The sequence below is a fragment of the Rhodococcus sp. NPDC060176 genome (genome assembly GCF_042728675.1).
In the GTDB taxonomy this organism is placed as follows: Bacteria; Actinomycetota; Actinomycetes; order Mycobacteriales; family Mycobacteriaceae; genus Rhodococcus_F.
This window is the reverse complement of the sequence record NZ_JBHWYS010000002.1, coordinates 1,143,883-1,200,393: the sequence shown is the minus strand read 5'-3', so window position 1 is coordinate 1,200,393 and position 56,511 is coordinate 1,143,883. Positions and strand designations below refer to the sequence as shown.

Below are 56,511 nucleotides of genomic sequence, written 5' to 3'. Positions count from 1 at the left end.
TGTTCTCGCGTTCGTAGAAGCCGAGTTTTCCCAGGCCTCCGAAGAATTCGTCCCAGTTGACGTCTCCGTCACCGATCTTGAGATGTTGATGCACTCGAACGGCGTTGCCTGGCGGGTTGGTGATGTAGCGCAGTCCGTGGGAACGGTGATGGTCCATGGTGTCCGCCACATGAACGAGACGGACCATGTCGCCGGCGGCCTCCATGATGGCGGGAAGGTTCCCACCCATATGGAATTGGTGGCATGCCACGATCACCATGCCGAGGTTCTTGGAGTTCACGCCGCGGATCGTGCGGATCGCGGCAAGTCCGTCTTCGACAAAATCGTCCGGGTGTGGATCGATCAGGACGTCGATTCCCTCGCGCTCGATGATCGGAATCAGTTCCTCCATCGAACGATAGAACGCCCGCTCGGACTCTTCGGCTTTTTCGGGGCGGCCGGAGAATTCGGTGTTCATGACGTTGACGCCGAGGTCGACGGTGATCTGGATGGCCCGTTTCCAGTACCGCACTGCTGCTTCGCGGGTGTCCTCGTCCGGGCCGGACCAGCGAAGGACCGGGAGCACCGAAGCGATGCCGACTCCCGCACTCGCGCAGGCCTTCCGGAATTTGGCGACGAGTGCGTCGTCAGCTTTCGGGTGATTGAAGAACGGGATCATGTCGACGTGCGGTGTGAGTTGCAGGTACTCGTACCCGAGATCGGCAACAACCTGAGGAAGCTCGAGCAGTGAGTAATCGTGGTGGAACGGTGTGGGATCGAGTGCGACCTTCATCGTTTACGCTCCGGCTACCGAGGTTCGCGGAACCATGTCGACAACTACGCGCTGACTAGACTCGAGGGACTTCACACCGGCGGCGCAGACCGCGGCCGCGGCGTAGCCGTCCCAGGCGCCGGGGCCGTCGATGTAGTGACCGGTGTCGGCGCCGGTCTTGGCGGCCTTGATCCAGCGGGCAAACTCGGTGTCGTACGCCTGCCCGAAGCGTTCGCGGAATCCTGGGGTGATCTGCCCACCCCAGTTGCCGGGCTTGCTCTTTCGGATCAGCCCCACGTCGAGTCCGATCATCGCGCTGCCGAGTTCGCCGACAACCTCGGTGCGCACCTCGTAGGCGACGCCGGTGGTGACAAAAACCTCGGCGTCGACGTGCCTACCGGATTCGGTCTCGAAGATCGCGATCTGCGGGTCCTGAATACCCGCGGGAGCCAGCGAATTCGCGGCCGGTCGGATGATCTGGACGGAGGTGATTTCTTCGTCGAGCAGAAAACGTGTCACGTCGACCTCGTGGACGAGTGAGTCCTTGACGATCATCGCGCTGTCGAAACCCTTCGGAACCGCAGGATTACGATGCGCACAGTGCACCACGAGCGGGCGACCGAGATCGCCGCTGTCGATCAAATCCTTGAGTTGGGTGTATTCGTGGTCGAACCGCCGCATGAAGCCGACCTGGATCAGCTTCTTGCCTAGCGCTGCTTCGGCTTTCACGATCGCGAGCGAACTGTCCACGTCGGTGGTCAGCGGCTTTTCGCAGAGAACAGGCTTGCCCGCTTCGAGGCAGGCAAGAACCTGCTTCTCATGGGTCGGGCCCGGGGTTGCGAGAACAACGGCGTCGACGTCTTCGGCTGCGATGGCATCGAACGGGTCGACGACGACGCGCGCCCCTGGCGTCAGTGCTGCGATTTCCTCGGCGCGGGCCAGCGAGTAGTCGTTGACGACGGTGACGCGGGCACCGCCGATCTTGTTGGTGATGCGGTCGACGTGATCGGCCCCCATGATGCCGACGCCGAGCACTGCGATCCGGAGATCCTGGTTGTCAGACATGCGGTGGTACTCCTCGATTGTGTTGCTCAGCTGAAACGGACGGCGGGGACGCCACAGGTGGACAGGTACTTCTGGGTGCGCGCTGCGATGGGCAGCGGTGTGTCGGGATGGCAGGGATACATGTCCTGCTCGACGATCGCGAACACGTCGATGCCGAGCTTCTCGATGGCCTCCAGAAGCGGTGGCATGTCGGGGATTCCGCGCGGCGGTTCGATCATGGCACCGAGTTTGACGGCCTCACCGAACGGCAGGTCCTCCGCCTCAACCTTGGCGACGATCGCCGGATCCACCTGCTTGAGGTGTAGGTACCCGATGCGCTCCGGATGTTTGTCGATAATTGCGAGATTGTCGCCGCCGCAGTAGCTGATGTGGCCGGTGTCGAGACACAGATTCACGAAACGCTCGTCGGTCCCTTCGAGGAACTTGTAGACGTTGTCCTCGATGTCGACGTGACTGTCGGCATGAGGGTGGTATTGCGCCATGACGCCGTACTCCTCGAGCATTGCCTTCCCGAGAGCGTTCATGCCGTCGGTTTTCTTACGCCACTGCTCGGGCGTCAGATTGCGGTCTTCGAGTACCGCTCCGGTGGAAGGGTCGCGCCACATCTCAGGGATGACCACCACGTGCTTGCCGCCGACGGCTGCGGTCAACTTGGCGACGTCCTTGATCTGATTCCAGACGGCATCCCAGGAATCGTCCTGGTGCAGATGTTCGAAAACGGTACCGGCCGAAAGCTTCAGGCCGCGGGCACCGAGTTCGTCCGTCAACTTGGCTGGATCGGTCGGAAGGTATCCGAACGGGCCGAGTTCGATCCATTCGTATCCCGACGCGGATACCTCGTCGAGGAATCGTGTGTAAGGGGTCTGCTGTGGATCGTCCGGAAACCACACGCCCCAGGAGTCGGGGGCTGATCCGACGCGAATCGCGCTCATGTCTAGATTCCTTTCGCGGGCAAGCTTGATGGGGTGTGGTTGTGCGGAATTTTCATTCGGATGGACGAAGATACGGTCGCTGGATCTTCTTCCAGGACTCGTACGTTGTCCGTGCTTTCTTGGTGGACTCCAGTTCGGAGGTGGCCGATACCGGTACATCCCACCAGGATTCGCTGTCCGGGGCGCCGATCAGCGGATCGGTTTCGACGTGGATGACGGTGCTGGTATCGCTTGCTTTGGCAACTTTGATCGCGTCGGCGAACTCGGCAGCGGTGTTGGCGCGGATGACGTCGACACCGAGGCTGGCAGCGTTCGCGGCCAGATCGACCGGGAGAACCCCTCCGTCGAGACGTCCGTCATTCGAGCGGTAGCGGTACTGCGTGCCGAAGCGCTGGGAACCGAGCGACTCGGACAGCGAACCGATGGAGGCAAATCCGTGATTTTGCACCAAAATGACGATGACCTTGAGGCGTTCCTGCACGGCGGTGACCAATTCGGTGGCCATCATCAGATAGGAACCGTCGCCGACCATGACGAACACGTCGCGATCGGGACAAGCCATCCGGACGCCCAGACCTCCCGCAACTTCGTATCCCATGCAGGAGTATCCGTATTCGACGTGATAGCCCTTCGAATCGCGAGTACGCCACAGCTTGTGGAGGTCACCCGGCATGGACCCGGCAGCGCACACCACGACGTCACGTGGATCGGACAGAGTGTTGACCAGACCGATCACCTGATTCTGATTCAGCGACCCGTCGGCTGCAGGTTCGGCCGGGTTGTAGACGGATTCGACGACAGCATCCCAATCGCGAGCGAGTTCACCGATCCTGGACGCGTACTCGTCGTCCACCCGGTAGTCGCTCAGTGCGAGCGCCAGGGCGTCGAGAGCCTCACGCGCATCGGCCACCACACTGACACCGCCCTGCTTCACGGAATCCAGTGAAGCGACATTGATGTTGACGAAGCGAACGTCTGGATTGGTGAAGGCGGTGCGGGATGCGCTCGTGAAATCGCTGTACCGCGTACCGATTCCGATGACGACGTCCGCATCGGTGGCCAGAGCGTTTGCAGCGGTGGTGCCAGTGGACCCCACTGCTCCGACGGATTGTGGATGGTCGTATTCCAAGGAACCCTTGCCGGCCTGGCTCTGCCCCACGGGGATTCCGGTCTGCGCGCAGAACGCTGCCAGAGAGTCCGTGGCCTGGCTGTAGATGACGCCGCCGCCCGCGACGATCAGCGGCTTGCGAGCCGAACGGATGATCGCGGCGGCGCGTTCGATCACCGATCTCTCGGGGAGCGGACGGGCCACGTGCCAGACTCGTTCGGCGAAGAACGACTCGGGCCAGTCGAAAGCCTCGGCCTGTACGTCCTGCGGGATGGCGATGGTGACTGCGCCGGTCTCGACGGGGTCGGTGAGAACTCGCATGCCGGCCAGCAGAGCACTCGGCAACTGTTCCGGGCGCCATACCCGATCGAAGTATCGCGAGACCGGTTTGAAAGCGTCGTTGACTGTGACGTCACCGCTCGACGGGAGTTCGAGTTCCTGCAGGACCGGGGCACTGGCTCGGGTCGCGAAAGTGTCTGCGGGCAGAAGTAATACAGGTAGACGGTTGATGGTGGCCAGTGCCGCGCCGGTGATCATGTTGGTGGCGCCCGGGCCGACGCTGGACGAGACCGCCCACGTCTGCAGGCGGTCCTTCATGCGGGCGTGGGCGACTGCCGAGTGCACCATCGCCTGCTCGTTGCGTCCGAGCACGTAGGGGAGCGTCGGCTCACGGCCGGCGTCGAGATCCTGGATCTCGGCCTGCAAGAGTGCCTGCCCCAGTCCGGCGACGTTGCCGTGCCCGAAGATTCCGAAGCAGCCGGCAAACAGCTTGGTGCGCTGGCCGTCGCGTTCGGTGTACTGGTTGGCGAGGAAGCGGACGACAGCTTGAGAAACGGTGAGGTGAACGGTCGGCTCGTCGCGAGGTAGACGATTGCCGGTTGCGTTGTTGGTGGGTGCCACAGCTTTCACTTCCGTCAGTTGTGGGACTGCAACGGCAGTCGAGGGTCGATGTCCTGGTGATCCCAGCTTCCGCGCAGCCAGGTGTGTTGCGGATCGTCACAGATGTTCCACGCCCGGATCTCGCCCGAACCTGCCATGACGTTGAGGTAGTACATGTGGTGCCCCGGCGCTGCGATGGACGGGCCGTGATAGCCGTGCGGTACGAGGACGACGTCGCCTGAGCGGACTTCCTCGAGCACCTCGATAGGTCTCTCGGCAGTTCCGTACACGCGGTGGTAGCCGAATCCTTCGGTGCCGGTCGGACTTCGGTCGATCTCGAAGTAATAGATCTCTTCGAGGGCCGATTCGACGTCGCTGTTCTCGTCGTGTTTGTGGCTGGGATACGACGACCAGTTCCCGCCGGGGGTGATGACCTCACACGCGATGATGGAGTCGGCCTCGAAGGTGTCTGCAGTGGCGAAGTTGTGAACCTGTCGGCTGCAGTTCCCGGCACCGCGGAGCTCGACCGCAACTCCTGAAGCCGGGCCGTAGCGATGGGGGAGCTTGGCGCCGGCGCGTGCTCCGCACAGAGCGAAGCGGCCCCCGTCAGCGCTGCTGACCGAGTAGTCGGCGTCGCGTCCTACGTACGCGAAATCGCTCGGACCGTCGAAAACCGATGCGCGGCCAGTCAGGGGAATCTCCGTCCCCTCGGCAACAACCAGGGCCGAACCCGCCAGTGGAACGACGATGATCTCGTTCTCGCCGGACTGCAGGTGGACGTTCGCACCCGGGGCGAGTTGGAGTGTCCACAAGCTGGATTCGGTCCACCCGGCGGACTCCGGCGTGACCACTGTCGTGAAATCACCGTCGGCGGACGATCCGGCGGGGACGTAGTACTTGCTGAACATCTTGCTCCTGCCAGGTCGGTTCTAGTGGACGAGTTTGACGGCGGTGTCGACGGCCGCGGTCACGTCACCGTCGGGTGGGTAGAGCAGCGCGCGCCCGACTATCAATCCGCGCACGGACGGCAACTGAAGGGCAGCGTCCCACTTTGCGTACGTTTCTTCCGGCGCGATCTGCGGGTCGCCGCCCAACAGGAGCGTCGGGAGAGTCGTCGCATCCATGACCCGTTCCATCTCGTCGACGACTGGCAACTTCATCCACGTATACGCCGAGGTGGAGCCGAGGCCCTGGGAGATATGGATGGACTTGATGACGGCGTCGGGGCTGAGATCGTTGACCACCTTGCCGTTTACGCGACTGGAGAGGAACGGCTCGAGCATCGCGATCAGTCCGGCCGCGGCCAGTTCGTCCACTGCTTCCGCACATGCCGTCATGGTGGGCAGAGTGCCCGCGTCGTCGAGTGCGATGCGCAGCAGCATCTTTCCGCCGTTCATGCCGAACTTTGCGGTGCCGGCCGCGGTGTATCCCGTCATGCGGTCGTCGAGTTCGAAGCTGGCGCCTGCCAGGCCGCCGCGGTTCATCGACGAGAAGACGACCTTGTCGTCGAGGGCGCCGAGGAGGAGCAGATCGTCGAGAATGTCCGCAGTACCGAGAACGCCGTCGACTCCAGGATTGTCGAGAGCAGTGCGCAACCGGTCCAGCAGATCGGTACGACTGTTCATCGCTGTCGGCTTGCCGCCGACAGACAGCGCCCCACGCGCCGGATGATCGGCGGCGACGATCATGAGCCGGCCGTTGCCTCGAACAGTGGCGCGAGGAGTTCGTGCAGCCCAGGCCTTTTCGATGATCTGCGGATCGCTCGCACGCAGTTCCGTCACTTCGGCGTAGGTGGTGGCGAGGGGGCGGGCGGCGAGCTTGTCAGACATTGACTGCCTCCGTGGCTGTGGCTTCGGCGAGATCGTGGACTTCTTCGGCGGTCGGCATCGCGGTGGAGCATTCGAGCCGAGATGCGACTATCGCGCCGGCCGCGTTGGCGTAGCGCAGTACCTTCTCCAGCGGCCATCCGGCCAACAGTCCGTGGCACAGTGATCCGCCGAAGCTGTCGCCTGCTCCCAGCCCGTTGACCACGTCGACGGTGTTGGGCGGCACGGTGATCGACTGCTTTCGCGTTTTGCCGAGTACACCCTTCGGGCCCTGCTTCACGATGGCCAGTTCGACTCCGAGGTCGAGAAGCGCGTCCGCAGCCTTGTTCGGGTTGGTCTCACCGACAGCGATTTCGCACTCTTCACGGTTCCCCACGGCTACTGTCACGTGTGCGAGGGCGCGCTGTACCTGCGTGGTCGCGTCCTGCGGCGTCGACCAGAACATCGGGCGGTAGTCCAGGTCCAGAACGGTGAGCGGGCGCCGTTCGCGGGCTTCCCAAGCGGCGAAGTGTGCGCTGCGGCTCGGTTCTTCGGACAGCCCCGTCACAGTCGACCAGTACAGCGAGGCTGTTCGAACGGCGTCGAGGTCGATGTCTTGCGGGGTGATCCGAAGATCAGGTGCATGCGGCTTGCGATAGAAGTACAGAGGAAAGTCGTCCGGGGGGAAGATCTCGCAGAACGTCACCGGTGTCGGATACTCCGAATTGGTGACGACAAACCTGTTGTCGACACCGAGACGTGCCAATTCGCGTGTGACGAACTTCCCGAAGGGGTCGTTGCCGACGCCGGAGATCAATGCTGCTCGCCGACCGAGGCGCGCGGCCGCCACCGAGACATTGGCTGCGCTGCCGCCGAGGAACTTGCCGAACGTCTCGACGTCCTCGAGTCCGACACCGGTCTGAAGTGGGTAGATGTCCACACCCGATCGGCCGATGGCAAGCACGTCGAAGGGTGCGTCAGGGATGTGCGACCCGCTCTGGTGAGTGTTGATGCTTGTCAAAACTGACTCCCGAGAGTTCGTGGTGGGTTGCCCACGCAGGGCACCGATGTATGACTGAAACTGTGCGCCGCGACACAGCGATTGTCAATAGTTTGTCTGGACATTATGACTTGCGGTCAAGTGAATGTTAGTGTTCGCATACACTGCCGAGAGAAGTAGCGTCGATACGGCGCCTTCCCAAGTCAGAGATCGGAGTTGACCGTGGTCGCAGCACTCGCCGTCGAGTTGGACCGCTCGAGCCCGGTGCCGCTGTATTTTCAGCTGGCCCAGGCAATCGAGGGCGCTATTCTCGGTGGCGACCTTGCCCCAGGCGATCGCTTCGAGAACGAACTTGCGTTGGCCAAACGGCTCAATCTCTCGCGTCCGACCACACGGCGCGCGATCCAGGAATTGGTGGACAAGGGCTTACTTGTTCGCAAGCGGGGTGTCGGAACTCAGGTGGTGCAGAGTCCGGTGCACCGCCCTGTCGAGCTCACCAGCCTGTTCGACGACTTGGCGAGGGCAGGCCAGGCTCCGACGACCAAGCTCCTCGAGTTCACGGTGGGAGTTCCCGGCGAGGACGTTGCCGCGGAGCTCAACCTCGAACCTGACGCCGAAGTGGCCACCATCAGGCGTCTGCGGAGCACCAACGGCGAACCACTGGCAGTGATGACCAATTACATTCCGGTGGACATCGCACCCGATCCCGAGGAGTTGGAGACGCAAGGGCTGTACCAAACCTTGCGAACTCGCGGCGTTCACATCCGTGTGGCGCGGCAGCGAATCGGCGCTCGGGCGGCGACTCGCGAAGAAGCAGGATTGCTCGACGAGAAAGTGGGTGCTGCCCTCTTGACCATGAGCCGCACTGCATTTGACGATTCAGGTAGTGCCGTCGAGTTTGGCAGCCACTGCTACCGAGCGTCGCGTTACTACTTCGACACCACTGTGGTCGACCGCTAGATCTCGATCCCGGTGACACGAGTACCCGCCTGACTGAGTCAGTGGGGGTGATTCGTGAACCCAGAATTTCTGCGATCCTTCGATCATTTGACCCGAATGGAGCCTCATGACAGGCATTTCTGTAGCAGTTGCCGGATTCGGATGGATGGGCCGCGTACACACGCAGGCGTATCTGCGTTTGCGGCAGCACTATCCCCAGCTTCCCGTGATCCGCCTCGCTGCCGTCGCCGACGAAGTGCCGGGCCGAGGGGAGGAAGCAGCGGACCAATTCGGTTTCGACGCTTTCACCCAGGACTGGCGCGATATCGCAGCCGATCCGGCGATCGACGCGGTGAGCATCACGGCCCCGAACTTCTTGCACCGTGAAATCGGCGTCGCAATGGCAGAGGCCGGCAAACACATCTGGATCGAGAAGCCCGTCGGGTTGTCCACGGAAGACGCGAAAGCTGTTGCAGCAGCTGTCTCGAAGGCCGGTGTGCAGTCGAGCGTCGGCTTCAATTATCGAAATGCGCCGGCCGTGGCCCTGGCAAAAAGCCTGATCGAGTCGGGGGAGCTGGGCACGATCACCCATTCGCGTTTTCGCTTCCTCAGCGACTACGCGGCGCACCCCGAAGGCGCTTTGAGTTGGCGGTACGAGCGTGAGCGCGGCGGCGCCGGCGTCCTGGGTGACTTGGCTTCGCACGGTATCGATCTCATCCGTCATCTCCTCGGCGACGTCGACGCCCTCGTTGCGGATACTGCCATCTTCATCCCGGAGCGGGCGCGACCGTCCGCAGCAACCAGTGGACATGCCCGCGCCAGCGGCGGAGAGATGGGGGCTGTCGAGAACGAAGACTTCGTCAGTGCACTGCTGCGCCTCGGTTCGGGTGGCCGCTGCACCCTCGAAGCGTGCCGAGTCGCCGTGGGAGAGCAGAACAACTACGGATTCGAGATTCACGGCACGAAGGGCGCCGTGTTCTGGGACTACCGCCGGATGGGTGAACTGGGCACCAGCCTCGGCTCGAAGTACCAGGACCAATCCGTCACGACGGTGTTGGTCGGCCCCGAGTCGGGTGAGTTCGGCCGCTTCCAGCCCGGCGCGGCCAACGCGATGGGCTACGACGACCTGAAAGTGATCGAGGCTCGCAATTTCATCTCCTCGATCGTGGGTGGAGCGCAGCAGGGCGCGACCATCGCTGATGCAGTCGCGTCGGCGCAGGCTCTGGACGCGATGGTTGCCTCGGTGTCCTCCGGCGGTTGGATCACTCTCGGCTGATCGACAGCGTCTCCGAAAGGCTCTGGTGCAGTGACATTTCCCCGCGGGCCGGCGCTGCTGGTGGCAGCAGCGCTGTTCATGGAGATGCTCGACGCGACGATTCTCACAACGGCGCTGCCGTCGATCGCCGAATCATTCGGAGTCGCTGCCGTCGACGTCAATGTCGCCGTTTCTTCGTATCTCTTGGTGTTGGCAGTCTTGATTCCGGCGAGCGGATGGATGGCCGACAGATTCGGAACGCGGCGTGTCTTCATCTTCGCCATAGCTGTTTTCACGGTGGCATCGGTGGGATGTGCACTCAGTACGTCGCTCCCGATGCTGGTGGGAATGCGCGCATTACAAGGGGTAGGCGGCGCCATGATGGTGCCGGTGGGGAGGCTCGCAGTATTGCGGGTGACGTCGAAGGCGGAACTGGTACGGGCTATCGCCTACCTGACGTGGCCGGCGCTCACAGCGCCGGTTCTCGCGCCCGCTCTGGGTGGAGCCATCGTGTCGATCGCGTCGTGGCGCTGGATATTCCTGATCAACGTCCCGATCGGGATCGTCGGGTTTCTCCTTGCATTGCGCATGGTGCCTGAAATTCGGGCAGCGCAGAAACGAAGCCTCGACTGGCTGGGCCTGGTGGCGATCGGAGCGGGCGTCGCCGTGCTCGTTGTGGCACTCGACAGCGTGCACAGTTCCGGGACCGATTGGATTCGAGTGGGACTCGGGATCGTTGTGTCTCTGATCTTGTTGACCTTGGCCGTCATTCACCTCCTCCGGTCGGATCACCCGCTCATTGCGCTCGGGGTCCTGCGGCTCCGATCCTTTCGGATTGTCGCGTCGAGCGGCTCGCTGTACCGGCTCGTGATCATGGGTGTGCCGTTTGTGCTGCCGCTGTTGTTCCAAGTGGGATTCGGAATGCCGGCGTTCAAGGCTGGTCTGCTGGTGATGGCTCTGTTTGTGGGCAACATCGCGATCAAACCGCTCACCACGCCGCTCATGCGCAGGTTCGGGATCAGACGAGTTCTGGTGGGGAACGGCGTTCTGTCGGTGGTGTGCTTCGGTGCGCTTGCACTGATTTCGTCGTCGACACCGGACGGAGTTGTCGCCGTGGCGCTGTTCGTCAGTGGCGCGCTGCGATCAATCGGGTTCACCGCGTACAACAGCTTGGCATTCGCCGAGGTCGACTCGGGGGAGCTGACCGATGCCAACACCTTGCATGCAACCCTGCAGGAGCTGGCGTCCGGTCTGGGTATTGCGCTGTCCGCGTTGGTGATCACGCTTTGTACGCCGCTGGCGGAGTCCGGCGATCTTGGCGGAGGAGCGCCGTTTTCGCTGACACTGGGTGTTCTCGGGCTCATGCTCGTGCCGACGGTGATCGAGAGTTGGCGGCTCCCGCACGGTACAGGCGCTGCGGTGTTGGCGCGCCGATGAAGAGGGGCCTCCCGCCACTTTCATCATAACGCGGGACCGGGGGCTTGCGGCAAGGCCCGGGTGATGGTGCAGACTCGGCTGCTGCGAGCAAGCAAATGCCTTGCCCGGAGGAGGGGTTTGCATGAGTGACGTCATCATCGTCGGTGCCGGACCAACCGGATTGATGCTGGCAGGCGAGCTCCGGCTACATGGCGTCGACGTCGTTGTCATTGACAAGGACGAGGAGCCGACCCGGTTCGTCCGTGCCCTCGGCATTCACGTCCGCAGCATCGAAATCATGGAACAGCGCGGGTTGCTGGACAAGTTCCTCGCGCACGGACGCAAGTACCCGCTCGGCGGATTCTTCGCGGGGATCAGCAAGCCGGCACCCGCTCACCTCGACACTGCGCACGGATACGTACTGGGCATACCTCAGCCCGAGATCGACAGGATTCTTGCCGAACACGCCACCGATGTCGGCGCGGACATTCAGCGAGGGAAGCGCGTCGTCGCAATCCGTCAAGACAGTGACAACGTCACAGCGGAATTGTCGGACGGCACAACACTTCACGCGCGGTACCTCGTAGGCTGCGACGGTGGGCGTAGCACCGTTCGGAAGCTGATCGACGTCGGGTTTCCCGGCGAGCCGTCGAGCGCCGACACGCTGATCGGCGAAATGGACGTGACAATGCCGGCTGATGAACTGGCCGCCGTTGTCGCCGAAATCCGGGAAACGCACAAACGATTCGGAGTCGGTCCCGCCGGCAATGGTGCTTTTCGCGTCGTGGTACCAGCGGCCGAAGTTGCCGACGGTCGCGCGGTTCCGACCACCCTCGACGACATCAAGCAGCAGCTACTGGCCATTGCCGGCACCGACTTCGGTGTGCACTCGCCGCGGTGGCTCTCGCGCTTCGGCGACGCCACCCGTCTGGCGGAGCACTACCGCCGTGACCGGGTTTTCCTCGCCGGCGATGCCGCTCACATCCACCCACCGATGGGCGGGCAAGGCCTCAATCTCGGTGTCCAAGACGCCTTCAACCTGGGCTGGAAGCTCGCCGCAGAGATCAACGGCTGGGCACCGGAGAGCCTGCTCGACACTTACGAATCGGAACGGCGTCCGGTGGCTGCCGACGTTCTCGATAACACGCGCGCGCAGGCGGAGCTGATCTCCACCGCGGCCGGTCCACAAGCCGTGCGACGCTTGATCTCCGAGCTGATGGACTTCGAAGACGTCAAGCGTTATCTGACCGAGAAGATCACTGCGATCTCGATTCGCTACGACTTCGGCGAAGGCGACGACCTACTCGGTCGGCGGCTGCGGAACATCGCGTTGACGCGCGGCAACCTCTATGACCTGATGCGATCCGGCCGCGGACTTCTTCTCGACCAGGGTAGCCAACTGGCGGTAGATGGTTGGAGCGATCGAGTCGACCACGTGGTCGATACCAGCACCGAATTGGACGCACCGGCTGTCCTCCTTCGGCCGGACGGTCACGTGGCATGGGTCGGGGATACTCAGGCGGAGTTGGATACTCAGCTGTCCAAGTGGTTCGGCCGGCCAACGGCGTAGGGCTATCTGGTTCCACCTCTAAGCCGACTGGTCGCTTAACACGCCGGCCAATGGGCTGTGTATTGATCCGATACTTCGTCGTGGTCGCGATAGAGCTGTTTGCGTTTGCGCGTTGGAAGTCGGTCGCCGAAGACAATGCCGTTGATGTGGTCAGTTTCGTGTTGGAAGCAGCGCCCGAGGGTGCCACCTGCAGTGATTTCGATCGGGTTGCCGTATTGATCGTTTCCGCGACAGGTGGAGAAGTCGGGTCGTGCGAGGTCTGTGTAGGCACCGGGTAGGGACAGACAGCCTTCGCAGTAGTCGACCAGCTGCCGGTCGACTCCTTCAGGAAGGTCAACGACCGGGTTGCAGACGACGCCGGTGCGTTGCGTCCCTACCTCTTCAGTGCAGTCGTAGATGAACACCGCGAGGTCGACGCCGATCTGTTGAGCTGCGAGTCCTGCGCCGTGTGCGGCGGTGTTGGTAGCGAACATGTCTGCCAGCAGATCTTGGAGATCGCTGCCGAATTCAGTCACTGGCCGAGCTGGCGCATGAAGGACAGGGGTGCCCCAGCGAATGATCGGTTGCGCGGTACCTAGGCGGAGAAGTTCGGAGACAGGCATGAGGTTCATGTTCCGCTCTGCTCCTGCCCAACGCAACGAGAGTGTTCGCGTTCGGCCGCTATGCACCTCACTGCCGTGCAGCGCCGGTTTACTCTCCCGCGTCGCGCGGACCGCTGTCTGAACATTGGATCTGGTGTAACTTTCAGTCAGCGTGCTTGGCTGTCCCTTCGCCTCCGCGCTGTCGAGCCCTACCGGGATTGATGTGGAGCCGAACACCCTCGTAGGCGACTGTGTACGGCACATCGTCGTCGTTGTCCGGGTCGCCGGAGTCCGCAGGATCCGGAAGTTCCGCGATCTGTTCGATGACAGTCTGTGCTCGCGCCGCACCGGGATCGAACATCTCCTGAAACGGCCCGACGAACGACCCCCCAAGCCCGCGGCGCCTTGCCCGAACAGCCGCCCACCCGAACACCGCCAACGGGCCGATCATGGCGAACAGCACTAACAAGTCCCACCCCATGCCACGAGCGTACCGACCGATCGGCATTAAGCGGCCTAAGTCTTTTCAGCGCTGCCGTCCCTCAGCTCATTCGCCTCTCGGACTGTGCCTTCAGCAACTCGTCCAGATGGTCAGGCGAGATCCGCTCGCGAACCGCCTCCATCACTAGTTCGGCCTGCGTCTGAGGCGCGAGGCCGTCGATCGGTTGGTCTCGGTCCAGATTGGTCGGGAAGGCGTAGCCCTCAGCGGAAGCGGCGACGGCACAGCGAACGGACTCGTCGGAACCTGCTTCGCTGAGGGCGAGCAGTGCCGGATAGATCGCGTTGACGAGCGCCTCCCGGTCAATGGTTCCGAGGGCGCGACCGAAGGCTGACGACACCTGAAGAAGATTTGCCATGCGCAGGACGTTGGCGGATTTGTTGTGGCCGGCGGCGTGGAACAGTGCAGGGTTGAAGAAGACGGCATCTCCCTTCTCCAAAGGTAATTGGACGTAATTGGCCTCGAAGAACTCCTTGAACTCGGGACGCTCGAACGCGAGGTATCCGGATTCGAATTGTTGGGAGTACGGCAGATATTTTGTCGGGCCCGTCTCGACCGGCATGTCCACATGGGCGACTGCACCTTGCAAGGTGAGGGCGGGGGTCAAGCGATGAACGTGCGCCCGGAACTTCGCAGCGACGTCGCTCGACATGAAACCGAGGTGGTAGTCGCGATGTGGATTCTGTTCGGCGCCACCGGGATTGACGACGTTGACGTCCGACGTCACCTGATACATGGGGCCGAGCCAGGCTTCCGAAGCTAAAGCGACAATGCTGTTTGCGTAGTAGTCGACGTAAGCCTTGGGATCTTCGAGCGCCAACTTCAGTTGTGCTCCCCAGATCCGGTCATTTGCTCCGGGTTTGGCGAAGTGATCCCCGGAGGTCGCGCCGGATTCGTGTTGGCGCGCAATGAGTTCACGAAAGACTGCACTGGCGCGATCCAATACCTCCGCGTCGAATGCGCCTTGGAAGACCGTGATGCCGGGCCCGGTGAGTAACGCACGGGCGATCTCGTCCTGAATCTCCGCGCGGATTTCAGGATTCGACGATTGCTCGACCAATGTCTTCGAGTCGTACAAGAGAACCCCGTCGGCCACAGAATCGGCGTACGGGTAATCGGCGAGGTCTGTCTCGTGTGCGACCAAAGCGGCGAAGTCTTCGATGTTGCAGTTTTGCCGGTGCAACCTACCCGCGGACGGCACGGTGTGGTCGGTCAGTGCTGGAGTCATTCGGGGACCTTTCCTGCAGTGTTCAAGATGCGCTGTGACTCAAACACTGCCAAGGAAAAGCCATCGAAACTACCCCTGAAATCCATCAAAAAGACCTCGAGAAACGTCCCCTATGGATTCGACCGAGACAGTTTCTCCTTCGGAGTGCATCGACTTGATCACTGCCGCAGCCACGAGGTTTGCCTGCAGTCCGTCGGCTGCTGTGGCCAACGTCGACGGTCTACCGGTGCTCAACGCGTCGATCCACTCGTGAAGTTGGCGCCGATACGACTCGGCAAAACGCGGAATCCAATCCGCCGCATAGCCGTACGAGTGTGAGCGGTCCGTGTCGGTGTGAATGACCACGGGTTCGGCGAGGCGAGCCGCGCCGATTTCGCCGACGACCTCGCACCGAGTGTCATAGCCGTACCGCGCGTTCAGAAAGATCTCGACCGTGGTGAGAACGCCGTCGGCGGTGCGAAGCATGATCACTTGCGGATCCTGGCGATCGGTCACGAGTGAGCTGGAGCGCCCGCAGTGCCAACTGGCCGCAACGACGGGGGAGTTCAGGATCCACGGCACGATGTCGAGTTCGTGAATCGCGGAGTTGGTCACCGTGGATTCCGAACGGCCGCCTGGGTAGGTGCTGACTGTTCGACTCGAGCAGTGCACGATCAGTGGGTCTCCGATACGGCCGGAATGTGTTTCGGCCTTCAGCGCTACGTATCCCGGATCGAACCGACGCATGAAGCCGACGCTCACCAGAGGGCTTTCGGGGTTCTCGGCTGCAACAACGCGTCGGCAATCCTGCGCTGTCACTGCAAGAGGCTTCTCGCACAGAACCGGTTTTCCGCCTTCGATCGCAGCAAGGGAGAGGTCGGCATGCGTCGAATCGTGGGAAGCGATGACTACGGCATCCACGTCGGCGTCGTTGATCAGTTCCAAGGGATCGGTCACCCACCGTGCTCCGACTGCCGACGCGACCGACACTGCCCGGTCCTGATCGAGGTCTGCGACCACTGAGACCGTTGCCCCGGAGACCGTGAAATGCAGATTGTGGACGTGGTCGGCGCCCATGACGCCGGTTCCGATCACACCGACACGAATCGACATGAGGTTCCTACTTCCAGAGAGTTTAATTGGACAACATAATGTCCTTACATATTTCGCGATTCGACTCTACAGTTCGAGGCATGACTTCTTCCACAGTTCTGGAACTTCCTCGGACCAGGGTTGCCGATCCGATCGATGCCCCGACTTTGCGCTGGGGGATTCTCGGTCCCGGCTGGATTGCACAACGCTTCGTGGAATCCCTGCAGGCCAATACAGCTCAGGAGGTGACGGCAGTTGCTTCGCGCGGACTGGCCCGAGCGCAGGCCTTCGCGGACCAGTGGGGGATCCGACGCACTCACGGCAGTTACGAAGCTTTGCTTGCCTCCGAGGAGGTGGACGTCGTCTATGTCGCAACCCCGCACACTGCTCATTTCGATTGCGCGATGGCGGCATTGGATCACGGAAAGCATGTTGTGATCGAGAAACCACTTGCCTTGAACGGCGGACAGGGACGTGCCATTCAAGAGAGGGGAGCAGCGCTCGGATTGTTCTGCATGGAGGCGATGTGGACGTCCTTCCTGCCCAAGTTCGATGTGATCGACCAGATCATCGAGGCTGGACTTCTGGGAACCATACGTACGGTTCTGGCAGATCACGGTGAACGGTTCGAGACCGATCACCGTATTTACGATCCGGCGCTCGCGGGCGGGCCGCTTCTCGACCTCGGGACCTACCCGGTCAGTCTTGCGCATCGCGTACTAGGTGTTCCGAGTTCGGTTTTCGCTCTCGGCCAACCGGCCAACCACCAAGTGAACGGCCAGATTTCCGCGGTGCTCTCGTGGTCCGGTGTAGCTCAGGCCAGTCTGAGCACCACCATCCTCGCTGACACACCCAACACCGCGTCGATCTGCGGTGACAAGGGGATGATCGTTCTGGACTCGACGTTCTACCGCCCCGGGTCCTTTACGGTCCGGCTCGGAGACGGAAGATCTGCGCGCTACGACGACCCGGTCGACGGATACGTCGGAGGTCTCGCGTTCGAGGCGGCCGAGGCGGCGCGTCGGATCACCGCCGGGGATATCGAGTCGCCGGTCCATCCGCTCGACGCGGCCATTGCGACGCTCGACATCCTCGACGAGATCCGCCGTCAGGTAGGGATCACGTTCCCGGGGGAGGCCTAGAGCGTGAAGGCTTTCCGGAAGGCAGCGAGCGCGACGTCACTGTCTCCCGACGCCCAACCCTCCAAACCGATTGTGCCGGTGTATCCCTGGTCAGCGAGCACGCGTGCGATGGCGGGGTAGTTGATCTCGCCGGTTCCGGGCTCGCATCGACCGGGTACGTCGGCCACCTGAATCTCGCCGATGTTGTCACCACAACGCCGCACGAGTTCGATGAGGTTTCCTTCGCCGATCTGTGCGTGGTAGAGATCGAGCATCATCTTGAGGTTCGGGTGTGAGACGGATTCCACCAGTGCCAGAGTGTCTTTGGCTCGGGCCATCGGAACTCCGGGGTGATCGACAATCGTATTGAGATTCTCGAGGCAGAAGACAACTCCGGCGTCTTCGCCGAGGCGCGCGATCTTCTCGAGTGCGCGGCCGGCGGTCAGCCACATCGCCCCGGTAGTTCGATACTGCGGGCGAGCAGCCTGCCCGTCGATCAGCTCACCGGTGTGGAAGTTCAGCCGGGGAACGCCGAGTTTCGCTGCCGGAGCGAGGCACAGCTGCGCCGTGCGTACCAGTTCGGCGCTGCCCGCCTCGTCGAACAAATCGCCGTGCAGGTAGCCGGTCATCGAGGAGAACCGAGCTCCGGTGGCGACAAGAGCGTCGAGGTCCTTGTCCTGCCAACTCCAGATCTCTGCAGCAAATCCCGCATCCGAGATCCGCCGAACACGCTCGACGAAGGGGAGTTCGGTGAACGTCATTTCGGCGGAGACCGCCAAGTCGAACGGGCTCATCGCGGCACCGACAGTAGCGACACCGGCAGCCCGGTTTCCACGGATTCTTTTGCAGCCAAGGCAATTTCCAGCGCGTTGCGGGCATCGAGACCGTCAACTGACGGCGCAGTACCGGAGCGGACGCAATCGGCGAAGTGTGCCAGCTGAGCGACATATGCGTCATGGAAGAGTTCGATGTTCACCCGGGGTGTGTCGGCCAGAACACCCGGCGAGCTGTAATGACGCATCGCGGTCCGAGTGACCTCTCCTGCACTCACCATTCCTCCGGAACCGAAGACTTCACCGCGCACGTCATAGCCGTAGGTGGCCTGGAAGTTGGCCTCGGCCGACGCGAGGGCGCCGTTGTCGAAGCGCAACTGAACCATCGACGTATCGAGGTACCCCTGCTCCTTGTACTGCGGATGGATGAGAGCATCGGCCTGCGCGAACACCTCGACGACGCGTGCCCCCGGGTTGAGCCAGAGCAGAGCGTCGAAGTCGTGAATCAGCGTCTCGTTGAAGATGGTCCACGGCTTGACCCGAGCAGCGACGTCGGCGGTGATGCCCGGATCGCGGGTCAGGGAACGCAGTAGCTGTGGGGTCCCGATCCCGCCGGTGGTGATCACGTCGTGGGCTGCCGCGAAATCAGCGGCGAAGCGCCGATTGAAACCGACCTGCAGCGCAACGTTGTTCGCAGCGCCCGCGCCGATTGCGCGATCGGCGTCTTCGAGCGTCAAGGCCATCGGCTTTTCACAGAAGACATGTTTGCCGGCCTCCGCTGCTGCCACCACGAGATCGGTGTGAGTTGATGCGGGCGTACTGATGAGCACCGCTTCGACGTTCGGATCGGCGATCAGTTCGAGTGCATCGGTATACGGGCGAGCGTCGGGACTGACACGCTCGATCAATGACGCCGCAGCGCCGGGCGCGGGGTCGGCGACGGCGACCAGACGGGTGCCGGGGATGCGCAGCGCGACGGACTCGCCGTGGAAACGGCCGATCCATCCGGCGCCGATGAGACCGACTGCAACAGAGGCAGACATGGGGGGCTCCGTTCGGAGTGAGAATGAGGAACTAGATCGTTCTAGTGGTGCCAGTAAAGCGCCGGTTGCGGCGCGCGTCAATGTTTGCGTGCGTATTTGCTGGAACGATCTAGTCTGTTGAGGTGAACAGTCGACGCCCCACCTTGCAGGATGTTGCCGATCTAGCCGGAGTGTCACGCGCACTGGTGTCCATCGTCATTCGTGATGTCCCGGGTGCCAGCGATGCGACGCGTGTACGAGTCAAGGCGGCCGCGGACCAACTCGGCTATCGACCCGACAACGCTGCGCGACTGCTGCGTCAACATCGCAGCCGCTTGATCGGTGTCAGTTACGTTGCGGCGCAAACATTTCACGCGGAACTGCTCGATGAGATCTACGACGCAGCGGAAAGGTTGCGCTACGACGTCGTCCTCAGTGCCGTCTCGGATCGCAGGCCTGGCTCGCGCGCTGTGCGTACCCTTCTCGATGACCGATGCGAGGCGATCTTGCTGTTGGGTTCGCAGGCGCCGGAATCGGAGATCGTCGACCTGGCGGCCAAGGTTCCCGTCGTCGTGCTCGCGCGGAAGATGCCCTCAGTGCATGTGGACGTTGTCCGCACGGACGACGAGGCGGGCGCCGTGATGGCCGTGAATCATCTCGTCGAACTCGGGCACCGCTCGATCGTCCACGTCGACGGCGGACGCGGTCCGGGTGCCCAGGAGAGGCGTCAGGGCTACCGGAAGGCCATGCGGGCGACCGGTCTGGAATCGCGGATCCTTCCCGGCGGTCTCACGGAGGCGTTCGGGGCAGGCGCCGCGCGGTCGATGGTCGAAGAAGGGCTTCCCAGTGCGGTCTTCGCTTTCAATGATCGTTGCGCGCTCGGAGTCCTGGACGTCTTCTTGCGTTCCGGAGTCTCGGTGCCCGGTGACGTCTCCGTGATCGGATTCGACAACAGTGCATTGGCAGGTTTGACGCACATCGATCTGACCAGTGTCGGGCAGGACACGGCGTTTCTGGGCGGCGCCGCGGTGGAGCGGATCTCCGAACGCCTCGACGGCGGAAGTGGACTCTTGGGCAAGGACATAGTCGCGCAGCCACAACTAGTAGTTCGAGGTTCAACTGGACCTGCAGTGCGTTGACCTGGCGTTTCCACGGGATCCGGTTTGTCCCGTCTTTGATAAGCAGTCCTAATGTCAGAACAAACTATTGACATTCGACTGTGACGGGTATTACATCTTTCACATACAACCGAGCACCATCCGTTCGCGGGCCGTTGGTTGATGTCGAGAGGGAGTTCACATGTCGTTTCTCACGGGGCGCAAGAGCGTTGCCGTACTGGCCGGAGCCTCAGTCGTGGTCTTGGGTCTGGCCGCCTGTTCAAGCACCGGCGGTAAGCCGGATTCTTCCGGATCCGGAATGGGCGCGGGTACAGCGGACACGCCCCGCGCCACCATTGCGATGATCACCCACGAAGTTCCCGGTGACACGTTCTGGGATCTGGTGCGCAAGGGCGCCGAAACCGCAGCGGCGAAGGACAACATCGAACTTCGGTACTCCGCCGATCCCGAGGCACCGAATCAGGCCAACCTGGTTCAGAGCGCGATCGACAGCAAGGTCGACGGGATTGCAGTCACCCTCGCGAAGCCTGACGCCGTGGTTGCCGCGGTCCAAAGTGCCACCGCCGCGGGCATTCCGGTGGTCGCCCTCAACTCGGGCCTCGAAACCTGGAAGGACATGGGCGTCAAGGAGTACTTCGGTCAGGACGAGTCGATTGCCGGTGAAGCTGCGGGCGAGCGACTCAACACCGAAGGAGCGACCAAGGTGTTGTGCGTCATTCAGGAGCAGGGCAACGTGAGCCTCGAATCACGTTGTGCCGGTGTGAAGAAGTCGTTCAAGGGAGCGACGGAGATTCTCAACGTCAACGGCAAGGACATGCCGTCGGTGGAGTCGACCATCACCGCGAAGCTTCAGCAGGACCCGGCCATCGATCGAGTCCTCGCTCTCGGTGCGCCGTTTGCATTGACGTCCGTGACGTCGGTCGGCAACGCAGGCAGCAAGGCGAAGGTGGTCACCTTCGACACCAACGCGGCTCTCGTCGACGCCATCAAATCCGGTGACGTGCAGTGGGCAGTGGACCAGCAACCCTTCCTGCAGGGCTACCTCGCCATCGATTCGCTGTGGCTCTACCTCAACAACGGCAACGTGATCGGCGGCGGCCTGCCGACGCTGACCGGACCCGCGTTCATCGACAACACCAACATCGACTCGGTCGCCGAGTACGCCAAGAACGGAACTCGCTGATCCGGGCGCACGGAGGGCTGAGAATCCGCCCGCCGTGCGCCTGTCCAGCACGGAAGGGAAATCATGTCCACTCAGGCAGATCTCGACCTTGCCGCCCACAAAGTCGTGACCGATGAACGGGTGAAGGAGCAGAAGCGCATTCAGCGTCTGCTGCTCCGCCCCGAGATGGGTTCACTTGTCGGCGCCATCGCTATTTTCATCTTCTTCTGTATCGTCGCGGCGCCGTTCCGTACGCCGGAAGCGCTTGCGACAGTGCTCTACTCCAGCTCCACGATCGGTATCATGGCTTGCGCGGTCGCCCTGCTCATGATCGGCGGCGAGTTCGACCTCTCCGCCGGCGTCGCGGTCACCACGTCCTCGCTGGCAGCGTCCATGATCGCCTACAACCTGCACCTCAATCTGTGGGTGGGCGCAATTATGGCGCTGGTGGTTTCACTCGCGGTCGGATTCTTCAACGGTTACCTCGTCATGAAGACGAAGATCCCCAGCTTCCTCATCACCTTGAGTTCGTTCCTGATGTTGACCGGCATCAACCTGGCCGTCACCAAGCTCGTGAGTGGTCAAGTGGCCACACCCAGCGTCTCCGACATGGCCGGATTCGATTCCGCCAAAAAGGTATTCGCGTCGTCCTTCTCGGTATTCGGCGTGTCCGTCAAGATCACCGTCGTGTGGTGGCTGCTGTTCACCGCGATTGCCACGTTCATCTTGTTCAAGACCAAGATCGGCAACTGGATCTTCGCGGTCGGTGGTAATCAGGACAGCGCACGCGCGATCGGTGTGCCGGTGACGGCAGTCAAGATCGGTCTGTTCATGACCGTCGGCTTTGCGGCCTGGTTCGTGGGCATGCATCTGCTGTTCTCGTTCAACACCGTTCAGTCCGGTCAGGGAGTCGGTAACGAGTTCCTGTACATCATCGCCGCAGTCATCGGTGGTTGCTTGCTCACCGGTGGTTACGGAACCGCGATCGGCGCTGCGATCGGCGCATTCATCTTCGGTATGACCAACCAGGGCATCGTCTACGCAGGCTGGAACCCGGACTGGTTCAAGTTCTTCCTCGGCGCCATGCTGCTCTTCGCGGTCATCGCCAACAACGCATTCCGCAACTACGCTGCGAAAAGGTGACACATGAGTACCACAGCTGAAGTTCCCGCTCTCTCGAACTCGGGCGGCAACGTGCCACTGATCGAGCTCAAGGACGTCGGTAAGCAATACGGAAACATCATCGCGCTCAAGGGAATCAACCTCCGCGTCGGCGCGGGTGAGGTGACCGGCGTGCTCGGTGACAACGGCGCAGGCAAGTCCACACTGATCAAGATCATCGCCGGCCTGCACCAGCAGAGCGAAGGTGAACTGCTCGTCGACGGCGAACCGACGACGTTCCATTCTCCGAAAGAAGCGCTTGGCAAAGGCATCGCGACGGTCTACCAGGACCTCGCCGTTGTTGCGCTGATGCCGGTGTGGCGCAACTTCTTCCTCGGGCAGGAACTGCGCAAGGGCGGACTCATCAAGTCGCTCGACGCCAACGCCATGCGTGCGACGACGCTCTCGGAACTGTCGAAGATGGGCATCGAACTGCCCGACGTCGACGCACCGATCGGCAGCCTTTCCGGCGGTCAGCGTCAGTGTGTTGCCATCGCACGCGCCATCTTCTTCGGCGCGCGCGTGCTGATTCTCGACGAGCCGACAGCAGCGCTCGGCGTCAAGCAATCGGGAATGGTGTTGCGCTACATCACCGCTGCCAAGGAGCAGGGTTTCGGCGTCATCTTCATCACGCACAACCCGCACCACGCGTACATGGTCGGCGATCACTTCGTGCTCCTCAACCGAGGACGTCAGAAGCTCGACGCCAAGTACGACGACATCTCGCTCGAAGAACTGACCAAGGAGATGGCAGGCGGTGACGAGCTCGAGACACTGACCCACGAGCTTCGCCGCTAGATCAGAACGTCACGACTACTGCCTCGGTTCGAATCGAACCGAGGCAGTAGTCGTTTCGTCAGAGGGTGGTAGTCGGCCGAACCCCGAGGCCGGAATGCATGTACGCCTCGTCGATCATCGTCATGTTGGCGAGCGCGTCGGCCGGGCCGATGGGAAGTGTCGAGTCCCCGGCCAGATGATCGGCCAGGGCCTCGAGTTGGTAGGTGTACGACGACGTGGTGCCCAGAGGCTCGACGATCGTGTGCCCACCGGCCGTGACGGAGACGCGGTCGTCGACGTCCGGCTGCAGGAAGTTGTGCACCAGGACGTCACCTTCCGTGCCGAAGACTCGGAAGGTGAAGTGATAACGCTCGTCCAACATCGTGGTCACCACGGATGCCGTGGCGCCGCTGGGATATTCGAGTTCGATGTCGAACCACGAATCAACGCCCGGAACGTATTCCTCGTGACGGGTCGCGGTCACTACCGGCGCCCCACCGCACACGTCACTCAGCATCCGGGAAGCGTGTAATCCGTAGCAGCCCAGGTCCATCAGAGACCCTCCCGCCAACGCGAGTTCCCACCGCGGATCGTTCTCGGCGGGGGTCGGCATCCGCAGTACCGTTTCCACTCGAGTTAGTTCGCCGACGGCGCCATTCCGAACCAGATCCAGCAGGCGCCGGTTCACCGGATGAAAGAGGTAGTGGAAACCCTCGAGCAGCGTCACTCCGCTCACGCGTGCTGCCTCGACTACCGCCTGTGCTTCCGCCGCGTTGCTCGAAAACGGTTTCTCCGTCAGCACGTGCTTGCCCGCCTGAATGGCGGCGAGATTCCACGGGCCGTGCAGGCTGTTGGGCAGCGCGTTGTAGACGACGTCCACCTCCGGATCCGAAATCAGCTCCGCGTACGAACCGACCACCCGTTCGATCCCATGCTGGGCCGCATAGGCTCTGGCACGCTCGGGGTTGCGTGCGGCAACGGCCACCAGGCGGTGCCCGGTGGCCGTTGCGGGTTTGATCATCGCGTTCTCGGCGATTCGTGAGGCTCCCAGAATGCCTATTCGCAGCGGGGTAGGTGTCACAGAACCGACCGCAGGTACTCGACGCTGGCTCGCACGTCGCGTACCGGTCCCTCGTCCGACGGCGCCTCGGTCAAGATGGTGTCCTGCTCGAGCACGTACCACCCGTCGAAACCGTGTCGCTGCAAGATGGCCGTGACACCGGCGATGTCGACGTCGCCGCCACCGAGCGGACGGTACATTCCCGCCTTGACGCCGTCGGTGTAGGTGAGCTCGCCGCTGCGAACGCGTGATGCGAGGGCATCGTCGACGTCCTTGAGATGTACGTGGGTAATGCGCTCGGGAGCTTGACGCGCCAGGTCGACCGGATCGGTGCCGCCGATCAACAGGTGGCCGGTGTCGAGACACAGTGGGATGGCCGAGCCGTCGAGCACGCGCAGGACCTCGTCGCGCTGCTCGATCATCGTTCCGACGTGAGGGTGGACGACTGCTCGAATGCCGCGCTCGGCCGCGGCGTCGGTGAGCCGATCGAGATTGTGCAGCAGGGTTTTCCAACTCTGCTCGTCCAATTCCGGACGTGAATCGTAGCCGTCGGAACCCGTCGCGGCAGCGAGAACCAAAACCTCGGCACCCGAGGCGACAAAACCGTCGAGGATGGGGGAGATGCCTGGCACCGGATCATGATCGTGATCGTGCAGTAGTACCGGTGCGAACCCGCCGACTGCGCTCAGGTCGTGATCCGCGAGCACCTTGGCCATCTCGGCGGGTGCTGTCGGCAGAAAGCCCTCCGGTCCGATTTCCGTTGCCGCGAGGCCGACTTCGCGCATTTCGCGGAGAACCTGCGCGGGGTCGAGTTGGTAGCCCCAACCCGGGACTTCACACACACCCCAGGAGATCGGTGCGCCGGCGATGCGGGGAGTGCTCATGTGTGTGCCTCATTCTTGTTGTGAAGGAACAGATCTTTGACTTCGGTGATCGCCACGGGCCTACCCTGGTGCAGCGAGTACGTTGCAGCTTCGGAGATCCAGGCCGACTCGACTGCATCCGCGGGAGTACAGGGTGATTCCCGACGCCCGGCGACAACGCCGAGGAATGCTTCGAGTTCGGCACGGTAGGCGGAAGTGAAACGGTCCATGAAAAACGTGTGCGGCTCCTTCGAGGGAAACGAGATTCCGGGGTCGAGCGAGCGGAGTGGCAAACGGTCGTCGAGTCCCGCAGCGACGGAGTCTCTCGAGCCGAGGACTTCGAGCCGGCAGTCGTGGCCACGGCCGTTGTAGCGAGTATTCGACACGACCGCGATGGTCCCGCCTTCGAACGTGAGAACCGTTGCAGCGGTGTCGACGTCACCGGCATCGGCGATCGCGCGATCACCCTGATTCGAGCCGGTGGCAAAGACCGTGGTGACTTCGCGGCCGCTGACCCACCTGACGATGTCGAAATCGTGGATCGAGCAGTCGCGGAAGATGCCGCCGGAGTGTTCGATGTACGAGATCGGTGGGGGAGCAGGATCGAGGGTGGTCGATCGGAGAGTGTGGATCCAACCGAGCTGTCCGGATCGAACGGCGTCGTATGCCGCCACAAATGACGGATCGAAGCGGCGCTGAAATCCGATCTGGACCGGTACCGAAGTCTGCTCGACAGCCTGGAGTACACGAACGGAAGATTCGATGGAGTCGGCGACCGGCTTTTCGCAGAACGTCGGGATACCCCGGCGGACAGCGGCTTCGATCAAGTCGGCGTGCGAACTCGACGACGCGGCGATCAGAACGCCGTCGACTCCCGAGGCGAGAAGAGACTCTGGGTCGGCGGCGGACTCCACGTCGAGTTCGGTTGCCACGTCGGAGGTGCGAGGTGCGTCGGCATCGGTGACCACCAGCGAGTCGACGCCGTCCATCGTGAGCAGGTTTCGGGCGTGGTAGCTGCCGATTCTTCCGAGCCCGATGACTCCGATGCGAGCGCCCATCAGTCCAGCCCTCCGAAGACGTTCTGGTCCCAGTCGATGATCGAACCCGTCACGACTCCGCTGCGATCGGAGAGCAGGAAGACGACGAAGTCGGCGATTTCGTCGACCTGTCCGAGCTTGCCCATGGGGAGGGTGCTGCCTGCACGTTCCTGCCAATCGTCACCGGCGTCGTGAAAAGCTCTCTGCGTGAGGTCTTCTCCCTCGGTCTGTGTCCACCCGATGTCGAGACCGTTGATCCGGATACGATCCCAGCGATGCGCATGGGCGGCGTTGCGGGTCAGACCCGCCAGCCCGGCCTTCGCTGCCACGTACGGCGCGAGATATGGCTGGCCGCCGAGTTCGGACGTGGAGATGATGTTGACGATGGACCCGGGGACCGCACGCTCGCGCATGTCTTTGACTGCTGCCTGCATCGTGAAGAACGGACCGCGAAGGTTCACCGCGATGTGCTGGTCGAAGAGTTCTTCGGTGGTGTCGAGCAGCGTGCCGCGCGAGGTGAGCCCGGCAGAATTGACGAGGGCATCCACGCGGCCGAAATGCGAGATCGTCTCGGCCACGCTGGCGAGTGCGGAATCCGTCTGTGCCACATCGGCTTCGATGAAATGGGTTCCCGGAAGTTCTGCCTCGAGAGTCTTTCCGACGTCAGGGCGTCGGCCGGTGAAAGCCACCTGAGCGCCCTCACGGACAGCGGCGCGTACGACGCCGGCGCCGACGCCTTGCGAGCCGCCACTGACCAGTACGACAGTGTCGGCTAGGAGTGCAGGCCTGATTACGCCCGGCGGAGAAGTCATGGGTTTAGTCTGGCTGTGACGAAGACCTCGAGCAACAGCGAAAAACCATCAAATATCCATCATTGTGAGGTAGTTGTGGCGCATCGATTCAAAGTGCGGGAGATCGCCCAGCAGTCGGGCCTGAGTGAGGCCACCGTCGACCGGGTGCTCAACGACCGTCCCGGAGTTCGCGACGGCACACGATCGGAGGTTCGCCAGGCGATCACGGACCTGGAACGTCAACGCTCGCAACTGAAACTGGTCGGTCGAACATTCATCGTCGACGTCGTGTTGCAAACTCCCGCACGGTTTTCCGACGCCGTCCGCGACGCGCTCGAGGCCGAACTGCCGACCCTTGCGCCCGCTGTGGTGCGGTCCCGGTTTCACTTTCGTGAGACCGGTTCGGTAGAAGCGATGACATCGACGCTCGACAAGATTCGCCGACGCGGGTCCCACGGTGTCATCGTCAAGGCTCCCGATACTGCGGAAGTCGTGGCGGCGATCGATCGGCTCGTGGCGGCAAAGATTCCGGTCGTCACGTTGGTGACCGACGTTGCCGGCAGCAGGCGAGCCGCTTACATCGGCATCGACAACCGCGCCGCCGGAGCCACCGCCGCGTATTTGATCGATCAGTGGCTGGGGGATCGGGACGGCAACGTGCTGGTCAGCATGAGCAGCGGATTCTTTCGCGGAGAGGAAGAACGGGAGATGGGATTTCGCTCCGCCATGCGCGTTTCGGCTCCGCATCGACGTTTGATCGACATTCCGAACAGTGACGGTTTGGACCAGACGAGTAGGAAACTGGTGCGGGCAGCGCTCGAATCCGATCCGCAGATCCGTGCTGTGTATTCGATCGGTGGCGGCAACCTGGCCACGGTCGACGCGTTCGAAGAACTGAATCGAGAGTGCTCCGTCTTCGTCGCCCACGATCTCGACGGAGACAATCGAAAGTTGCTGGGGGAGAGGCGAATATCGGCGGTGCTACACCACGATCTGCGGGCGGATCTTCGCACTGCCGCTCAGGTGGTCATGAAAGAGCACGGCGCCATGGGCGCCCACTTCGGTTTTACGACGTCACCGGTTCAGGTCGTGACTCCGCTCAACATGCCCCCGACATAGCTGTGCGCGGTCAAGGAGTCCGGAGACTCCCTAACCGCGCACAGGGCCGAAGGCCTGACTATCGAGCGAAGAGCAGCGCTCGCTTGACTTCCTGAATAGCCTTTGTCACCTGGATGCCGCGGGGGCACGCGTCGGTGCAGTTGAACGTGGTGCGGCAACGCCACACGCCGTCCTTGTCGTTCAGGATGTCGAGACGCTCGGAAGCGGCCTCGTCACGGCTGTCGAAGATGAACCGGTGTGCGTTCACGATGGCAGCGGGACCGAAGTAGCTGCCGTCGCTCCAGTACACGGGGCACGACGTGGTGCAGCATGCGCAGAGGATGCACTTGGTGGTGTCGTCGAAACGAGCACGGTCGTGCTGGCTCTGGATGCGCTCACGAGTGGGCTCGTTGCCACTGGTGATGAGGAACGGCTTCACGGCGCGGAATGCGTCGAAGAAGGGCTCCATGTCGACAACCAGGTCCTTCTCGACGGGCAGGCCCTTGATGGGCTCGACCGTGATGGTGACCGGCTTGCCGTCCTTGGGCAGCATGTCCTTCATCAGCAGCTTGCAGGCCAGACGGTTCACACCGTTGATCCGCATGGCGTCCGATCCACAGACACCGTGTGCGCAGCTGCGACGGAACGTGAGGGTGCCGTCGAGGTAGCCCTTCACGTACAGCAGCAGGTTGAGCAGACGGTCGGTGGGCAGTGCCGGAACCTGGAAACTGTCCCAGTGCTGGCCCTCGCCCGATTCGGGGTTCATCCGCGCGATCTTGAGGGTGACCATGACGGCGCCCTCGGGAACAGCGGGGAGTTTTGGTGCATCTACAGCAGGCGCAGACATCAGTACTTACGCTCCATCGGCTCGTAGCGGGTCTGGATCACCGGCTTGTAGTCCAGACGGATGTCGGAGAGCAGGCCGTCACCCTCCTTGTACGCCATCGTGTGCTTCATGTACTCGGCGTCGTTGCGATCCGGGAAGTCCTCGCGAGCGTGGCCGCCGCGCGATTCCTTGCGGTTGAGGGCACCGACGACGGTGACCTCTGCCATTTCGAGGAGGAAGCCCAGCTCGATGGCCTCGAGCAGGTCGCTGTTGTAGCGCTTGCCCTTGTCCTGGACCGTGATGTGGTTGTAGCGCTCCTTGAGCGCACGCACATCCTTGAGTGCCTGGGTGAGGCGCTCTTCGGTGCGGAAGACGGAGGCGTTGTTGTCCATCGACTGCTGCAGCTCGGTGCGGATGTCCGCAACGCGCTCGTGGCCGTGATCGGACAGGATGACGCCGACCCAGTCTTCGACCATCGCGGCCGGGGTTTCCGGCAGGTCGACGAACTCGGTGGAGTTCGCGTACTCGGCGGCAGCGATGCCGGCGCGGCGGCCGAACACGTTGATGTCGAGGAGCGAGTTGGTGCCGAGGCGGTTTGCGCCGTGCACGGAGACGCAGGCACATTCGCCGGCGGCGTACAGGCCCTTGACGACCTCGTCGTTGTTGCGCAGAACCTCACCGTTGATCTTGGTGGGGATACCGCCCATGACGTAGTGGCACGTCGGGTAGACGGGCACGGGCTCCTTGACGGGGTCCACGCCGAGGTAGGTGCGCGAGAACTCCATGATGTCCGGGAGCTTCTCGTCGAGAACTTCCTCGGGGATGTGCGTCACGTCGATGTAGACGTAGTCCTTGTTCGGGCCGGCGCCGCGGCCTTCGAGGACTTCGAGGACCATCGAACGAGCCACGATGTCACGCGGAGCGAGGTCCTTGATGGTGGGGGCGTAGCGCTCCATGAAGCGCTCACCGTCGGCATTTCGGAGAATGCCACCTTCACCACGGACGGCTTCCGAGATCAGGATGCCGAGGCCCGCGAGTCCTGTCGGGTGGAACTGGTGGAACTCCATGTCCTCGAGGGGCAGGCCCTTGCGGAAGATGATGCCCATGCCGTCACCGGTGAGGGTGTGCGCGTTGGACGTCGTCTTGTACATGCGTCCCGAGCCGCCGGTCGCGAAGATGATCGACTTGGCGTGGAAGATGTGCAGCTCGCCGGTCGAGAGCTCGTAGCAGATGACACCGGTGGCAACCGGGCCGTCCTCGGTCTCGGTGATGGCGATGTCGAGCGCGTAGAACTCGTTGAAGAACTCGACGTCGTGCTTGACGCAGTTCTGGTAGAGCGTCTGCAGGATCATGTGACCGGTGCGGTCGGCTGCGTAACACGCACGGCGGACGGGTGCCTTGCCGTGGTCACGGGTGTGTCCACCGAATCGACGCTGGTCGATCTTGCCTTCGGGCGTGCGGTTGAACGGCAGGCCCATCTTCTCGAGGTCGAGCACCGCGTCGATGGCCTCTTTGGCCATGATCTCGACGGCGTCCTGGTCGGCGAGGTAGTCGCCGCCCTTGACGGTGTCGAAGGTGTGCCACTCCCAGTTGTCTTCCTCCACGTTCGCCAGTGCGGCACACATGCCGCCCTGGGCCGCACCGGTGTGGCTGCGGGTGGGGTAGAGCTTGGTCAGTACGGCCGTGCGGGCACGGGGGCCAGCTTCGATTGCCGCACGCATGCCTGCGCCGCCGGCGCCGACGATGACCACGTCATAACGATGTTCCTGCATGAAGTCTGTGCTCCCCTAGCTCGCCGAGATATTGGGGTCGAAGGTGAAGATGACGTACGTGCCCAGGCCCATGATCAGGATCATCGAGAGAACGAGGATCGTGGTCAGCCAGAAGCGCGTCGAGTCCTTGCGGGAGTAGTCCGCGATGACCGTGCGCAGGCCGTTGCCGCCGTGCAGCTGTGCCAGCCACAGCATCGTCAGGTCCCAGAACTGCCAGAACGGGCTGGACCAGCGACCTGCGACGAATGCGAAGTTCAGACGGTGAACGCCACCGTCGAGCATCAGCATGATGAACATGTGGCCCAGGACCAGAACGATCAGGGCGACGCCGGAGAAGCGCATGAACAGCCATGCGTACAACTCGAAGTTGTTCCGAGCCTTCGCACGCGGGGACCGCGGGTTGTCCAGGCTTGCGGGACGGTCGTATGAGGTGCCCAGGCTCTTGGCTTCGGGTCCGTGAGTAGTCGCCATGTCAGTGCTCCGCAAACATGTTGATGAGGATGCGTCCGGCGCCTGGGATCATCACCAGGAACCAGATCGTCAGAATGGTCCAGAGCATGACGCGCTGGTACTTCGGGCCCTTCGACCAGAAGTCCACCAACATCACGCGCACGCCGTTGAGGGCGTGGTAGAGGACTACGCCGACGAGGCCGATCTCCATGAGGCCGACGAGGGGGTTCTTGTACGTGTCGATGACGGCGTCGTACGTATCGGGATTGACCCGAACGAGTGCCGTATCGAGAACGTGTACGAATAGGAAGAAGAAAGTAGCGACGCCTGTGATCCGGTGTAGAACCCAGGACCACATTCCGGGGTCGCCCCGGTAAAGCGACCTCGTGCGCTCCTTCTGAGGAGCGGCTTCAGTCGTAGTACTCATCGAGTGCTGTGCCTCCAACGTCATTGGTGGACGCGTCGAGCCTGCAGAGAGCTTCGATGTACCTCAGCCCGGGCTCGACGGGATCCTGAACCGACTTGACTCAGACTCTAAACCTATGTGAAACCGGGAACTAATCAGATGCGGGATTCGTACGCGTACCAAACTCTTTGTAAGGTTTGCCTTTCCAATCTCCGTGAGACGGTTACGGCGTGGTTTCTGCATCCATTCAGTCAGCGTGATTGGATAACGAACCATGGGTGACATCGACTGGAAGTTGTTGCGGCACAACGCGCAAGTGGTCATGCGGCAGGCCTATGCGCCGTACTCGGGTTATGCGGTGGGTGCAGCGGCCCTGGTAGACGATGGTCGAATCGTCTCAGGATGCAATGTGGAAAATGTCTCATACGGTTTGAGCCTGTGTGCCGAATGTGGACTCGTCGGTAACTTGGCCGCCACCGGGGGTGGGCGGCTGGTGGCCTTCACATGCTGCGACGCGAAGGGGTCGATTCTGATGCCCTGCGGCAGGTGTAGACAGCTTCTTCTCGAGCATGGCGGGGGTGAGATGCTTGTCGACACCAGCAGCGGCTTCAGGCCGCTGAGCGAGCTGTTGCCCGATGCTTTCGGGCCGGAACAAGCAGAGGGGCTCCGCCATGTTTGACGCAGTTTCCATCATCGGCGCCAAGCGTGACGGCCGCGAATTGTCGGGGACCGAGATCGACTGGATAGTTCAGGCGTTCACGCAGGGGGTCGTCGGCGACGAACAGATGTCGGCGCTCGCGATGGCGATCTATTTCCGCGGAATGTCGCGGGCGGAGACCGGTCGATGGACCGAGGCGATGATCGAATCCGGCGGGAGGATGGACTTTTCGGACTTGCCGCTGCCCACCGTCGACAAACATTCGACAGGTGGAGTGGGGGACAAGATCACCCTTCCGCTGGCGCCCCTCGTCGCTGCGTGCGGTCTTGCAGTCCCGCAGTTGTCGGGACGTGGACTGGGCCACACCGGTGGAACACTCGACAAGCTCGAGGCCATTCCGGGTTGGCGCGCAGACCTCACGGCGGCAGAGATGGTCGACATACTCTCGGACCCGAAAATCGGAGCCGTGATCTGCGCTGCCGGAGCGAACCTGGCCCCGGCCGACAAGAAGCTCTACGCGCTGCGCGACGTGACCGGAACGGTGGAATCCATTCCGCTGATCGCAAGTTCGATCATGAGCAAGAAGATCGCCGAGGGGACCGGCGCCCTGGTGCTCGACGTCAAAGTCGGTTCCGGAGCGTTCATGAAGGACCTCGGCGACGCACGCGAGCTGGCTCGCACGATGGTCGAATTGGGCAACGACGCCGGTGTGCGCACCAGCGCCCTCATCACCGGGATGGACACTCCACTGGGACTGACGGCCGGCAACGCTCTCGAAGTACGAGAATCCGTCGAGGTGCTGGCCGGCGGGGGTCCGTCGGACGTCGTCGAGCTGACCCTTGTCCTGGCTCGGGAAATGCTGTCCGCGGCCGGGATCGACGGTATCGACCCGGCAGACAAACTTGCCGACGGCACGGCCATGGACCGGTGGCGCGCGATGATCGGCGCACAAGGTGGGGACCCGCACGCAGCACTGCCGGTGGCCCGGCACAGCGACGTCGTCACCGCGGACCGAGACGGCGTGCTGACTCGACTCGACGCCATGGCGGTGGGCGTCGCAGCCTGGAAACTCGGAGCCGGACGCGAACGGCAGGGTGAAGCCGTGCAGGCCGGTGCCGGCATCGAGATGCACGCAAAGCCGGGCGAAGTGGTCCGCGCCGGGCAGAAGCTGATGACTTTGCACACGGACACTCCCGAGAGATTTGACGCAGCGCGTCGAAGCCTCGGTGGTGGCTGGTCCATCGGGACCGAATCCGACACCGTTTCGCGGCCGCTGCTCATCGAGCGAATTGTGGGTGATTCGCGTTAGCGTTGGCGAATGAACGCACCGGAGTTGACCACGATCCGCAGCGCACCCAAAGTTCTTCTCCACGACCATCTCGACGGAGGACTCCGGCCCGAGACCGTGCTCGAACTGGCCGAGCAGTGTGGCTACGACGAGCTGCCGGCGAATTCGGCATCCGAACTGGCACAATGGTTCCGAACTGCCGCTGACAGCGGTTCACTCGAGCTCTACCTCGAAACGTTTTTGCACACAGTCGCCGTGATGCAGACCCCGGAAGGGCTTGCGCGGGTGGCACGTGAGTGCGCCGAGGATCTGGCCGACGACAACGTCGTCTATGCCGAAATCCGTTTTGCGCCCGAGCAGCACCTGGAACAGGGCCTGAGTTTGGACGAGGTCGTCGAGCACGTGCTCGAGGGCTTCCGGGCCGGCGAATCCGCTGCCAGGGTCGCGGGACGGGAGATCCGAATCGGGTGTCTCCTGACGGCGATGAGGCATGCCGCCCGGTCGCGCGAGATCGCCGAACTCGCGGTGCGATTCCGGGACCGCGGAGTGGTCGGGTTCGACATCGCCGGCGCCGAGGCCGGGAACCCACCGAGCCGGCATCTCGACGCTTTCGAATACATGCGTGATGCGAACGCTCACTTCACGATCCACGCGGGCGAGGCCTTCGGATTGCCGTCGATCCACGAAGCGATCGCGTTCTGCGGAGCGGACCGGTTGGGACACGGCGTGCGGATCGTCGACGACATCGAGGTAGGCGGCCACGGTGGGGCAGAACTGGGTAGGCTCGCAAACTACGTCCGTGACATGCGCATTCCCCTGGAACTGTGCCCGAGTTCGAACGTACAGACCGGAGCCGTAGCCGCCCTGGCGGACCATCCGTTCGGACTGTTGGCGGACTTGCGCTTCCGCGTGACCGTCAACACCGACAACAGGCTGATGAGCGACACCAGCATGAGCCGGGAAATGGCGGCGTTGGTCGAGACCTTCGGTTACGGCTGGAGCGATCTGGAACGCTTCACCATCAATGCGATGAAGTCGGCCTTCATCCCGTTCGACGAGCGCCTCGCGTTGATCGACGACGTCATCAAGCCGGGTTACGCAGTGCTCATCGGATAGATGACGTGGACCCGACTACTCAGGTCGCAACCGGGCCTCGAACTCACGCTCGAGTTCACGCCAGGCCTCGGATTCCTTGGTGAACGGCGCACTCGGGGCCATCCGGGACGGATCGGGATTGAGAAGGTAGGAGACGTACCAACCCAGCTCGTTCGACGCGGACAGAACTTCCTCGGTGGAGTCGTCGTCGGCGAAATCCGCTGCATCGGTGAACAATTCGACGGCAAGCTCCAACTGCTCGGCATCGACCACGTCCGGGCCCTGCGCGAGGTCGTCGGCGATGCCGGGCAGAACGTAGACGTTCTCGTCCGTGACTTCGATTTCGAGTGAACCGTCGACGGCAGCATTCTGAATCTCGCCGTACGTGCTGACCTGCGAGAGATCGTGTTCGTGGTTGTCCGCGAGATAACGAGCGAGTGCGCGCTCGCTGCGGAAGACGGTGATCAGTCCGTCCTTGCCGAGGAAGATCGCCTGATCTCCCATGTAGCAGCGCAGAGTGTAGAAAGTCTCGGCCGAGGTGATGATGCGGATCGGATCGACGCCGACCTCGCCCCAGAAGGTCTCGACTTCGTCTTCGCCCTCCTCGAGGTCGTCCTCGTCGAATTCCTCGTCCTCGCCCTCCTCGGCGACATCGTCGGCGTCGACGGTGTTCTCGGCAGCCGCGAGCAGTTCAGCTTCGGCGACCGCGACGGCGGCAGCGTCGACCTTCGGGGAGGTGACCACCTTGTCGATGGCGTCGAGAACGGCGTCCCAGTCCTTGACGATTGCGGCACCGACCTGATCCCACAGCTCCAGTCCTTCGCGACCTTCGAAGGTGCCGGCGCCAGTGGCCAGCGCGCCGAGTACCGGATGGCCGCTGAAGAAGCGGATGACCGCGTCGAGTTCGCACACCTCACCGATGTTGCGAGCCATGTTCAGGGTGTCTTCGAGTTCCGAGACCACCAGTGCCTCAGGGTCACCTGCGGCCAACTCGGGCACGCCGACGAAGTCGAAGGTGAAGTTCTCTTCCGGCTCGAGCTCGGCTGCCGACAGTCCGGAGACGACGGCCCACGCCGGATGCTCGACCAGGTCGTTGTCCGAGTCGGTGCGGATGAATGCCGCGAGCTCCGCGACGGAGGAGAACCCGTAGAGGTCTTCCTCATGGCCGAGAAACGCTTCCCACTCGTCGTCGCCCTCGCGCCAGCGGGGTGCCCACAAAGTGACGAGGTCTCCGTCGGTGAGTCCGATTTCGATAGGGACGATGTCTCCAGCCATGGGCGGAAGCCTATCCACCGCAGAGCGAAAGGCATAGCGGGGGTTGGTCACGTTTGTTTCAGCGACACGCGGAGCTCACCCACCAGCCGTTCTCGTTCATCATTGGACTGCTGAACTGCCTGGTGAATGGTTGCCACCGTCAGTGCGGCTACCGTGCGCGAATCCATGGCGGTGATCGCATCGGTGATCCGCAAGTCGACCAGAGCGCCCAGCCCGTCGACAGTCGCTGTGACTATCCCACCTTCACTCGAGACGACCGCCCGCAGAGCGGTGACCCCGTCGACGGCGTCCTGCAACAGCCCGGTCCGGTGTTTCGCCAGCTCCATGATTCGATCCATCTCGTTCATATCGAACGCATCCAGCTCGACGGCAGGCTCTGGTCCTCTGTGGCGTCGACATCAGCGAGTTCGTCTCGCGTCGCGAGACCGAGTCGATCGAGGATCGCCGCCGGCACGCCGGTCTGCTCGAGCTCCACACGATGGCGGACACCGGCTTCGATTGCAGCTTTCGAGGACAGCGCGAGTATCTGCTGCGCCAACCGTGCGCCGCCGTACCGCAGTTCGCCCTGGCTGATCCGCAGGTCCACGGGGACAGCATGCTCCGTGGCGCGGACCGCGATGGTTCCGGCGCGGTTGACGGCGACGGCTGTGATGATCGGCGGCGATTCCCGCAGGTTCTCGGACATGTTTCCTGTCATTCTGTCGGGCGGTAGAAGCCCTACTAGACTCGAATCTGACGGCATTCACGCTCGTCGGATCAGAACGACAGGACACTAGCATGAGCGCCGGAATCTATTGCCGCATAAGCAAAGCCGTCAAAAATGACGAAGACGACATAGATACCTTGGGTGTTGAGCGGCAAGAGCAGCTTTGCCGTGAGCTTGCGCAACGGCTGAATCTCGATGTGACTGACGTGTACGTAGACAACAACCTATCTGGCAAAGCTGGTGTGAAGAGGCCACAGTACGAACGGCTGATGACCGACATTTTGGACGGCAGGATCACAACGGTTCTGGCGTGGAAGACCGACCGATTGAGTCGTGACCGCTTGGCGCTGGAAATCTTCTACCAACTGTTGCGGGACCATGACACGAAGTTGCAGACCGATCAGGAAGGGCCGGTACATCTCAATACGCCTGACGGTGCACTGATGGCCGGTATCAGGGCCGAAATCGCTCAGTACGAACGAGCAGCTACGGCAGAGCGTGTGAAGGCTCAGAAGCGTCAGAAGGCGCAACGTGGCGACGTGTTGCCTGGTCGGTACCGAATGTTCGGCTACGCGGACAAGGTCAGAACTGCTGTCGATCCTGTTGAGTCGGTAGCCGTCAAAGCTCTGTTCGATGACTATCTAGCTGGTATCTCGATTCGGCAGCTTGCGAAGCGATTGAACACGCAAGGTCTGGCATCTACTGGTGGCAGACGATGGGACTCGAAATCGGTATCGGCTCTGTTGCGTCATGCCGCATATGCTGGACTGCGGGAGTTCGATGGACAAATCGTGTCAAATGGCAAGTGGCCCAAGATAATTGACAAATCTGTCTATGAACGAGTGCAAGTGAAACTCAGTAGCAACGTGTACAAGGGACCACACGGAAACACGAAGCATCTGCTTGCAGGGATTTTGTACTGCGAACTGTGTCTGACGAAGCTGATCAGTGCCAGCACTCGATACAAGGATCAGACGTATCGAACCTATCGTTGCTCACCAAACTACGGTTGCGGCAAGCTCAGCCGTCGTGCAGAGCCAATGGAGCAGAAGCTACTTGAGGTGACATCAGCAGCGTTGGCGAAGGTGCCGCGCAATGTTGAGCCGTTTGATACCTCTGAACTTGATGCCATTCAGCTAGACATTGACTTGCTTGCCGCTGCACGTAAAGAGGGAAGAATTACAGTACCCATCTTCATTGATCAGGTCGAAGCATTGACCAAACAAAAAGACGCACTGACGAAATCAAGCGTCAGTGCGTCTATGTCTACGAGTACCGTCGATGAATTTGTGAACGGAACCATAGACCAGCAACGAGAGGTCATCAAGTCGTTCTTTCCTGCCATAGGTGTTCGTAAGATTGGTGGAGGCAGAAAGTTCGACCTAAGTCAGCTCATCTTTGATTCAGAATTAGATTAATCTTGTTGACTAGTTCGTCTGAGTACACAATATTGGATACGATCTTCTGAACTAGCTGGTCATTTTCGTCTTGTGTCAACGGTCATTCAAATTTCCTTTCTGTAGATTCGGTGCCAGACCTTGTGTCTGACGTTGCTACGAGCGCCCGTATTTGAGCGGTATGCTGATCTGTCGCTTTATAAAACTCCGTCCTGGTCACTCAGTGTGGTTCTGAGATTCCAATTAATTTGAGAGCTTCTGACGGTCATTCGACCGGAATAGCTTATTCATGAAATCTATGTCATCCTGAGTGATCGGAGGAGCGTTCTTCAACTCTCGTTCGACTGCTAACGCAAGATCGTAGTTGGTCATCGGCATCTTTCTAGATAGTTTCATAGGGCTATTGCTGGTTTGGTTTGATGAATCAGATCATGATGAACGAGAAACTGCAAGCAGTAGTTAGCGCACCGCCCAAAAATGCTCTGACCTGCACTGATTGCTCTCAGACATTATCTAAAATCTTGTTGCAGACAAGAGTTCAAACTATTTCATACTGTCTGACTCGTACCGGCAAGGAATGCTCTGGTCTGATATAATAGAAAGATAGGGCAACCTATAGGAATTAGAACATTGTGTCATACCTTGTGGAATCACCCTCTTGAGAAATCAGGAGGGTGTTTCTATTTAGTTTCATGCTTGACATACCGGCCAATTCATGACAATCTCAAGCACGTCGGCACATTCTTGAGAACATTAAGAAATCAGATAGTTTCATTAGCGCTAACCGTGCGACAACTTGCATTAGTGAAGAACTGCGCGTAAAATTAGTTTTAGAGAATCATCCCACCAACGGACATTGGCAAGGAGAATTTACAAGACTTTCTTTTGGAATAGAAATAATGAGAATCCCTGACTTGTGTCCGCGAGTCAGGGATTTTCTATTCCAAAAGAAAGAAGTGATTTAGTTTGAACACAATAGAAGAAACAGAGTGGACTTGGGCAATGCCTGGTTCATGCTCTACATGTTTGATGGTCGAATGTACTTGTAATACATCCATCCAATCTCAGATAACTAGTACTACGTATTTTGATGACGATTCCAACATTCCTGATGATGACGATTCCGACCAGGACTTGCCTGAGTCGCAAGTATCGGTGGCCGCTGTTCACAAGCACACCACAGATATTTTCATTCCCTACAAGCCGAACACTCGCTCGATAGGGTTATTTAAGAGTCTCAAGGAACAGTTCCCTGGCGAGTCGGATCGAAAGATCGCTGAGCGACGTAAGAATATTCAGCAAAGATGTCGAGAAATCATGTACGAGCACAACCCTGACCCGCAAGATTACGACTATTTCGCATCAGGATCGAAAACCAAGAGAAAGAAGCCAACCTTGACCTATAAGCGTTATAGCCTGGTGACGGTAGTCGAGTCCAGCCTAGAGAAGCACGTTTTGCCAGTTCGGATGAACCAACATGAGAAGTTCATGCGGGAATTGAAGTTGTGGGCGAGTCGCAAGCCTGACGATACAGATGTAGTGCTGTCTATTGCTCTTGAGAAATACTCAGAAGTTCTGATCAGTCACCCCAACAAACTCAATGCTTGGTACATGACAGCGTGTAAGAACGCCTACACCGACGAGTTGCGAAAGAGGCAAGCTCAGAAGCGTAGCCATGAAACCGGCGCAGTCTCGATTGAGGCCAACGAGGAAATTCAGGTAGGTGTCTATGACCATTACCCGTCAGATACTGAATCCTGGTTCGCTGCACTAAGCAGCAGGCAGCAGTCAGGACTCATTGAAGCAGTTCAATATATCAATGAGAATCATCCTGACGATGATCTATCTATACGTGTACCTGAATCTATCAAAAGAAAGATCAGAGGTATAGATGTTCCTCAATCCTTGACACATAGTACTACGTATTTTGGTAGCAGTTTCAACATCAAGGCTGATCGACAGAAGGAGAAGCAGGTTTTCGAAGACTCATGTAGCGATGTTGAGATATCAGAAATGAGTGAGTATGACGTTTTGAAGTTCCAAGGGCGTGAGAGAAGATTGAATCAGTATGAAAAGGAAGGAGGGATGACGATTGAGGGAAAAACGGAAATATGACAATGAACAGTCTGTGAACGCGGAGCGAGTAAGCCAGATATTCGAACAGATAGAAATATTGTTGGTCGAGGCTGTCGAGCTTGGGTGTTCGAATGGTCGAATGAAATTAGGACTAAGGCACCTTTTAGGAAAATACACAAAAGATAGAGTTCAGTGATAGGGGAGAGGCCAACGGATTACGTTGGCCTCTCTCTTTGTCTCTGAGATACCTATTGCTAGAGCGCGTAATGGGATTACACGGACTTTGGCCGGCTGTTGGTAAGAATGTATGCCTGAGCAATTCCAATCGCTTAGATTCGATATTACAAGAATATTTGGATATTCAGCAAAGAATGCGTATAATGTAAATAGAGACGCTAACGATTCTTGTCGTTAAATTCAAGTCTCGTGGAGATAGTACTAAATGAATGATTATGACGAAATTGTCTGTCTGACTTGCGATAGAACTGATTGCGATCACGACAATAAGTTGGTGCTCGGGTGATAGAAATATTTGACTTTTGCCCAGAATGTTCAGAACCGAAAACCTGTGAACACGAACAGTCTTTCTCGATAGGTTGGATTTGAGATGACTGAGATTGAATTTATCGAGGTCGATCCGATGACGTTGGAATCGAAAGACGTTGCAGCACAGATGAAGTCGGATGAAGAACGTGTTGAAGATATGAAGAAGTTCATTCAAAATCTGTTCAAGAATGCTGGTGGTGCTGAATGAACGACTATGAAGAATTTGACTACGAAGCGATAGCGCTTGAAGCCAGAAATCTTAGGCTAGAGCTGGAAGCTCAGTTTGATAGAAGAGGCCAACGCATTGCAGATTAAGTATTTCCGTGACGGCGAATGTTGGCGCTACGTTGGACCACACAGCACGACAGGATATCCACAGATTGTGATCGACAAGAAACGGCACCAACTTCGCCGGGTGTTGTTTGAGAATCTGATCGGTCCTATTGCACAAGGCAAGGAAGTCAAATCTACTTGCGGCAATAGATGGTGTATCCGTTGGGAGCATCTTCTAATAAATCCAGCAAGGGCGTACGAACGGAAGAGACCGTTTACACATTGTTTGCACGGTCACGAACTCACAGATGAAAACGTGTACGTGCAAAAATCAGGGAAGTCATGCAAGCAATGCAGAAAAGATCAATATAGAAGACGTAAAGCAGGAACAGTAAATGAATGATGAAGTGGTAGAAAATATGACCGATTTCAGTGACTCAGTTACTAGATCAGATGAAGACAAATATGAGCGTGATTTACCCTATACGGTTGATCACAAGAACTGTTGGATATTCGCACTTGGAAGCCGTGACAAAGGTGGCTACGGAGTTGTGAAAATTGGCGGTAGGAATTGGTACGCACACAGATATCAGTATGAAAAGCATAATGGGCCGGTACCCGAAGGCATGGAGGTTCGTCATATTTGCAAGAATCAGCGAGACTGCGTAAATCCAAATCATTTGACTGTTGGTACTCATGCTCAGAACATGGCTGACATAAAGGAACACAAAAAGAGTCTTTGTTCTGTAGGTCATGAGTTGAACAGGCAAAATTCATATTGGTTTGCCGGAACGCTGATTTGTAAGATATGCAAGGCGCAGAAGTTGGCGGCGAGTAAGAGTGAATGAATATCAAGAACCAATTGCTTATCGTAAATATTTGATAATCTCGAAAATCGCCGGGGTCCAAATTCCTATTGAAGAAACACCAAAGAACATACAAAAGGTAGTAGATGAAATGAACAGAAAGTTCTGGGTAGATGACTTCAAAGCCATAAGGCAAGACAGAAAGCAATATTAGATAGAAAAGTGTAATATTAAGACAGTGATTATTCAGTACAGTCGTACTGATTGATCAATTAAGGTATTGCGATATCGCGTCTGTACTTAAAAGCAGTTGTTTTCTTTTTACACAACTCTGACAGTCAGACACAAAGCTAGGTCAAATCAAATAAGAAAAAGGAGATAGAAATGAAAATCATAATCAATAAAGAGGTGACGCTGAATGGCGAAATATTCGGAGGATGAGAGAAGAGCATTTGCCGAACTGGCGGGTGATGTTGGATTGAGTGCTGCCAGAAGGGAATTGGGCTATCCATCGAGCTGGGCAACTGGCAAAAAGTGGACAGAGGAATTCGGCATAGAGATTGAACTCGATGAGCTGAAGGCGAAAGCCAGTGCATACAATAATTGGTACAAAGACTCCGAACTGCTGATCGCACAGCAAGACCTGATTGCCAGAGCGCGAGACCTGATGGACTCCAAGACTCTCAATCCGGCAGAGCTAGAGAAGCTTGGTCAGACGATCAAGCGCGCAACTGAGATGATCCGTGTCATCGACGGCAAGGCCAACGTCTACACAGCCAAGGAAGACACGACAGAGCTTGAAGCCTTGCAGATGTACGACGAGTTCCAGCGAAGCAGAGCTGATGATGCGTGAATCCGTTGGAGTACATCGGTCAGTTTCCGCGTGAACTGATTGCATCGTCCGAAGGTCGAAAACTGCTGACCAGGCAGGACCCTCTGTTGTTCAGTGTGGTCTACCTGAGTCACAGCATCAGGTTCGAAGGTCAAGAACCATCGTTCAGTCAGTTCCATCTTGATCTGGCTGAGTATGCCAAGTCTTGGATGCAGACCGATTCCCAACGAGACTGCTGGATTGCTCCGCGTGAAGCTGGCAAGTCTCAGTGGTTGTTCAAGATTCTGCCGTTGTGGGCAGCAAGTCATGGTCACCTGAAGTTCATTGCAGCGTTCTCGGATGCTGGCTCACAAGCGACTGATCATCTTGATTCGTTCAAGTTCGAACTAGATCACAACAAGCTGCTGCGCAAAGACTATCCAGAGTTGTGCAAGCCGATGATGCGCGGTGCAGTGAAGAGGTATGTCAGTCAGAGCAACGAGCAGATTCAGCAAGCCAATGGATTCAGCTTCTCGGCAAAAGGCATTGATGCAAAATCGCTGGGTATGAAGATCGGTGATCAAAGACCTGATCTAATTTTGTTGGATGATATTGAACCAACTGAATCCAACTACTCAGTCAATGAAGCAGAGAAGCGCAAGAGAACAATGCTTGATGGAATCTTCTATCTGGGATCAAGAGCGAAGATCGTTATCGTTGGTACTACTACAATGCCTGGTTCAATCATCGACCAATGTCGCAAGGTTGGAGAGCAGAAATCGTTACAGTTGAATGCAGATTCAAGTGAGCGATTATCGAATATGAATGTCAGTGCTTTTGCCGATACTTTGTATTATGACAAGCTGGATAAGGTTAGCCTAACGAGTTCTAATTTAGTTTCTAGTACCTCAGATCATCTAGAAACGATTGAACATGCTTTCGGGCAGTCAGTGACCGAACAGGGGATAAAGTCGCTCAAATCGGATATCATCGTTCAAACTCCGGCATCTCCAGATGATCGTTCAAATGAGCTTAGTGAAGATTTGTCAAGTTCGGGAAATCGGAGCATTGATAGGGAAGATGGATATATTAGCGAGCCTGTTAAGAATCTCGTTGATAACGATTCTGGCGAAAGCTTGACTTCGGCTGAGAAAAGTGATCTTAATTCGGTTTCGATTTCTGATGACACATCTACATCTATTTCTTCTATGAGCCAACCAGGCGCTTTGACACAACCATCTTTTCTAGAAAAGCAACAGGCAGAGCTGGAAAAATTCAATATCAAGTCTGAACCTAATAGGGGAGAGGCTGACATTGAACAGACAGAGCTTGATGACTCTATAGATGCTGAACTTCAATGGGTAATTGATGAACGAATCAATGTTCACTACTACCCGGCGATTGTTGTAGACGAACTGGGCAACGAGCAGTCATGGTGGCCTGAGTTCAAGTCAATGCAGGTTCTAAATCGTGATCGTCACACCAGAGCATTTGCAATGAACATGATGAATCGCCCGGTCAATGTAGATGCGCAGTATTGGAACGAGCAGGACATTGTGATTACGGAGGCTGAGAGCTACGTCAGAACCTTGATCAGTGTTGATCCGGCTGTCAGTACCAAGACCTCAAACGATTACACCGCTTTGGTTGTTGTCTCGCTCGCGAGTGACGGCAAAGTTTACGTACGTCATGCGGAACAGCTCAGACTTGTCAGCACGGAACTCAAAGAGCGTGTGAACGATCTGATCGAGCTTTTTGATGTTGGTCTGGTCTACGTAGAGACGAACCAGGGTGGCAACTTGTGGAAGTCTGTATTTGACGGAGTAAAGGCGAACTTCAGATCGGTGCATCAGACTGAGCCGAAAGCTTTGCGAGCAGCTAGAGCGCTTGACTACTACCGTAAAGACAAGGTTCGACACACAAGACACTTTGATCAACTTGAAGAACAGATGTACTCGTTTCCGAAGGTTGCGCACGATGACTTGATTGACGCAATGGGTACAGGCGTCCACTACTTTCTATCAGCTAGTAGTCAGCCCAAAGCGGTACGAAAAACATATATTTAGAAAATGAACTATCATATAAAGGTGGTTACTACAAAAAGGAGAGTTATTAACAAAGAATATGTCAGAATTGAAAACAGCAGTACAAACGATACTTGATAGAGCGAAAGGCTATCAAACAGCTCAGAATTATTATGACGGAACCGTTGACGAGATTTTCGCCAGCGCGAAGGTCAAACGAGCACTAGAAAAAACAGGCAATCAGTTCCGCGTGAACTATGCCAAAACACCTGTTGATGCAGTTGGATCACGATTGGAAATCACAGGTGTTGCGACACTCAGCGATCAGGCGAAGCAGCTTATTGATCAGGCTTGGAAAGAAAACAACCTTGAACTTGAGTTGTCTCAGATCATCACCAATACGTTGATTTACGGAGATTCGTACGTCTTTGTGTGGCCTGACGAGCACGATCAGACACAGATTTACTACAACTCGCCTCTGTCAACAGTCGTCATCTATGACATAGAGAACCCTCGCAAGCCTGCCTATGCAGCGAAGCTATGGACGATCGAGCTGGAAGACGGCAGACAACGAGTTCGGGTCAATCTGTACTTTGCCGGCCGAATCTGCAAGTTCATCAGCAAGTCAGAATCTCTGCCAATGACAGTGCAGGACAGCGACTTTGAGCCGTTCGTTGACGAAGGCACAGACGAGCAAGGTCAGCTGGTCAACGAGTACGGTCAGATTCCCATCTTTCACCTATCAACGGGCACACCAGAGCACCTAGCGGCATACGGGCCACAGAACGCAATCAACAAGCTTCTGATTTCTCAGATGAGCAGCGTGGAGGCATATGGGTTCCCTACCCGCTACGTGATCGCTGGTGACCACACAGGCAGTCCTAGTGACTTCGGTGACGATGACGACAGCAACACGCTGAGCAACGAGCCTGGCGAACTCTGGTGGCTTCAAAACGTCAACAAGGTTGGTCAGTTCGATCCAGCCAAGCCTGAGACGTTGATCAGCCCGTACAGGGAGTACGTCAGAGCTATGGCATCAGTGACCAGCACACCGCTGTCATACTTCGAGAACACTCAGACCAACGTGTCAGGTGAAGCGCTCAGAGCTGCCGAAGCACCGCTAGTCAAGAAAGTTCGATTGCGTCAGCTTGCCATCGGCTCAGCTCTGCGCAAGATGTTCCTGTTCGTGTTGAAGCTCAATCAGATTGATGAAGACGTACAGCTTCAATGGCGTCAGATCGAGTCAATCGACACGTCTGAGACTTGGGACATTATCAAGAAAAAGCGTGATGCTGGTCTGCCAGCAGAACAAATTTGGCTTGAACATGGGTACGACACAGCTCTTATTGAGCAGTGGAAAAAAGCTGGTCTATTGGATCAGCCAGCAACAACAAATATTACTGAAAAAGAAATTGGAGATGAAGCAGCATGAACGAAGACACAAACGAGCTAGATCAGATGAGAGAAGCGCTGAAGAATGCAAATGGTGAATCAGCAGCGCATAGACACAAGGTGAAAGAGCTTGAACAACAAGTGCAAGCATTGTCGGAAACGGCAGAGCGTGTGACTGCAAAGTACCGTCAAGGGCAGATTGACGCTCAGCTTGAACGCAACGGAATTACGAACACAAAGATTACAAAGTTGCTCGATTTGAGTCAGATAGGACTTGACGATGACGGCAATGTGACCGGACTCGATGAACAGATCGAATCAGTCAAGTCAGAGTTTCCTGAATTGTTCGAAACGAAGCGATCAGCCCCAAAGGTTGATGCAGCCGATAAGCCAGCAATCAAACGTCAGCTAACCAGTGCTGAACGACTGCTTGGAGCGAATTAATACAATTCTTGATATAATAGAATTAACATAGAGTGAGATGCTCGTTAGTTATGGAGTGAGATACGAAATAGCTTTAGTCTATGCGGGACGTTAAACCGTAAATTCATAATGAAAGTAGTTTTTTGAAATAGCAGCAATTAATGCAAATGCTTGGATTCCTGAAGAGTTTGGCTCAGAAGTAATCACAGCAGCAGAACAGAATAGCGCCGTAGAAGCATACGGACGAAAGATTAATATGTCTTCAGATACTCGTAAGGTTGCGCGTATCGGAGAATCAGCAGTAACAGTAGTTCCGAAGTCAGGTGCATACCCTGAAGACCCAGCAAATCTGGATACAGTGCTTTTGGATACCGTCAAGTTCGGTGGACAGAACGTAGTTGCAGAGGAAGACATTGCAGACGCAAACGTAGACGTAATTTCAGCGTTGCAGAAGTCGTGGGCACTCAGTTATGCAAAGACATTGGATAACGCTTGTCTTGGAACAACAGCAGCAGGAAACGGTACAACCGTACCTTTTACTTCTGTTTATAGAGAGGTGAGCCAAGGTGCAGCAGCTCATAAGATCGCAACAGCCGGAGCTGTTAGCTATGACAAGATCAGCCAAGTATTCGGCAAGGTCGAACAGGGTGGTTTCTGGTCTGACAGCGATATTCTCGTTATTGCTCACACAAGCATCAAGGAAAGCCTGCGCGGTCTTGTTGACAGCACTGGTAGACCGTTGTTTGTTGAAGAGGTATCGGCAACACAGCCAGCAACACTATTTGGCTACAAGTTGCAGTTCTCTGACGGAGCAAAGACAAGTGCAACCAACTTGCAGAACCCAACAGGAAATCCACTGTTGATCGTTGGAAACCGTCAGCACTTGATTCTAGGTGTTAGAAGTCCTATTGAGACAATGATCAGCACTGAAGCTGGTTGGAACACTGATGAAGCTCATTTGAAGATGCGAGCACGTAGAGCCTTTGCTGTTGGACGAGCAAAAGCCTTCGGTATCTTGGAAGTAACAGGAGCGTAAGAAATTCGAAGCGGCTCAGCGTTCAATGCGAGCGTTGGGCCGCTTTGTTTTACATATGAAAAAGTATGACTATGAGTTTCAACTGAGTTTGCCTACAATCGACTACTTTCACACGGTAGCCATGACTGTTGGTTTCAGCACTGCTGAGATGTACTTGCAACTAGGCAATTCCGATTTCAAGACGAAGCTGCGTGATCGAACATGAGAAAATTCTATGTCGGTCAACGTCCAACAGGTTCAGTCTTGTTCAAGATCGTAGATGAGCACAAGCAGCCGATAGAGGTAATGCGATACCTGACGGCAAAAGTGTTCATTCGCAGACCTGATGGTTCGATCTATTCGGAGGGTTCAGCGATTCCGGTCAATTCTCGGTATGACGCTATTGAATACGAGTTTGGCGAAACCAGTCCGTTTGTAGTGGCTGGTGAATATCAGATTCAGATTCGATTGAGTATGGACCTGGGAGACGGTACCGGGCCGTTTGACTACACGGACATTATCGCTATCGACGTTATAGAAAGTTTGGAGGGAAGCTAAAGATGTTAGCAACAGATGCAGATGTACTAGATATTACTGGATATACAGTCAATGATCAGCAGATCAGACGAGCTCAGGGAATCGTAGAAGTGATTGCAGGAAAGCCAGAGAGTCTTGTCACGAATGAAACCGACAAGCATTGGCTCAAGTATGCCGTGTGTTGGCAGTCTGCTTACCTGGACAACTCAGACGTGTTCGCACAAGCGAATGTAGAGCAGGTAAAGCAGGACAAGACCACTGTTACCTACGGAGAAAAGACGTACGCCGTCAGTCCGCTTGTGGTTGAAGCAGTCAAGCAGCTCAGCTGGAACAAGTCTCGTTCGATCATGACCGGACCGAATACGGTCAGAGCGAATCGTATGCCTGATTGGTGGTATTGGTGATGCCTAGATTCATTGTTCGATCATGGCCAAGTCTGGTGGATATTTATACGGAGTCAATTACTTATGACCCTGAGTCGTTAGAAACGATTCGTGTATGGAACTATCTTGATCCTGAGACGGTCGAGTGCAACGTGGTTGCGTTGAATCCAGAAGATAGCTTGGAAACCTTCGGTTCAGAGTATGTCAACAAAAAGTTCGTCAAGCTCGAAATTCCAACAGGTCAGTTCGATCTAGGTCAACAGGCTGGAAACTTGAGAAGCAAAGACGGCAAGCAGCGTTATTATCAGCGGTTCATTGATGGAAACTTCTACCCAGAAGTGTTCAACATCAGTAACATTGGCACTCGTATCGACATTAACGGTCAGATTGACTGCTACGAGCTGTATTTAGAGCTGTATGCAACTACGATCAAAAAGATCGCTAGATAAACGAAAAGGGCCACAAGCTGAATGCTTGTGGCCCTTATTCTTACCCGGTACAAAATAAACACTCTAGGAGGAGTGTGGAACCCTTCTATTATATCATTTTTCGCATTCACTGGAGCCAATAGTATCTTCCTCCTGTCTGTAGGGCCAGTTCGGTTAGACGGCTCATTTTACGGAGTCTGATTTAGTTTTTTTCGGGTTCTCTTCCTTCGGAGTTTGACTTTTGGGTGCATTGGGGAGGAGATTCACAGAGTTGGGTTTAAGTCCGAGTTCATTTCTTGTTGCCATCATTAGCGCAGCATGCATTGTATCAAGCGTGTGCTGGTGCATTCTTGCCCGATCTTGAAGGATTGCAAGCCTGTTATCGGATATTGTTTGCACTTTCGTGCCGCGCTCTGTTTTGATGTACCCGGCTTTTATTTCTCGAAACGAGTCATTGCTTCGTTGGTGTAGCGATACGACTGAGTTGGCAAACTTGGTGATTTCTCCGTCGTTCGCTGACTGTAACTTCAAGTTCAAGGTACTTAGTTTGTCTAGCTCCTTCATCATTTCTTCCGACTGCAAGCCTGTTTGGAAGTCGCCTTCGGATTGACATAATCTGTTTCTGGTTTCAGATGAATTGATCAGATCGGCTACGTCTTCCTGTATTCGAGTCAGTCGCCAGGCTTTTTTGTCCCGTTCATCGCTGGTTCCTGCGCGAACCCAGGCGAATGCCGAAATGATGAACGCAAGTGCGGCGAAAATTAGCGCCGCAATAACCCACTTGATTGTGTCGCTTCCCATTACGTCTGAGCCTTCCGGGTTTTCAGTGCTTGAGCTAGCTGTGGTATCCGGTTCGATGCAATGTGGGAGATCGGTCCTTTTACCTTTTGTAAATGATGCCAATGAGCGTGAAAGAATTCCGTCGCTATTGATTTTAGTACAAGATTGACGAGATACTATTTCGGAGGTCGGGAGAGTTTGGGTCGTATCCTTGTACAACAGAATAGTTGTCCAACGTACGTCAGAGGATAGGACGAATGCACTCCGTTTTTCGCCGGATGAAAACTCAATATTTTCTTGCGGTAACCATATGCTCGAACTTGATACTACCGCCATAATTATCGGCGGTAGTATCATCGGAATTATCGACACGTTTGTTAGTATAAGACCTTTCCTCTTTGCGCTGTATCGCCTGACCTGTATGGATATAAAGTAAAGAATATAGATTATGAGAATTATTATTGGAACGAAAAACATTAACGATACGACTATGATGCTAAGAGCGCTGAGTGCCCAATCGGGATGCGGCAGTCTCTCTTCTTTATCTTTTGAAAGTTGATTGTCGACAAACATTAGGAGTCCAATTACTACTAAGTTTGGCATCAATGGAAGGATCGTGGCTGTAACCAGGGATGGGATATCCAGGGTTTGTACCAGAGTCTTAAGGACCTCGGCATCTCCTCCGGAAACGGAGAGTACTTTCATTCCGGCAATAAATACGGACAGTCCTGAGACGACTACCACCGGGTTCTTCAATGCCCAGCTTTTTGCTTGTTGGGGAACGGGTGTGGTCACCTCGGCTGCCCACACTGAGGTGCAACTACAGGGAAGGTTGATGGCCGGGGCATATCGATCTAGTCCGATCTGTGAGGTTATGCAGATGGGGTTGATCTTAGAGTGTCGGCGCTGTTGAGACGGCAGTATCTGTATAGTGCGTTATTGATCGGTAGAAGCCGTGAAAGCCCATGCCGCTGTTCGTGGTTCGGATGGAACTGACTTCGACAGGGTCACCGGCCTCCACCATCTGACCGTTGCCGATCACCATGGCGACGTGTCCGTCCCAGACTGCGAGGTCGCCCGGCATCAGATTGTTCTGATCGACCTGGTTCCCGATTCCTTGTTCCTGGGCCAACCTCGGAATATCGACTCCGGCTTGGCCGTACGCCCATTGCGTCAACCCGCTGCAATCCAGACCGACTCCGGGTGTCGTGCCTCCCCAGGCGTACGGGACTCCCTGTTGAGTGAGCGCGTTGCGTACGGCGGCAGCGGCCTCGGCGTTCGGTGCGGTCGCGATCGAGCCGTCGGGGAGTTCAACCTCTACACCGCCTGCGGAACCGGAACCACCAGCGGAACCCGAACCACCTGCGGAACCGGAAGTACCCGCCGAACCCGAGGCGCCTGGCGCGGGTTCCGGTATCGGGACGGGTGGGATCAGCGCGGACATCTTGTCGGTCGACCCGGCCAGTTCACCGCGTACCCGCTCGACTACCGAGACCGCCCGCCCGAGGTGCTCCAACGCGGCCGACAGCTACATCAATTGCCCCATCGGTGTCGCGAGCGTCGGCCCGGCCTTGACGGCGAGCGTCAGGAAGGACTGAAGAATCTCACCGAGTTCGGTCATTCCCGCGGACACGGACGTTGTGGCTTCGTCCACGACGCGGGCGATGTTGCTCCCACGATCGGCGAGGTTTCGCGTCGACGTCTGCGTCTGCTCGGTTTTGGTCACCGCGGCGGTGAGAGCATTCGACGAACTCTGGGTGGACGCCAGTTCGCTCAGTGCGGCGCTTCCCAATTGGTAGGCGATCTCGAGGAGGTCCGAAGCGATTCGGATGCCGACGTCGGGTCCACTTGTGCTGAGGACGCCGGTCCCGACAGTGTCGACCAGATCAATGATCGGTCGTGCGAGAGCGTCGACGTCGATCATGAGCGTGCGGCTTCGACGAGAGCCATTCGGACGGATTCCTCGGAGTCGAGATAGACGGCATGAGCGTCGCGGGCGGCCGACCGGACACTGGAAATTACAGCGGACAGTCGATCGATGTCCTCGACATGCGCTTGTTGTGCTCGGCCCGCGACGCGAACGAAGTCTCCGCCGATCAGCCCCAGCACAGCGGACAGAGCGGTGTGATCGCCGCCGGCCGCGTCCTGTCGAGCTTGCGCGACGTTGTCGGCAACCGTGCCCAACCGCGCGGCGAACTCCGCGATGCTTTCGGTGTGTAGATCCAGATTTGTCAACTTGTCTTCCCCCCGTTGCACTTACTCCTTCTTGGACGCCGCGCGGGGTGCTTCGGTTCCCGAGGAACTATTCTGATGGTCATGCAAACGCACGTAGTCGACCATCCGCTCGCGGCGGCCCTCTTGACGACAATGCGTGATGCACGCAGTGAGAACGCGACGTTTCGTTCCGCACTTCGCAGGCTCACGCACATGCTGGTCTACGAGGCCATGCGTGACGCGGAGGTCGAGGAGTTCCCGGTCGACACCCCGGTAGCAGCGACGACGGGCATCCGGCTCGCGAAGCCGCCTTTGCTGGTTCCGGTGCTGCGCGCGGGTCTGGGCATGGTCGAACAAGCCAGCGCACTGATCCCGTCGGCCGGGGTTGGCTTTGTCGGGATGGCCCGTGACGAAGAGACACATCAGCCGGTTCCGTACCTCGAATCCCTGCCCGCGGATCTGTCCGGTATCCCGGTATTCGTGCTCGATCCGATGCTCGCGACCGGTGGTTCGATGGTGCACACCATCGACTTGCTGGTTGCGCGTGGCGCGACCGATGTCACGGCAGTGTGCGTCGTAGCTGCTCCGGCCGGCGTCGATGCGCTGGCAGCCTCCGGACACCCGGTGCGTCTGGTCATCGCGAGCATCGACGACGGACTCGACGAGAACGCTTTCATCGTCCCCGGACTCGGTGACGCCGGCGATCGGCAGTTCGGACCCCGCTAGAGCGAGAGGGCGAAGGTTCGGAGTTCGGCCAGCCGGGCCTTCGCCTGCTCGCGCGCGTTCGCGAGATCGCTGCGGTCGGCTACCGGGACCACGACTTCGAGATAGCACTTGAGCTTGGGCTCGGTGCCGGACGGTCGCACAACCACGCGGATCGACGGTCCGTCGAATATCACTGCGTCGGTGCGCATACCGCCGCGAACCAGGGACAAGTCTTCGACGGTCACCGGCTCACCCGCGAGCTGGCCGGGCGGATCGGCGCGTAACCGATTCATCATTTCGGTGATGTCGCTCGAGTCCTCGACGCGGCGGGATACTTGGTCCCCGCAATGCAGTCCGAATTCGACGGCATAGTCGTCGAGAACATCCAAGAGGGTTCTGTTGCTGCTCGCGAGGGTGGCAGCCAGATCGGCCACCAGTACGGCAGCCGAGATTCCGTCCTTGTCGCGCACCACATCCGGATCGACGCAGTGCCCGATCGCTTCTTCGTAGGCGTAGACCAGTCCGTCGCCGGCACGCGTGAGCCACTTGAACCCGGTGAGTGTCTGCGCAAACCTGGCTCCGCGGGCTCTCGCCAACTTCGAGAGCAGGGTCGAGGAGACGATCGTCGTCGCCACCAACGAATCTTCGGGCGCCGTGCTCAGCACGTGGTCGGCCAGAAGCACCCCGGTTTCGTCGCCGCGCAGCATGCGCCACTGATCACCGTCGCGAACTCCGACGGCGCAGCGGTCGGCATCCGGGTCGAGTGCGATCGCCAGATCCGCGTCGACACGTCGGGCGAGTGCGAGAAGCCGGTCTGCGGCGCCGGGCTCTTCGGGATTGGGAAACTCGACGGTCGGAAACGTGGGGTCGGGATCGAACTGCTCCGCCACGACGTGCAGGTCCTCGAATCCAGCTGCTCGCAGAGCAGCTGTCGCAGTCTCGCCGCCGACGCCGTGCATTGCCGTGAGCGCAATCCGGATCGAGCGGGCGTCGCCGTGCGGGAGGGTCGCGATGCGGGCGATGTACTCCTCGACCAGAGAATCGTCGGCCGGAATCACCGATGCTCGCGCGACGTCGGCGGCACTACCGATGCGGGCGATCTCGCTCTCGATTTCACGATCGGCGGGGGAGACGAGTTGCGCTCCGCCCGAGAGATACACCTTGTAACCGTTGTCGGCGGCAGGATTGTGGGAGGCAGTGATCTGGATACCTGCCGCTGCCCCGAGCCTGCGCACCGCGAACGCCACCAGCGGTGTCGGCAACGGACGGGGGAGCAGGGTCACCTCGAACCCGGCCGCCGCCATGACTTCAGCGGCGGCGAGAGCAAATTCCTCGGAACCGCGCCGGGCGTCGCGGCCGACGACAACGCGGGAGCCGCCCTGGCAGCGAGCTGTCAGCCAGGCCGCCAGACCGGCCGTGGTCCGGATGACGACCGCGAGGTTCATGCCGTTGGGGCCGCCGCGCACCGGCCCGCGAAGCCCAGCGGTGCCGAACGCCAGTGGCGCGGAAAAGCGTTCGGCCAGTTCATGTTCCGAAAGGACTGTCAGCTCTGCGCGGGTGACTGGGTCCGGATCGGCGTCGATCCACTCGGTGACGTGGGTAGGTGTCACAGTTGCTCGACCAGTTGACGCAACAGCACTCCCATCCGGGCTGCCGACGCTTTGCCTGCCGCCAGCACCTCCTGATGGTCCAGCGGGGCCCCAGTGATTCCGGCGGCCAGGTTGGTGACCATCGAGATGCCGAGAACGCGGGCGCCGAGCGCGCGGGCCGCAATGGTCTCGTGAACCGTCGACATGCCGACCAGATCGGCGCCGAGTGTACGAAGCATTCGAATCTCGGCCGGAGTCTCGTAGTGCGGACCGGGAAGCCCGGCGTAAACACCCTCGGCAAGGTCCGGGTCGATCGAGCGAGCCAGCGCGCGCAGTTCCGGCGAGTAGGCGTCGACCAGGTCGACGAACTCCGCGCCGACGAGCGGGGACCTGGCCGTCAGGTTCAGATGGTCGCTGATCAGCACCGGTTGGCCGACGGCGTAGTTTTCAGCAATACCGCCGGCCGCGTTGGTGAGGATGACCGTGTCGGCGCCGGCAGCGATGGCCGTTCGGACCGGGTGGACGACGGTGGCGAGATCGTGGCCCTCGTACGCATGCGCGCGCCCGAGCAGCAGCAGGACTTCCGTGTTCCCGACGCGCACCGAACGGATGGTGCCCGCGTGCCCGAGCGCCGACGGTGGGGCGAAGCCAGGCAGATCGGCCATCGAGACTTCAGCCGTCACGTCCGCACCGGAATCGCCGAACACGTCTGCGGCGTCGGTCCACCCCGACCCGAGCACGATGGCGACTGACGGTGACGAAGAACCCGTCATAGCGGACAGAGCAGCGGCGGCGGCCTCGGCGATCGTTCCCATGTGAGCAACCCTACTGAGGAGTCGGGTCGGTTCGCCGGGTGAGTTGGCGGGCGTTACTCTCCCATCCATGCCTTATCTCGAACGCGACGGCGACGTATTCATCCTGTACCTCGGCAACGAGGGCGAAACGGACAACGAGAACCGCTTCGGCCCCGAGTGGATCGACGCTGTTCACAGCAAGCTGGACGAGGTCGAAGCGCACGAGGGGCCGGCAGCCCTGGTGACCACGGCGACGGGCAAGTTCTACACGAACGGCCTGGACACGACGTGGATCTTCGGCAATCTCGACGGTCTTCCCGGCTACCTGGACAAGGTCCACACCATCTACAGCCGGCTGCTGACCTTCCCGATGGCCACGGTCGCGGCCGTGCAGGGGCACGCATTCGGCGCCGGTGCCATGCTCGCGTCCTCGCACGATTTCCAGATCATGCGCGCGGACCGTGGCTTCTACTGCCTTCCCGAGGTCGGACTGAACATGCCGTTCACAGTCGGGATGTCTGCATTGCTGAACAGTCGTCTGCCCAAGCAGACGGCGGTCGACGCGATGACGACGGGGCGTCGATTCGGCGGCGCCGACGCGCTTGCTGCCGGCATCGTGCAGGAAACGGTCGACGGCGACGGAGTGCTCGCGGCAGCAGTGGCCAAGGCGTCGGCCTTGACGTCGACTCACGGCAAGAACTTGGCGGGAATCAAGGCAGGTATCCACCGCGATGCACTTGCGGACCTCGCTCAGGTGACTGACAAGAGCAACTTCTCCTTCGGGTGAGACAATGATCGCGTGAATCAGAATGTCGACAGTGCAGTCAGGTCTGTAGAGGCCGATCTGATTGCGCTGTCGCATTCGATTCACAGCGACCCGGAACTCGCCTTCGAAGAGTTCCGCAGCGCTGCCAAAGTGTCGGACCTGCTGGCGCAGCACGGTTTCGCGGTCACTCGCGGGATCGTCGATCTGTCGACGGCTTTCGATGCCACCTACGGCAGCGGAGAGTTGGTCATCGCGATCTGCGCCGAGTACGACGCGCTGCCCGAGATCGGTCATGCCTGTGGGCACAACATCATTGCCGCAGCCGCGGTCGGAGCCGGCATCGCGTTGGCTACCGCGGCCGATGAACTGGGGATCACCGTCCGGGTGATCGGTACTCCGGCGGAGGAAACCGGTGGCGGCAAAGTTCTGATGCTCGAGCGTGGTGCATTCGACGGCGTCGGCGCGGCCATGATGGTTCATCCAGGACCGATCGACATCATCGGTGCCACCTCCCTGGCCCTGGCGGACATCGCGGTCAGCTATCACGGTCGCGAGGCGCACGCGTCTGCTGCGCCTGAATTCGGTCGTAATGCCGCCGACGCGGCGACGCTCGCTCAGGTGGCGGTCGGGCTGTTGCGTCAGCACCTGCAGCCAGGCCAGCAGATTCACGGAATCGTCAGTGACGGCGGCACGGCTCCCAACATCGTTCCGGCCCGGTCCGAACTGCTTTACTACCTGCGTGCCGAGACGGCCGCGTCGTTGGCCAATCTGTCCGAGCGTGCCGACGCCTGCTTCGCCTCGGGCGCACTCGGCACCGGATGCACCCACGAAATCCGCACGGTATCGCCCACTTACACCGAGTTGACCCCCGATCCGTGGCTGGCGGCGGCGTACCGTGAACAGATCGTCGATCTCGGACGGGTGCCACTGGCGGTGGAATGGGAGCGCTCCCGTCCGCTGGGTAGTACGGATATGGGTAATGTGACCAATGTGA

General features: G+C 58.8%; 56 protein-coding genes and 1 pseudogene (2 of these 57 cut by a window edge). 28 read left to right on the top strand and 29 right to left on the bottom strand.

The window, feature by feature from the left end; translation table 11 throughout:
* The 7 genes in view from ACFWEM_RS14005 to iolC are tightly spaced (at most 52 nt apart) and all read right to left on the bottom strand, a layout consistent with a single transcriptional unit that may run on beyond the window.
* Positions 1–772: the 5' portion of a sugar phosphate isomerase/epimerase family protein gene (locus ACFWEM_RS14005; protein ID WP_378534269.1), read on the bottom strand. The gene continues 113 nt to the left of window position 1, outside the view; the window shows 772 of its 885 coding nt (coding positions 1–772); the start codon lies at positions 770–772; its stop codon lies beyond the left edge, outside the window.
* Between the two features lie 3 nt (positions 773–775).
* Entirely contained in the window at positions 776–1,816 is a 1,041-nt protein-coding gene (locus ACFWEM_RS14000) for a Gfo/Idh/MocA family protein (RefSeq protein WP_378534267.1), read from the bottom strand.
* A gap of 26 nt (positions 1,817–1,842) precedes the next feature.
* The gene (locus tag ACFWEM_RS13995; protein ID WP_378534265.1) at positions 1,843–2,748 is read right to left on the bottom strand and encodes a sugar phosphate isomerase/epimerase family protein; all 906 of its coding nucleotides are present in this window, start codon (positions 2,746–2,748) and stop codon (positions 1,843–1,845) included.
* 52 nt (positions 2,749–2,800) lie between these two features.
* On the bottom strand, positions 2,801–4,756 hold the full coding sequence (gene iolD, locus ACFWEM_RS13990; protein ID WP_378534263.1) for a 3D-(3,5/4)-trihydroxycyclohexane-1,2-dione acylhydrolase (decyclizing): 1,956 nt from the start codon (positions 4,754–4,756) through the stop codon (positions 2,801–2,803).
* 14 nt (positions 4,757–4,770) lie between these two features.
* Entirely contained in the window at positions 4,771–5,643 is an 873-nt protein-coding gene (gene iolB / locus ACFWEM_RS13985; RefSeq protein ID WP_378534261.1) for a 5-deoxy-glucuronate isomerase, read from the bottom strand.
* 21 nt (positions 5,644–5,664) lie between these two features.
* On the bottom strand, positions 5,665–6,564 hold the full coding sequence (locus tag ACFWEM_RS13980) for a hypothetical protein (protein ID WP_021332504.1): 900 nt from the start codon (positions 6,562–6,564) through the stop codon (positions 5,665–5,667).
* Positions 6,557–7,561 (bottom strand): 5-dehydro-2-deoxygluconokinase, encoded by a 1,005-nt coding sequence (gene iolC / locus ACFWEM_RS13975; RefSeq protein WP_003940877.1) that lies wholly within the window; start codon positions 7,559–7,561, stop codon positions 6,557–6,559. The genes ACFWEM_RS13980 and iolC overlap by 8 nt, the downstream gene beginning before the upstream one ends.
* A gap of 201 nt (positions 7,562–7,762) precedes the next feature.
* On the opposite strand from iolC, the gene ACFWEM_RS13970 reads away from it, so the two are divergent.
* From ACFWEM_RS13970 to iri, 4 genes are all read left to right on the top strand, one after another.
* Entirely contained in the window at positions 7,763–8,500 is a 738-nt protein-coding gene (locus ACFWEM_RS13970; protein WP_378534258.1) for a GntR family transcriptional regulator, read from the top strand.
* Between the two features lie 106 nt (positions 8,501–8,606).
* Complete coding sequence (locus ACFWEM_RS13965; protein ID WP_378534256.1) at positions 8,607–9,755, top strand: Gfo/Idh/MocA family protein; 1,149 nt, start codon at positions 8,607–8,609, stop codon at positions 9,753–9,755.
* 30 nt (positions 9,756–9,785) lie between these two features.
* Positions 9,786–11,171, top strand: coding sequence for an MFS transporter (locus tag ACFWEM_RS13960; protein WP_378534254.1), 1,386 nt, complete (start codon positions 9,786–9,788; stop codon positions 11,169–11,171).
* Between the two features lie 121 nt (positions 11,172–11,292).
* Positions 11,293–12,720, top strand: coding sequence for a rifampin monooxygenase Iri (gene iri, locus ACFWEM_RS13955; protein ID WP_378534252.1), 1,428 nt, complete (start codon positions 11,293–11,295; stop codon positions 12,718–12,720).
* 35 nt (positions 12,721–12,755) lie between these two features.
* Here iri and ACFWEM_RS13950 read toward each other — a convergent pair whose 3' ends face one another.
* The 4 genes from ACFWEM_RS13950 to ACFWEM_RS13935 all read right to left on the bottom strand — a co-directional run bounded on the left by ACFWEM_RS13950 (position 12,756) and on the right by ACFWEM_RS13935 (position 16,120).
* The gene (locus ACFWEM_RS13950) at positions 12,756–13,235 is read right to left on the bottom strand and encodes a peptide deformylase (RefSeq protein ID WP_378534250.1); all 480 of its coding nucleotides are present in this window, start codon (positions 13,233–13,235) and stop codon (positions 12,756–12,758) included.
* 229 nt (positions 13,236–13,464) lie between these two features.
* Positions 13,465–13,782, bottom strand: a complete 318-nt coding sequence (locus ACFWEM_RS13945) for a hypothetical protein (protein ID WP_378534248.1) — start codon at positions 13,780–13,782, stop codon at positions 13,465–13,467.
* Between the two features lie 61 nt (positions 13,783–13,843).
* Positions 13,844–15,028 carry a phytanoyl-CoA dioxygenase family protein gene (locus ACFWEM_RS13940; protein WP_378534246.1) on the bottom strand — a complete coding sequence of 395 codons (1,185 nt, stop codon included), beginning with the start codon at positions 15,026–15,028 and terminating at the stop codon, positions 13,844–13,846.
* 69 nt (positions 15,029–15,097) lie between these two features.
* Positions 15,098–16,120 (bottom strand): Gfo/Idh/MocA family oxidoreductase, encoded by a 1,023-nt coding sequence (locus ACFWEM_RS13935; protein ID WP_378534244.1) that lies wholly within the window; start codon positions 16,118–16,120, stop codon positions 15,098–15,100.
* Positions 16,121–16,200: 80 nt separating this feature from the next.
* Here ACFWEM_RS13935 and ACFWEM_RS13930 point away from each other — a divergent pair, with 80 nt between their 5' ends.
* A complete protein-coding gene (locus ACFWEM_RS13930; protein ID WP_378534242.1) occupies positions 16,201–17,241 on the top strand; it encodes a Gfo/Idh/MocA family protein in 1,041 nt (346 codons plus the stop codon).
* Here the strand turns inward: ACFWEM_RS13930 and ACFWEM_RS13925 are convergent.
* Complete coding sequence (locus tag ACFWEM_RS13925) at positions 17,238–18,014, bottom strand: TIM barrel protein (RefSeq protein ID WP_378534240.1); 777 nt, start codon at positions 18,012–18,014, stop codon at positions 17,238–17,240. The two genes, ACFWEM_RS13930 and ACFWEM_RS13925, sit on opposite strands and share 4 nt — an antisense overlap.
* Complete coding sequence (locus ACFWEM_RS13920; protein WP_378534238.1) at positions 18,011–19,036, bottom strand: Gfo/Idh/MocA family oxidoreductase; 1,026 nt, start codon at positions 19,034–19,036, stop codon at positions 18,011–18,013. The genes ACFWEM_RS13925 and ACFWEM_RS13920 overlap by 4 nt, the downstream gene beginning before the upstream one ends.
* A 122-nt stretch (positions 19,037–19,158) precedes the next feature.
* On the opposite strand from ACFWEM_RS13920, the gene ACFWEM_RS13915 reads away from it, so the two are divergent.
* From ACFWEM_RS13915 to ACFWEM_RS13900, 4 genes are all read left to right on the top strand, one after another.
* Complete coding sequence (locus ACFWEM_RS13915) at positions 19,159–20,154, top strand: LacI family DNA-binding transcriptional regulator (RefSeq protein ID WP_378534236.1); 996 nt, start codon at positions 19,159–19,161, stop codon at positions 20,152–20,154.
* A gap of 160 nt (positions 20,155–20,314) precedes the next feature.
* Positions 20,315–21,316, top strand: a complete 1,002-nt coding sequence (locus ACFWEM_RS13910) for a substrate-binding domain-containing protein (protein ID WP_378534234.1) — start codon at positions 20,315–20,317, stop codon at positions 21,314–21,316.
* A gap of 63 nt (positions 21,317–21,379) precedes the next feature.
* Complete coding sequence (locus ACFWEM_RS13905) at positions 21,380–22,438, top strand: ABC transporter permease (RefSeq protein WP_378534232.1); 1,059 nt, start codon at positions 21,380–21,382, stop codon at positions 22,436–22,438.
* Between the two features lie 3 nt (positions 22,439–22,441).
* The gene (locus tag ACFWEM_RS13900) at positions 22,442–23,254 is read left to right on the top strand and encodes an ATP-binding cassette domain-containing protein (protein WP_007727336.1); all 813 of its coding nucleotides are present in this window, start codon (positions 22,442–22,444) and stop codon (positions 23,252–23,254) included.
* Between the two features lie 58 nt (positions 23,255–23,312).
* Here the strand turns inward: ACFWEM_RS13900 and ACFWEM_RS13895 are convergent, their stop codons facing one another.
* The 4 genes from ACFWEM_RS13895 to ACFWEM_RS13880 are packed head-to-tail and all read right to left on the bottom strand — an operon-like array spanning position 23,313 to position 27,005.
* Positions 23,313–24,314, bottom strand: coding sequence for a Gfo/Idh/MocA family protein (locus ACFWEM_RS13895; RefSeq protein ID WP_378534229.1), 1,002 nt, complete (start codon positions 24,312–24,314; stop codon positions 23,313–23,315).
* The gene (locus ACFWEM_RS13890) at positions 24,311–25,177 is read right to left on the bottom strand and encodes a TIM barrel protein (RefSeq protein ID WP_378447699.1); all 867 of its coding nucleotides are present in this window, start codon (positions 25,175–25,177) and stop codon (positions 24,311–24,313) included. The genes ACFWEM_RS13895 and ACFWEM_RS13890 overlap by 4 nt, the downstream gene beginning before the upstream one ends.
* Positions 25,174–26,214 carry a Gfo/Idh/MocA family oxidoreductase gene (locus ACFWEM_RS13885; RefSeq protein ID WP_378534227.1) on the bottom strand — a complete coding sequence of 347 codons (1,041 nt, stop codon included), beginning with the start codon at positions 26,212–26,214 and terminating at the stop codon, positions 25,174–25,176. Before ACFWEM_RS13885 ends, ACFWEM_RS13890 begins: the two co-directional genes overlap by 4 nt.
* The gene (locus ACFWEM_RS13880; protein WP_075832802.1) at positions 26,214–27,005 is read right to left on the bottom strand and encodes an SDR family oxidoreductase; all 792 of its coding nucleotides are present in this window, start codon (positions 27,003–27,005) and stop codon (positions 26,214–26,216) included. The genes ACFWEM_RS13885 and ACFWEM_RS13880 overlap by 1 nt, the downstream gene beginning before the upstream one ends.
* A 75-nt stretch (positions 27,006–27,080) precedes the next feature.
* Here ACFWEM_RS13880 and ACFWEM_RS13875 point away from each other — a divergent pair, with 75 nt between their 5' ends.
* Complete coding sequence (locus ACFWEM_RS13875; RefSeq protein WP_378534225.1) at positions 27,081–28,103, top strand: LacI family DNA-binding transcriptional regulator; 1,023 nt, start codon at positions 27,081–27,083, stop codon at positions 28,101–28,103.
* Positions 28,104–28,161: 58 nt separating this feature from the next.
* Here ACFWEM_RS13875 and ACFWEM_RS13870 read toward each other — a convergent pair whose 3' ends face one another.
* Genes ACFWEM_RS13870 through sdhC form a run of 4 tightly spaced genes read right to left on the bottom strand, consistent with a single transcriptional unit; the run spans position 28,162 to position 31,557 of the window.
* Positions 28,162–28,929, bottom strand: coding sequence for a succinate dehydrogenase iron-sulfur subunit (locus tag ACFWEM_RS13870; protein WP_003940925.1), 768 nt, complete (start codon positions 28,927–28,929; stop codon positions 28,162–28,164).
* Positions 28,929–30,680: a succinate dehydrogenase flavoprotein subunit gene (gene sdhA, locus ACFWEM_RS13865; protein ID WP_019747692.1), complete on the bottom strand. Its 1,752-nt coding sequence runs from the start codon at positions 30,678–30,680 to the stop codon at positions 28,929–28,931. The genes ACFWEM_RS13870 and sdhA overlap by 1 nt, the downstream gene beginning before the upstream one ends.
* A gap of 15 nt (positions 30,681–30,695) precedes the next feature.
* Complete coding sequence (locus tag ACFWEM_RS13860) at positions 30,696–31,151, bottom strand: succinate dehydrogenase hydrophobic membrane anchor subunit (protein WP_003940699.1); 456 nt, start codon at positions 31,149–31,151, stop codon at positions 30,696–30,698.
* 1 nt (position 31,152) lies between these two features.
* Positions 31,153–31,557, bottom strand: a complete 405-nt coding sequence (gene sdhC, locus ACFWEM_RS13855) for a succinate dehydrogenase, cytochrome b556 subunit (RefSeq protein ID WP_020969155.1) — start codon at positions 31,555–31,557, stop codon at positions 31,153–31,155.
* Positions 31,558–31,810: 253 nt separating this feature from the next.
* On the opposite strand from sdhC, the gene ACFWEM_RS13850 reads away from it, so the two are divergent.
* From ACFWEM_RS13850 to ACFWEM_RS13840, 3 genes are read left to right on the top strand one after another with little or no spacing between them, the layout of a single operon-like run.
* Entirely contained in the window at positions 31,811–32,215 is a 405-nt protein-coding gene (locus ACFWEM_RS13850; protein ID WP_378447696.1) for a cytidine deaminase, read from the top strand.
* Positions 32,208–33,503: a thymidine phosphorylase gene (locus ACFWEM_RS13845; RefSeq protein ID WP_378534223.1), complete on the top strand. Its 1,296-nt coding sequence runs from the start codon at positions 32,208–32,210 to the stop codon at positions 33,501–33,503. The genes ACFWEM_RS13850 and ACFWEM_RS13845 overlap by 8 nt, the downstream gene beginning before the upstream one ends.
* A gap of 9 nt (positions 33,504–33,512) precedes the next feature.
* Complete coding sequence (locus tag ACFWEM_RS13840; protein WP_378534221.1) at positions 33,513–34,598, top strand: adenosine deaminase; 1,086 nt, start codon at positions 33,513–33,515, stop codon at positions 34,596–34,598.
* Positions 34,599–34,613: 15 nt separating this feature from the next.
* On the opposite strand, the gene ACFWEM_RS13835 is transcribed toward ACFWEM_RS13840, so the two are convergent.
* The 3 genes from ACFWEM_RS13835 to ACFWEM_RS13825 are packed head-to-tail and all read right to left on the bottom strand — an operon-like array spanning position 34,614 to position 36,537.
* A complete protein-coding gene (locus ACFWEM_RS13835; RefSeq protein ID WP_378534219.1) occupies positions 34,614–35,852 on the bottom strand; it encodes a primosomal protein in 1,239 nt (412 codons plus the stop codon).
* 47 nt (positions 35,853–35,899) lie between these two features.
* Positions 35,900–36,178, bottom strand: coding sequence for a YbaB/EbfC family nucleoid-associated protein (locus ACFWEM_RS13830; protein WP_378534217.1), 279 nt, complete (start codon positions 36,176–36,178; stop codon positions 35,900–35,902).
* Between the two features lie 17 nt (positions 36,179–36,195).
* A complete protein-coding gene (locus tag ACFWEM_RS13825) occupies positions 36,196–36,537 on the bottom strand; it encodes a hypothetical protein (RefSeq protein WP_378534215.1) in 342 nt (113 codons plus the stop codon).
* A gap of 92 nt (positions 36,538–36,629) precedes the next feature.
* On the opposite strand from ACFWEM_RS13825, the gene ACFWEM_RS13820 reads away from it, so the two are divergent.
* From ACFWEM_RS13820 to ACFWEM_RS13765, 12 genes are all read left to right on the top strand, one after another.
* A complete protein-coding gene (locus ACFWEM_RS13820) occupies positions 36,630–37,976 on the top strand; it encodes a recombinase family protein (protein WP_378534213.1) in 1,347 nt (448 codons plus the stop codon).
* Positions 37,977–38,921: 945 nt separating this feature from the next.
* Positions 38,922–40,070, top strand: coding sequence for a hypothetical protein (locus ACFWEM_RS13815; protein ID WP_378534211.1), 1,149 nt, complete (start codon positions 38,922–38,924; stop codon positions 40,068–40,070).
* 568 nt (positions 40,071–40,638) lie between these two features.
* Positions 40,639–40,785 carry a hypothetical protein gene (locus tag ACFWEM_RS13810; protein ID WP_378534209.1) on the top strand — a complete coding sequence of 49 codons (147 nt, stop codon included), beginning with the start codon at positions 40,639–40,641 and terminating at the stop codon, positions 40,783–40,785.
* 460 nt (positions 40,786–41,245) lie between these two features.
* Positions 41,246–41,698, top strand: coding sequence for an HNH endonuclease signature motif containing protein (locus tag ACFWEM_RS13805; RefSeq protein WP_378534207.1), 453 nt, complete (start codon positions 41,246–41,248; stop codon positions 41,696–41,698).
* A 376-nt stretch (positions 41,699–42,074) separates the two neighbouring features.
* Positions 42,075–42,509 (top strand): hypothetical protein, encoded by a 435-nt coding sequence (locus tag ACFWEM_RS13800; protein ID WP_158170907.1) that lies wholly within the window; start codon positions 42,075–42,077, stop codon positions 42,507–42,509.
* Complete coding sequence (locus ACFWEM_RS13795; protein ID WP_378534204.1) at positions 42,506–44,533, top strand: hypothetical protein; 2,028 nt, start codon at positions 42,506–42,508, stop codon at positions 44,531–44,533. The genes ACFWEM_RS13800 and ACFWEM_RS13795 overlap by 4 nt, the downstream gene beginning before the upstream one ends.
* Positions 44,534–44,591: 58 nt before the next feature.
* On the top strand, positions 44,592–45,923 hold the full coding sequence (locus tag ACFWEM_RS13790) for a phage portal protein (protein ID WP_378534202.1): 1,332 nt from the start codon (positions 44,592–44,594) through the stop codon (positions 45,921–45,923).
* Positions 45,920–46,327, top strand: a complete 408-nt coding sequence (locus tag ACFWEM_RS13785) for a phage scaffolding protein (protein WP_378534200.1) — start codon at positions 45,920–45,922, stop codon at positions 46,325–46,327. Before ACFWEM_RS13790 ends, ACFWEM_RS13785 begins: the two co-directional genes overlap by 4 nt.
* Before the next feature lie 127 nt (positions 46,328–46,454).
* The gene (locus ACFWEM_RS13780; protein WP_378534579.1) at positions 46,455–47,342 is read left to right on the top strand and encodes a phage major capsid protein; all 888 of its coding nucleotides are present in this window, start codon (positions 46,455–46,457) and stop codon (positions 47,340–47,342) included.
* A gap of 243 nt (positions 47,343–47,585) precedes the next feature.
* Positions 47,586–47,879 (top strand): hypothetical protein, encoded by a 294-nt coding sequence (locus ACFWEM_RS13775; protein ID WP_378534198.1) that lies wholly within the window; start codon positions 47,586–47,588, stop codon positions 47,877–47,879.
* A 2-nt stretch (positions 47,880–47,881) separates the two neighbouring features.
* Complete coding sequence (locus ACFWEM_RS13770) at positions 47,882–48,262, top strand: hypothetical protein (protein ID WP_378534196.1); 381 nt, start codon at positions 47,882–47,884, stop codon at positions 48,260–48,262.
* The gene (locus tag ACFWEM_RS13765) at positions 48,262–48,690 is read left to right on the top strand and encodes a hypothetical protein (RefSeq protein WP_378534194.1); all 429 of its coding nucleotides are present in this window, start codon (positions 48,262–48,264) and stop codon (positions 48,688–48,690) included. Before ACFWEM_RS13770 ends, ACFWEM_RS13765 begins: the two co-directional genes overlap by 1 nt.
* Before the next feature lie 162 nt (positions 48,691–48,852).
* Here ACFWEM_RS13765 and ACFWEM_RS13760 read toward each other — a convergent pair whose 3' ends face one another.
* The 3 genes and pseudogenes from ACFWEM_RS13760 to ACFWEM_RS13750 all read right to left on the bottom strand — a co-directional run bounded on the left by ACFWEM_RS13760 (position 48,853) and on the right by ACFWEM_RS13750 (position 51,705).
* Positions 48,853–50,244, bottom strand: a complete 1,392-nt coding sequence (locus ACFWEM_RS13760) for a hypothetical protein (RefSeq protein ID WP_378534192.1) — start codon at positions 50,242–50,244, stop codon at positions 48,853–48,855.
* A 97-nt stretch (positions 50,245–50,341) separates the two neighbouring features.
* Positions 50,342–51,373 (bottom strand): annotated as a pseudogene (locus ACFWEM_RS13755) (C40 family peptidase).
* A complete protein-coding gene (locus tag ACFWEM_RS13750) occupies positions 51,370–51,705 on the bottom strand; it encodes a type VII secretion target (RefSeq protein WP_378534190.1) in 336 nt (111 codons plus the stop codon). The pseudogene ACFWEM_RS13755 and the gene ACFWEM_RS13750 overlap by 4 nt, the downstream one beginning before the upstream one ends.
* 60 nt (positions 51,706–51,765) lie before the next feature.
* On the opposite strand from ACFWEM_RS13750, the gene upp reads away from it, so the two are divergent.
* Positions 51,766–52,389, top strand: a complete 624-nt coding sequence (gene upp, locus ACFWEM_RS13745; RefSeq protein WP_007727319.1) for a uracil phosphoribosyltransferase — start codon at positions 51,766–51,768, stop codon at positions 52,387–52,389.
* Here the strand turns inward: upp and ACFWEM_RS13740 are convergent.
* Both ACFWEM_RS13740 and ACFWEM_RS13735 read right to left on the bottom strand, forming a co-directional pair.
* Positions 52,386–53,978, bottom strand: a complete 1,593-nt coding sequence (locus tag ACFWEM_RS13740) for a phospho-sugar mutase (protein WP_378534187.1) — start codon at positions 53,976–53,978, stop codon at positions 52,386–52,388. The genes upp and ACFWEM_RS13740 overlap by 4 nt on opposite strands.
* A complete protein-coding gene (locus ACFWEM_RS13735; protein WP_378534185.1) occupies positions 53,975–54,772 on the bottom strand; it encodes a purine-nucleoside phosphorylase in 798 nt (265 codons plus the stop codon). Before ACFWEM_RS13735 ends, ACFWEM_RS13740 begins: the two co-directional genes overlap by 4 nt.
* A gap of 67 nt (positions 54,773–54,839) precedes the next feature.
* Here ACFWEM_RS13735 and ACFWEM_RS13730 point away from each other — a divergent pair, with 67 nt between their 5' ends.
* Both ACFWEM_RS13730 and ACFWEM_RS13725 read left to right on the top strand, forming a co-directional pair.
* Positions 54,840–55,538, top strand: a complete 699-nt coding sequence (locus tag ACFWEM_RS13730; protein WP_003940710.1) for an enoyl-CoA hydratase-related protein — start codon at positions 54,840–54,842, stop codon at positions 55,536–55,538.
* 12 nt (positions 55,539–55,550) lie between these two features.
* Positions 55,551–56,511 carry the 5' portion of a M20 family metallopeptidase gene (locus ACFWEM_RS13725; RefSeq protein WP_378534181.1) on the top strand. It continues 200 nt past the right edge of the window, so only the first 961 of its 1,161 coding nucleotides appear in the window; its start codon is at positions 55,551–55,553; its stop codon lies beyond the right edge, outside the window.

Bases quoted from the DNA above. Each gene is read 5' to 3' on its own strand.
- ACFWEM_RS14000 (WP_378534267.1), bottom strand. From the start codon at position 1,816: ATGTCTGACAACCAGGATCTCCGGATCGCAGTGCTCGGCGTCGGCATC.
- ACFWEM_RS13995 (WP_378534265.1), bottom strand. From the start codon at position 2,748: ATGAGCGCGATTCGCGTCGGATCAGCCCCCGACTCCTGGGGCGTGTGG.
- iolB (WP_378534261.1), bottom strand. From the start codon at position 5,643: ATGTTCAGCAAGTACTACGTCCCCGCCGGATCGTCCGCCGACGGTGAT.
- ACFWEM_RS13980 (WP_021332504.1), bottom strand. From the start codon at position 6,564: ATGTCTGACAAGCTCGCCGCCCGCCCCCTCGCCACCACCTACGCCGAA.
- ACFWEM_RS13965 (WP_378534256.1), top strand. From the start codon at position 8,607: ATGACAGGCATTTCTGTAGCAGTTGCCGGATTCGGATGGATGGGCCGC.
- iri (WP_378534252.1), top strand. From the start codon at position 11,293: ATGAGTGACGTCATCATCGTCGGTGCCGGACCAACCGGATTGATGCTG.
- ACFWEM_RS13945 (WP_378534248.1), bottom strand. From the start codon at position 13,782: ATGGGGTGGGACTTGTTAGTGCTGTTCGCCATGATCGGCCCGTTGGCG.
- ACFWEM_RS13940 (WP_378534246.1), bottom strand. From the start codon at position 15,028: ATGACTCCAGCACTGACCGACCACACCGTGCCGTCCGCGGGTAGGTTG.
- ACFWEM_RS13935 (WP_378534244.1), bottom strand. From the start codon at position 16,120: ATGTCGATTCGTGTCGGTGTGATCGGAACCGGCGTCATGGGCGCCGAC.
- ACFWEM_RS13930 (WP_378534242.1), top strand. From the start codon at position 16,201: ATGACTTCTTCCACAGTTCTGGAACTTCCTCGGACCAGGGTTGCCGAT.
- ACFWEM_RS13925 (WP_378534240.1), bottom strand. From the start codon at position 18,014: ATGAGCCCGTTCGACTTGGCGGTCTCCGCCGAAATGACGTTCACCGAA.
- ACFWEM_RS13920 (WP_378534238.1), bottom strand. From the start codon at position 19,036: ATGTCTGCCTCTGTTGCAGTCGGTCTCATCGGCGCCGGATGGATCGGC.
- ACFWEM_RS13910 (WP_378534234.1), top strand. From the start codon at position 20,315: ATGTCGTTTCTCACGGGGCGCAAGAGCGTTGCCGTACTGGCCGGAGCC.
- ACFWEM_RS13905 (WP_378534232.1), top strand. From the start codon at position 21,380: ATGTCCACTCAGGCAGATCTCGACCTTGCCGCCCACAAAGTCGTGACC.
- ACFWEM_RS13900 (WP_007727336.1), top strand. From the start codon at position 22,442: ATGAGTACCACAGCTGAAGTTCCCGCTCTCTCGAACTCGGGCGGCAAC.
- ACFWEM_RS13890 (WP_378447699.1), bottom strand. From the start codon at position 25,177: ATGAGCACTCCCCGCATCGCCGGCGCACCGATCTCCTGGGGTGTGTGT.
- ACFWEM_RS13885 (WP_378534227.1), bottom strand. From the start codon at position 26,214: ATGGGCGCTCGCATCGGAGTCATCGGGCTCGGAAGAATCGGCAGCTAC.
- ACFWEM_RS13880 (WP_075832802.1), bottom strand. From the start codon at position 27,005: ATGACTTCTCCGCCGGGCGTAATCAGGCCTGCACTCCTAGCCGACACT.
- ACFWEM_RS13870 (WP_003940925.1), bottom strand. From the start codon at position 28,929: ATGTCTGCGCCTGCTGTAGATGCACCAAAACTCCCCGCTGTTCCCGAG.
- sdhA (WP_019747692.1), bottom strand. From the start codon at position 30,680: ATGCAGGAACATCGTTATGACGTGGTCATCGTCGGCGCCGGCGGCGCA.
- ACFWEM_RS13860 (WP_003940699.1), bottom strand. From the start codon at position 31,151: ATGGCGACTACTCACGGACCCGAAGCCAAGAGCCTGGGCACCTCATAC.
- sdhC (WP_020969155.1), bottom strand. From the start codon at position 31,557: ATGAGTACTACGACTGAAGCCGCTCCTCAGAAGGAGCGCACGAGGTCG.
- ACFWEM_RS13850 (WP_378447696.1), top strand. From the start codon at position 31,811: ATGGGTGACATCGACTGGAAGTTGTTGCGGCACAACGCGCAAGTGGTC.
- ACFWEM_RS13845 (WP_378534223.1), top strand. From the start codon at position 32,208: ATGTTTGACGCAGTTTCCATCATCGGCGCCAAGCGTGACGGCCGCGAA.
- ACFWEM_RS13840 (WP_378534221.1), top strand. From the start codon at position 33,513: ATGAACGCACCGGAGTTGACCACGATCCGCAGCGCACCCAAAGTTCTT.
- ACFWEM_RS13835 (WP_378534219.1), bottom strand. From the start codon at position 35,852: ATGGCTGGAGACATCGTCCCTATCGAAATCGGACTCACCGACGGAGAC.
- ACFWEM_RS13830 (WP_378534217.1), bottom strand. From the start codon at position 36,178: ATGGAGCTGGCGAAACACCGGACCGGGCTGTTGCAGGACGCCGTCGAC.
- ACFWEM_RS13825 (WP_378534215.1), bottom strand. From the start codon at position 36,537: ATGTCCGAGAACCTGCGGGAATCGCCGCCGATCATCACAGCCGTCGCC.
- ACFWEM_RS13820 (WP_378534213.1), top strand. From the start codon at position 36,630: ATGAGCGCCGGAATCTATTGCCGCATAAGCAAAGCCGTCAAAAATGAC.
- ACFWEM_RS13810 (WP_378534209.1), top strand. From the start codon at position 40,639: ATGACTGAGATTGAATTTATCGAGGTCGATCCGATGACGTTGGAATCG.
- ACFWEM_RS13805 (WP_378534207.1), top strand. From the start codon at position 41,246: ATGAATGATGAAGTGGTAGAAAATATGACCGATTTCAGTGACTCAGTT.
- ACFWEM_RS13800 (WP_158170907.1), top strand. From the start codon at position 42,075: ATGGCGAAATATTCGGAGGATGAGAGAAGAGCATTTGCCGAACTGGCG.
- ACFWEM_RS13790 (WP_378534202.1), top strand. From the start codon at position 44,592: ATGTCAGAATTGAAAACAGCAGTACAAACGATACTTGATAGAGCGAAA.
- ACFWEM_RS13785 (WP_378534200.1), top strand. From the start codon at position 45,920: ATGAACGAAGACACAAACGAGCTAGATCAGATGAGAGAAGCGCTGAAG.
- ACFWEM_RS13770 (WP_378534196.1), top strand. From the start codon at position 47,882: ATGTTAGCAACAGATGCAGATGTACTAGATATTACTGGATATACAGTC.
- ACFWEM_RS13765 (WP_378534194.1), top strand. From the start codon at position 48,262: ATGCCTAGATTCATTGTTCGATCATGGCCAAGTCTGGTGGATATTTAT.
- upp (WP_007727319.1), top strand. From the start codon at position 51,766: ATGCAAACGCACGTAGTCGACCATCCGCTCGCGGCGGCCCTCTTGACG.
- ACFWEM_RS13735 (WP_378534185.1), bottom strand. From the start codon at position 54,772: ATGGGAACGATCGCCGAGGCCGCCGCCGCTGCTCTGTCCGCTATGACG.
- ACFWEM_RS13730 (WP_003940710.1), top strand. From the start codon at position 54,840: ATGCCTTATCTCGAACGCGACGGCGACGTATTCATCCTGTACCTCGGC.